At 49.2% G+C, this 56,967-nt stretch carries 54 protein-coding genes, 1 tRNA gene, 1 rRNA gene, 1 other RNA gene, 1 pseudogene and 1 other annotated feature (1 of these 59 only partly in view); of the genes and pseudogenes, 23 read left to right on the top strand and 35 right to left on the bottom strand.

Features of this window, described 5'->3' with window-relative positions; all coding sequences use genetic code 11:
- From ygaZ to ACJHXB_RS00245, 10 genes are all read right to left on the bottom strand, one after another.
- Positions 1-28 carry the 5' end (the start) of an L-valine exporter subunit YgaZ gene (gene ygaZ, locus ACJHXB_RS00290; RefSeq protein WP_000445658.1) on the bottom strand. Its footprint begins 710 nt before the window's first position, so 28 of the gene's 738 nt are visible here — the first part of the coding sequence; its start codon is at positions 26-28; the stop codon falls past the left edge of the window.
- A 123-nt stretch (positions 29-151) separates the two neighbouring features.
- Entirely contained in the window at positions 152-1,336 is a 1,185-nt protein-coding gene (locus tag ACJHXB_RS00285) for an MFS transporter (RefSeq protein WP_000169334.1), read from the bottom strand.
- A 452-nt stretch (positions 1,337-1,788) separates the two neighbouring features.
- Complete coding sequence (proX, locus tag ACJHXB_RS00280) at positions 1,789-2,781, bottom strand: glycine betaine/L-proline ABC transporter substrate-binding protein ProX (protein ID WP_001216531.1); 993 nt, start codon at positions 2,779-2,781, stop codon at positions 1,789-1,791.
- A gap of 57 nt (positions 2,782-2,838) precedes the next feature.
- On the bottom strand, positions 2,839-3,903 hold the full coding sequence (proW, locus tag ACJHXB_RS00275; RefSeq protein ID WP_000774975.1) for a glycine betaine/L-proline ABC transporter permease ProW: 1,065 nt from the start codon (positions 3,901-3,903) through the stop codon (positions 2,839-2,841).
- On the bottom strand, positions 3,896-5,098 hold the full coding sequence (gene proV / locus ACJHXB_RS00270) for a glycine betaine/L-proline ABC transporter ATP-binding protein ProV (protein WP_000985490.1): 1,203 nt from the start codon (positions 5,096-5,098) through the stop codon (positions 3,896-3,898). Before proV ends, proW begins: the two co-directional genes overlap by 8 nt.
- Before the next feature lie 355 nt (positions 5,099-5,453).
- On the bottom strand, positions 5,454-6,413 hold the full coding sequence (gene nrdF, locus ACJHXB_RS00265; RefSeq protein ID WP_000777950.1) for a class 1b ribonucleoside-diphosphate reductase subunit beta: 960 nt from the start codon (positions 6,411-6,413) through the stop codon (positions 5,454-5,456).
- 9 nt (positions 6,414-6,422) lie between these two features.
- On the bottom strand, positions 6,423-8,567 hold the full coding sequence (gene nrdE / locus ACJHXB_RS00260) for a class 1b ribonucleoside-diphosphate reductase subunit alpha (protein ID WP_000246562.1): 2,145 nt from the start codon (positions 8,565-8,567) through the stop codon (positions 6,423-6,425).
- Positions 8,540-8,950: a class Ib ribonucleoside-diphosphate reductase assembly flavoprotein NrdI gene (nrdI, locus tag ACJHXB_RS00255; protein WP_000080944.1), complete on the bottom strand. Its 411-nt coding sequence runs from the start codon at positions 8,948-8,950 to the stop codon at positions 8,540-8,542. The genes nrdE and nrdI overlap by 28 nt, the downstream gene beginning before the upstream one ends.
- Positions 8,947-9,192, bottom strand: coding sequence for a glutaredoxin-like protein NrdH (nrdH, locus tag ACJHXB_RS00250; protein WP_001223227.1), 246 nt, complete (start codon positions 9,190-9,192; stop codon positions 8,947-8,949). Before nrdH ends, nrdI begins: the two co-directional genes overlap by 4 nt.
- A gap of 247 nt (positions 9,193-9,439) precedes the next feature.
- On the bottom strand, positions 9,440-9,769 hold the full coding sequence (locus tag ACJHXB_RS00245) for a DUF883 domain-containing protein (RefSeq protein ID WP_001295174.1): 330 nt from the start codon (positions 9,767-9,769) through the stop codon (positions 9,440-9,442).
- Between the two features lie 151 nt (positions 9,770-9,920).
- On the opposite strand from ACJHXB_RS00245, the gene ACJHXB_RS00240 reads away from it, so the two are divergent.
- Entirely contained in the window at positions 9,921-10,265 is a 345-nt protein-coding gene (locus ACJHXB_RS00240) for a DUF2002 family protein (RefSeq protein ID WP_000281320.1), read from the top strand.
- A 36-nt stretch (positions 10,266-10,301) separates the two neighbouring features.
- Here ACJHXB_RS00240 and alaE read toward each other — a convergent pair whose 3' ends face one another.
- Positions 10,302-10,751, bottom strand: coding sequence for an L-alanine exporter AlaE (gene alaE / locus ACJHXB_RS00235; RefSeq protein WP_000492658.1), 450 nt, complete (start codon positions 10,749-10,751; stop codon positions 10,302-10,304).
- A 667-nt stretch (positions 10,752-11,418) separates the two neighbouring features.
- Between alaE and stpA the strand changes: the two genes are divergently transcribed.
- Entirely contained in the window at positions 11,419-11,823 is a 405-nt protein-coding gene (gene stpA / locus ACJHXB_RS00230) for a DNA-binding protein StpA (RefSeq protein WP_219371120.1), read from the top strand.
- A gap of 46 nt (positions 11,824-11,869) precedes the next feature.
- Here stpA and ygaP read toward each other — a convergent pair whose 3' ends face one another.
- Positions 11,870-12,394, bottom strand: coding sequence for a thiosulfate sulfurtransferase YgaP (ygaP, locus tag ACJHXB_RS00225; RefSeq protein WP_001229454.1), 525 nt, complete (start codon positions 12,392-12,394; stop codon positions 11,870-11,872).
- 9 nt (positions 12,395-12,403) lie between these two features.
- A complete protein-coding gene (locus ACJHXB_RS00220; protein WP_000137280.1) occupies positions 12,404-12,703 on the bottom strand; it encodes an ArsR/SmtB family transcription factor in 300 nt (99 codons plus the stop codon).
- A gap of 182 nt (positions 12,704-12,885) precedes the next feature.
- Here ACJHXB_RS00220 and ACJHXB_RS00215 point away from each other — a divergent pair, with 182 nt between their 5' ends.
- Positions 12,886-13,044, top strand: coding sequence for a YqaE/Pmp3 family membrane protein (locus tag ACJHXB_RS00215; protein ID WP_000508177.1), 159 nt, complete (start codon positions 12,886-12,888; stop codon positions 13,042-13,044).
- 83 nt (positions 13,045-13,127) lie between these two features.
- Positions 13,128-13,577, top strand: coding sequence for a potassium binding protein Kbp (kbp, locus tag ACJHXB_RS00210; RefSeq protein WP_000522417.1), 450 nt, complete (start codon positions 13,128-13,130; stop codon positions 13,575-13,577).
- On the opposite strand, the gene csiR is transcribed toward kbp, so the two are convergent.
- From csiR to ACJHXB_RS00175, 7 genes are all read right to left on the bottom strand, one after another.
- Positions 13,578-14,240 (bottom strand): DNA-binding transcriptional regulator CsiR, encoded by a 663-nt coding sequence (gene csiR, locus ACJHXB_RS00205; RefSeq protein ID WP_000156815.1) that lies wholly within the window; start codon positions 14,238-14,240, stop codon positions 13,578-13,580.
- 20 nt (positions 14,241-14,260) lie between these two features.
- Entirely contained in the window at positions 14,261-15,661 is a 1,401-nt protein-coding gene (gene gabP, locus ACJHXB_RS00200; RefSeq protein WP_001469552.1) for a GABA permease, read from the bottom strand.
- 237 nt (positions 15,662-15,898) lie between these two features.
- The gene (gene gabT, locus ACJHXB_RS00195; RefSeq protein ID WP_000097678.1) at positions 15,899-17,179 is read right to left on the bottom strand and encodes a 4-aminobutyrate--2-oxoglutarate transaminase; all 1,281 of its coding nucleotides are present in this window, start codon (positions 17,177-17,179) and stop codon (positions 15,899-15,901) included.
- A gap of 13 nt (positions 17,180-17,192) precedes the next feature.
- Positions 17,193-18,641 carry an NADP-dependent succinate-semialdehyde dehydrogenase gene (gene gabD / locus ACJHXB_RS00190; RefSeq protein WP_000772849.1) on the bottom strand — a complete coding sequence of 483 codons (1,449 nt, stop codon included), beginning with the start codon at positions 18,639-18,641 and terminating at the stop codon, positions 17,193-17,195.
- A 22-nt stretch (positions 18,642-18,663) separates the two neighbouring features.
- The gene (gene lhgO / locus ACJHXB_RS00185) at positions 18,664-19,932 is read right to left on the bottom strand and encodes an L-2-hydroxyglutarate oxidase (protein WP_000271899.1); all 1,269 of its coding nucleotides are present in this window, start codon (positions 19,930-19,932) and stop codon (positions 18,664-18,666) included.
- A 19-nt stretch (positions 19,933-19,951) separates the two neighbouring features.
- A complete protein-coding gene (gene glaH, locus ACJHXB_RS00180) occupies positions 19,952-20,929 on the bottom strand; it encodes a glutarate dioxygenase GlaH (RefSeq protein WP_001469551.1) in 978 nt (325 codons plus the stop codon).
- Between the two features lie 335 nt (positions 20,930-21,264).
- Positions 21,265-23,517 (bottom strand): alpha-amylase family glycosyl hydrolase, encoded by a 2,253-nt coding sequence (locus ACJHXB_RS00175; protein ID WP_000491450.1) that lies wholly within the window; start codon positions 23,515-23,517, stop codon positions 21,265-21,267.
- A 558-nt stretch (positions 23,518-24,075) separates the two neighbouring features.
- On the opposite strand from ACJHXB_RS00175, the gene ACJHXB_RS00170 reads away from it, so the two are divergent.
- From ACJHXB_RS00170 to ypjA, 5 genes and pseudogenes are all read left to right on the top strand, one after another.
- Positions 24,076-24,151 (top strand) — tRNA-Ile (locus ACJHXB_RS00170).
- Between the two features lie 756 nt (positions 24,152-24,907).
- On the top strand, positions 24,908-26,326 hold the full coding sequence (locus tag ACJHXB_RS00165) for a DUF5507 domain-containing protein (RefSeq protein WP_000961345.1): 1,419 nt from the start codon (positions 24,908-24,910) through the stop codon (positions 26,324-26,326).
- A 297-nt stretch (positions 26,327-26,623) separates the two neighbouring features.
- A pseudogene (locus ACJHXB_RS00160) lies at positions 26,624-26,788 on the top strand (recombinase family protein); the annotation flags it as partial.
- Between the two features lie 265 nt (positions 26,789-27,053).
- Positions 27,054-27,173, top strand: a complete 120-nt coding sequence (locus ACJHXB_RS00155; protein ID WP_001131441.1) for a hypothetical protein — start codon at positions 27,054-27,056, stop codon at positions 27,171-27,173.
- Positions 27,174-27,237: 64 nt separating this feature from the next.
- Positions 27,238-31,806, top strand: a complete 4,569-nt coding sequence (ypjA, locus tag ACJHXB_RS00150; protein WP_024186566.1) for an adhesin-like autotransporter YpjA/EhaD — start codon at positions 27,238-27,240, stop codon at positions 31,804-31,806.
- A gap of 160 nt (positions 31,807-31,966) precedes the next feature.
- Here the strand turns inward: ypjA and ssrA are convergent.
- Positions 31,967-32,329, bottom strand: a transfer-messenger RNA (tmRNA) gene (ssrA, locus tag ACJHXB_RS00145).
- A 214-nt stretch (positions 32,330-32,543) separates the two neighbouring features.
- Complete coding sequence (gene smpB, locus ACJHXB_RS00140) at positions 32,544-33,026, bottom strand: SsrA-binding protein SmpB (protein ID WP_000162574.1); 483 nt, start codon at positions 33,024-33,026, stop codon at positions 32,544-32,546.
- 170 nt (positions 33,027-33,196) lie between these two features.
- On the opposite strand from smpB, the gene ratA reads away from it, so the two are divergent.
- Positions 33,197-33,634, top strand: a complete 438-nt coding sequence (ratA, locus tag ACJHXB_RS00135) for a type II toxin-antitoxin system toxin RatA (RefSeq protein ID WP_001300750.1) — start codon at positions 33,197-33,199, stop codon at positions 33,632-33,634.
- Complete coding sequence (locus tag ACJHXB_RS00130) at positions 33,624-33,914, top strand: RnfH family protein (protein ID WP_001117838.1); 291 nt, start codon at positions 33,624-33,626, stop codon at positions 33,912-33,914. Before ratA ends, ACJHXB_RS00130 begins: the two co-directional genes overlap by 11 nt.
- A 61-nt stretch (positions 33,915-33,975) precedes the next feature.
- Here ACJHXB_RS00130 and bamE read toward each other — a convergent pair whose 3' ends face one another.
- From bamE to nadK, 3 genes are all read right to left on the bottom strand, one after another.
- A complete protein-coding gene (gene bamE / locus ACJHXB_RS00125) occupies positions 33,976-34,317 on the bottom strand; it encodes an outer membrane protein assembly factor BamE (RefSeq protein ID WP_001203437.1) in 342 nt (113 codons plus the stop codon).
- A 148-nt stretch (positions 34,318-34,465) separates the two neighbouring features.
- On the bottom strand, positions 34,466-36,127 hold the full coding sequence (gene recN, locus ACJHXB_RS00120; protein WP_000880913.1) for a DNA repair protein RecN: 1,662 nt from the start codon (positions 36,125-36,127) through the stop codon (positions 34,466-34,468).
- Between the two features lie 85 nt (positions 36,128-36,212).
- On the bottom strand, positions 36,213-37,091 hold the full coding sequence (gene nadK, locus ACJHXB_RS00115; protein ID WP_001059169.1) for an NAD(+) kinase: 879 nt from the start codon (positions 37,089-37,091) through the stop codon (positions 36,213-36,215).
- 122 nt (positions 37,092-37,213) lie between these two features.
- Here nadK and grpE point away from each other — a divergent pair, with 122 nt between their 5' ends.
- A complete protein-coding gene (gene grpE, locus ACJHXB_RS00110; protein WP_001296310.1) occupies positions 37,214-37,807 on the top strand; it encodes a nucleotide exchange factor GrpE in 594 nt (197 codons plus the stop codon).
- Positions 37,808-37,861: 54 nt separating this feature from the next.
- On the opposite strand, the gene ACJHXB_RS00105 is transcribed toward grpE, so the two are convergent.
- Positions 37,862-39,148, bottom strand: a complete 1,287-nt coding sequence (locus tag ACJHXB_RS00105) for an HlyC/CorC family transporter (protein WP_010723175.1) — start codon at positions 39,146-39,148, stop codon at positions 37,862-37,864.
- A gap of 20 nt (positions 39,149-39,168) precedes the next feature.
- Positions 39,169-39,960 carry an inner membrane protein YpjD gene (locus tag ACJHXB_RS00100; protein WP_001338897.1) on the bottom strand — a complete coding sequence of 264 codons (792 nt, stop codon included), beginning with the start codon at positions 39,958-39,960 and terminating at the stop codon, positions 39,169-39,171.
- Positions 39,961-40,126: 166 nt separating this feature from the next.
- Here ACJHXB_RS00100 and ffh point away from each other — a divergent pair, with 166 nt between their 5' ends.
- The 5 genes from ffh to rplS all read left to right on the top strand — a co-directional run bounded on the left by ffh (position 40,127) and on the right by rplS (position 43,739).
- Positions 40,127-41,488 carry a signal recognition particle protein gene (gene ffh / locus ACJHXB_RS00095; protein WP_000460035.1) on the top strand — a complete coding sequence of 454 codons (1,362 nt, stop codon included), beginning with the start codon at positions 40,127-40,129 and terminating at the stop codon, positions 41,486-41,488.
- 248 nt (positions 41,489-41,736) lie between these two features.
- Complete coding sequence (rpsP, locus tag ACJHXB_RS00090) at positions 41,737-41,985, top strand: 30S ribosomal protein S16 (protein ID WP_000256450.1); 249 nt, start codon at positions 41,737-41,739, stop codon at positions 41,983-41,985.
- An 18-nt stretch (positions 41,986-42,003) separates the two neighbouring features.
- A complete protein-coding gene (rimM, locus tag ACJHXB_RS00085) occupies positions 42,004-42,552 on the top strand; it encodes a ribosome maturation factor RimM (RefSeq protein ID WP_000043335.1) in 549 nt (182 codons plus the stop codon).
- A 30-nt stretch (positions 42,553-42,582) separates the two neighbouring features.
- Positions 42,583-43,350, top strand: a complete 768-nt coding sequence (trmD, locus tag ACJHXB_RS00080) for a tRNA (guanosine(37)-N1)-methyltransferase TrmD (RefSeq protein ID WP_000264777.1) — start codon at positions 42,583-42,585, stop codon at positions 43,348-43,350.
- Between the two features lie 41 nt (positions 43,351-43,391).
- Positions 43,392-43,739: a 50S ribosomal protein L19 gene (rplS, locus tag ACJHXB_RS00075; RefSeq protein ID WP_000065253.1), complete on the top strand. Its 348-nt coding sequence runs from the start codon at positions 43,392-43,394 to the stop codon at positions 43,737-43,739.
- 76 nt (positions 43,740-43,815) lie between these two features.
- Here rplS and ACJHXB_RS00070 read toward each other — a convergent pair whose 3' ends face one another.
- From ACJHXB_RS00070 to ACJHXB_RS00055, 4 genes are all read right to left on the bottom strand, one after another.
- Positions 43,816-44,298, bottom strand: coding sequence for an OmpA family protein (locus ACJHXB_RS00070; RefSeq protein ID WP_000589822.1), 483 nt, complete (start codon positions 44,296-44,298; stop codon positions 43,816-43,818).
- A 15-nt stretch (positions 44,299-44,313) separates the two neighbouring features.
- A complete protein-coding gene (dgcN, locus tag ACJHXB_RS00065; RefSeq protein ID WP_000969047.1) occupies positions 44,314-45,540 on the bottom strand; it encodes a diguanylate cyclase DgcN in 1,227 nt (408 codons plus the stop codon).
- The gene (locus tag ACJHXB_RS00060; RefSeq protein ID WP_001212391.1) at positions 45,530-46,048 is read right to left on the bottom strand and encodes a YfiR family protein; all 519 of its coding nucleotides are present in this window, start codon (positions 46,046-46,048) and stop codon (positions 45,530-45,532) included. Before ACJHXB_RS00060 ends, dgcN begins: the two co-directional genes overlap by 11 nt.
- Before the next feature lie 149 nt (positions 46,049-46,197).
- The gene (locus tag ACJHXB_RS00055) at positions 46,198-46,563 is read right to left on the bottom strand and encodes a DUF2799 domain-containing protein (RefSeq protein WP_000976004.1); all 366 of its coding nucleotides are present in this window, start codon (positions 46,561-46,563) and stop codon (positions 46,198-46,200) included.
- A gap of 208 nt (positions 46,564-46,771) precedes the next feature.
- On the opposite strand from ACJHXB_RS00055, the gene aroF reads away from it, so the two are divergent.
- Both aroF and tyrA read left to right on the top strand, forming a co-directional pair.
- Positions 46,772-47,842 (top strand): 3-deoxy-7-phosphoheptulonate synthase AroF, encoded by a 1,071-nt coding sequence (aroF, locus tag ACJHXB_RS00050; protein WP_001168045.1) that lies wholly within the window; start codon positions 46,772-46,774, stop codon positions 47,840-47,842.
- 10 nt (positions 47,843-47,852) lie between these two features.
- Positions 47,853-48,974 (top strand): bifunctional chorismate mutase/prephenate dehydrogenase, encoded by a 1,122-nt coding sequence (tyrA, locus tag ACJHXB_RS00045; protein ID WP_000225222.1) that lies wholly within the window; start codon positions 47,853-47,855, stop codon positions 48,972-48,974.
- Positions 48,975-49,017: 43 nt separating this feature from the next.
- On the opposite strand, the gene pheA is transcribed toward tyrA, so the two are convergent.
- From pheA to bamD, 4 genes are all read right to left on the bottom strand, one after another.
- Positions 49,018-50,178 carry a bifunctional chorismate mutase/prephenate dehydratase gene (gene pheA, locus ACJHXB_RS00040; RefSeq protein ID WP_000200110.1) on the bottom strand — a complete coding sequence of 387 codons (1,161 nt, stop codon included), beginning with the start codon at positions 50,176-50,178 and terminating at the stop codon, positions 49,018-49,020.
- A gap of 22 nt (positions 50,179-50,200) precedes the next feature.
- Positions 50,201-50,326 (bottom strand) — a sequence feature (Phe leader region).
- A complete protein-coding gene (gene pheL, locus ACJHXB_RS00035; protein WP_001386991.1) occupies positions 50,278-50,325 on the bottom strand; it encodes a pheA operon leader peptide PheL in 48 nt (15 codons plus the stop codon). (Overlaps the previous feature by 48 nt.)
- A gap of 102 nt (positions 50,327-50,428) precedes the next feature.
- On the bottom strand, positions 50,429-50,770 hold the full coding sequence (raiA, locus tag ACJHXB_RS00030) for a ribosome-associated translation inhibitor RaiA (protein ID WP_000178456.1): 342 nt from the start codon (positions 50,768-50,770) through the stop codon (positions 50,429-50,431).
- Between the two features lie 270 nt (positions 50,771-51,040).
- Positions 51,041-51,778: an outer membrane protein assembly factor BamD gene (gene bamD / locus ACJHXB_RS00025; protein ID WP_000197686.1), complete on the bottom strand. Its 738-nt coding sequence runs from the start codon at positions 51,776-51,778 to the stop codon at positions 51,041-51,043.
- Between the two features lie 134 nt (positions 51,779-51,912).
- Between bamD and rluD the strand changes: the two genes are divergently transcribed.
- The 4 genes from rluD to ACJHXB_RS00005 form a co-directional block, all read left to right on the top strand.
- Positions 51,913-52,893, top strand: coding sequence for a 23S rRNA pseudouridine(1911/1915/1917) synthase RluD (rluD, locus tag ACJHXB_RS00020; RefSeq protein WP_000079109.1), 981 nt, complete (start codon positions 51,913-51,915; stop codon positions 52,891-52,893).
- The gene (gene yfiH / locus ACJHXB_RS00015) at positions 52,890-53,621 is read left to right on the top strand and encodes a purine nucleoside phosphorylase YfiH (RefSeq protein ID WP_000040165.1); all 732 of its coding nucleotides are present in this window, start codon (positions 52,890-52,892) and stop codon (positions 53,619-53,621) included. The genes rluD and yfiH overlap by 4 nt, the downstream gene beginning before the upstream one ends.
- Before the next feature lie 129 nt (positions 53,622-53,750).
- Complete coding sequence (clpB, locus tag ACJHXB_RS00010) at positions 53,751-56,324, top strand: ATP-dependent chaperone ClpB (protein ID WP_001235102.1); 2,574 nt, start codon at positions 53,751-53,753, stop codon at positions 56,322-56,324.
- 442 nt (positions 56,325-56,766) lie between these two features.
- Positions 56,767-56,967 (top strand): 16S ribosomal RNA (locus ACJHXB_RS00005); the annotation flags it as partial.

Here is a 56,967-nt window from a genome sequence, read left to right as displayed (position 1 = left end):
GAGCAGGCTGTGGAGTAGGGCTTTCCATAGAGTGTACGCTTAACGATTGTTAATATTATAAATAGACTGAATGAATATCTTAACCTTATCAGACTGATGGGCTTCTTAACACCCTTATAAGTGTAAAGCCACGAAAACGGTTGCTGATTGCTTAATTTGCGGCTTCCTGACGATGAAAACCTCGCCACCAGACCAGTAAGTTAACCAGGGCAATCGTCGCGCCAGCCAGACAAACGCCAGCCCAACCGCCATGTTGCCAGGCTGAGGCTGAAATTAGCGAACCGGCGGCACCGCCAATAAAGTAGCTGGTCATGTAACCTGCGGTCAGGCGATTACGCGCATCAGGGTGTATTCGATAAATTACTGTCTGGTTAGTGATATGCACGCCCTGCACGGTGAGATCCAGCACCAGGATGCCGATAATCAGCGCCAGTACGGAAGTGTGACCAAACCAGATCGTCAGCCATGAAAGTAACAGCAGCAGCAGACCGAAAGTTGTGGTGTGGTGCGATTTACCCTTATCGGCAAAACCGCCCGCCGGACGAGCGCCCAACGCTCCGGCTGCTCCCGCAAGTCCAAACAGACCAATGACGCCATCGCTGTAATTAAAAGGCGGAGCGGCGAGCAAAAAGGCCATTGAGGTCCATAGAATGCTGAAGTTGGCAAAGGTCAGGCAGCCCAGCAACGCGCGGGTGCGCAGAATTTTATCGCTGATAAACATGCTGAAAACGGAACCAAGCAACTGTGGGTAGTTGAGGTGGGTTTCTGATTTCATTTGTGGCAGACCACGCCATAATGCCAGCGCCATCAGTGCCATTAACACCGAGGCAACCCAAAAGACGGTGCGCCAGCCGCCGAGGTTTGCCAGCAACCCGGCAACGGTTCGTGCCAGCAAGATCCCCAACAGCAGCCCGCTCATAATGGTGCCGACCACTTTGCCGCGTTTGTCTGGTGAAGCCAGCGTCGCTGCCAGCGGAACCAGAATTTGTGCCACGACCGAGAATAAACCGGTCAATGCCGTACCGAGGATCATCATCGCCAGTGACTGACTGCTGGCAGTGATTAACATACCGCCCGCTGCCAGTAAGGTCATCGAGACAATCAGGCGGCGGCGTTCAAACATATCACCGAGGGGAACAAGAAACAGCAGACCTGCGGCATAGCCCAACTGCGCGGCGGTAACAATAAAGCCCGCCGAACTGGCGGAAAGGGAAAAGTTACGCGCGATGGTGTCGAGTAATGGCTGGGCGTAATAGTTACTGGCTACCGCCAGACCGGTGGCGATAGACATCAGCACGATCAGCGCCGGGCTAAGCTCATGGTTTGTTTTAGTCATTATTTTTGTTCATCAGGTGATGATTAAGCTGGGAATCAATAATAGCGGATGTTTATGAATGTGGGGCGAAAGATAGATTGTTAAAATGTGCGGGTAATGGGGAGAGGGTATTTGAAGGTGAAATATGCCACTAAGGCAAATGTTACGTTCACTTCCAGATTATAGCTACTTTGTCACTATTTTGCTGGTGAACGTGCCAGGGTGGCTCAGTCGCCACCACCCTGGCGACCCAGGCTTTTGGCACAAAATCGCCGCTACGCGGTACATTCGACTTATTTCTTACGGCTATCGGGTACGGGCGCGAGGTAACATCCCTGTAAGACGCGCCCTCGCCGCGCATCCCTGCGCGTCGCCCCGGCCTTCAGAAAACGTCTCATCGATTTTCAGCCGGATTAAAACCATCGCTGCAATTGTTTTACTCACATGAGCATTATCTGCGCGGTTATCAATATTTACTTCTGCGCTGCCAGCGCCTCATTCACCCAGCCATCGAACTGCTGCTGGTGGGCTTTGATCCAGCCATCAACGTGGCCCTGAATATCGCCTTCTGAGGCTTTGCCGTCATGCATAATGGCGTTCTGGGCGTTAATATCTGCCACTGGTAACTGCATAATGGCAAACAGTTTCGCTGCTGCCGGGTTTTTCTCGGCCCAGGCTTTGTTGGCAACGATATGCATGGTACTGACCGGGAAGCCGTAATTCGCGCCATTCGGCAGTTTGGTATCGGCATTTTTATCGCCCGGCAGTGCGGAGAACGGCACCTGCAACCAGACCACATCTTTCCCCGGTTTCAGTTCGTTACTCACCCAGTACGGCGTCCAGGTGTAGTAAAACACCGGCTTACCCTCTTTGTAACGACTGATGGTGTCAGCCATCATCGCTGCGTAGTTCCCCTGATTATGCGTCACGGTATTGGTCAGTCCATACGCGGCAAGCTGGTGGTTGATCGCACCTTCGCAGCCCCAGCCAGGGTTACAGCCAGTCAAATCCGCTTTACCGTCGCCGTTGGTATCGAACAGTTTGGCGATCTTCGGATCTTTCAGTTGCGCGATGTTGGTGATTTTGTACTGGTCGGCAGTTTTCTTATCGATCAGGTAACCCTGTGCCGCGCCGTTAACAAATACTCCTTCACGATAAAATTTCTTATCGCCACCGGCAGCTTCGTACATGTTGTCATGCAGTGGCGTCCAGTTCACTGCGGTGAAGGTTGCATCGCCGGAAGCAAGCGAGGTGTAGCCAACGTTGTAATCCACTTCGCTGGGTTTATTGACGGTATAACCTAATTTCTCCAGCGCGCGGCTGACCAGCAGCGTCTGGAAAGTTTCTTCGGTGATGGTGCTCTGAACCGGATTAACAGTAATGCCTTTGCCCGGCAGGTCGGCAGCAAAAGTTTGTGTAGAGATAAGCGTGGCAAACGCTGTCGCAAAAAGTACGCTATGTCGCATTGTTATTCCTTTTTTTGGCAGGGTGATAATGCCCGGCGTCACCGGGCAAGTGCAGAGTTACTTAATGAATGGGCGGGTCAGCAGACCGACAGGGCCAGTGGTGTACCAGCGACGGTTGCCGCGACTGCGTGAGTCGCGCCCAACGGCCTGCGTCAGGCGGTCGAGGATAATGGCGAGGATCACAATCCCGACGCCGCCAACGGTGGCAAGCCCCATATCCAGACGACCGATACCGCGAAGCACCATCTGACCCAGCCCGCCGACGGCAATCATCGAGGCGATGACCACCATAGAAAGGGCCAGCATCAGCGTCTGGTTAACGCCCGCCATAATGGTTGGCATCGCCAGCGGTAACTGAACTTTGAACAGCATCTGGCGCGGGCTGGCACCGAATGAGCGCGAGGCTTCAATCAGATCCGCCGGAACATGGTTAATCCCCAGAATTGTCAGACGGATAATCGGCGGCAGAGCAAAGATGATCGTCACCACTACGCCCGGCACGTTACCGATACCAAACAGCATGACGATTGGTACCAGATAAACAAACGCTGGCGTGGTCTGCATGGCATCAAGCAGTGGACGAATAATTTTCGCCGCTCGTGGACTTCTCGCCAGCCAGATCCCCAACGGCAAACCGATGACGATACAGAACAGCAGGGCGGTTAACACCAGCGCCAGGGTAACCATGGCCTGCGACCAGGCACCGATTGCGCCGATGGCAATCAGCGAAACCAGCGTCGCCACGCCCATTCCGACCCCGGAAATCTGCCAGGCGATGAGAGCGAAAACGATAATCGCCACTGGCGCTGGCATACCCAGCAGCAATTGCTGGAAACCGTTGAGGATATAATCAACCGGAACGCGCACGCCCTGGAAGACGGGACGGAAATGGGTAACGACCCAGTCGATCCCTTCAGTGACCCAACTGTCGAGCGGGATCAGCGTTTTATGGAACGGATCGAGAATATTAAAATGCTCGACGTTTGGTGCAGGCGTACTGGTCAGCCAGTCAGCGCCACCGCCGTCAGTCGGTGCAGTCGCCGGTGTACCCCAGGCGTCTGCGGACTGTGCGGCACTGTCCGCCGCTGGCGTGGTATCCCACGGATTATTTTGATCAGCCATTATTTACCCCCTCACGATCTAAAGCGCGCAGCAGCATTCCTTTCGAAATGATGCCGACATACTGTTGGTCCTCGTCGACCACGGGCACCGCACAGGGGGCCTGTCCGACATGAGAGAGCAACTCGCTAAGAGGCGTTTGTGCATCGACCGCTAACGGCGCATCAATCAGCGCCGCATCAAGACCTTGCTGCTGCGTTAACGCGGCTTTAAGCGAATCGATAGACACAGCGCCGACAAACTTATTACCGCGTTCGATGACGTAGCCATATTCGCGATCTTCATCCTGCAATAATTTCAGTGCCGAACGCGGGCCGAAGCCGGGGGTTTTACGAATTAAGCCGTTCGGTGTACGACGGGCAATATCTTTCGCACTGAACACCTGGCTAATATCGACGCCACGGAAGAAGGTACGGACATAATCATTCGCCGGATTATTAAGAATTTCATCCGGTGTACCAACCTGCACCACTTCACCATTTTGCATAATGGCAATTCGGTCACCAATACGCATAGCTTCATCGAGATCGTGGGAAATAAAGACAATGGTGCGCTGATGTTTCGCCTGTAATTTTACCAGCTCATCCTGCATCTCGGTGCGAATTAATGGATCGAGTGCCGAGAAGGCTTCGTCCATTAATAATATATCCGGATTAATCGCTAACGCGCGGGCTAATCCCACACGTTGACGCATCCCGCCAGAGAGTTCATCCGGGTAGCTGTGGGCATAATTTTCCAGCCCGACCTGACGCAGTGCATCAAGGGCTTTTTCACGGCGTTCTTCGGCATTAATTCCGGCCAGTTCCATACCGAACGCAGTATTGTCCAGCACGGTCATATGCGGCATTAAGGCAAAGGACTGGAAGACCATCGCAATCTTTTTTCTGCGCACCTCACGGAGTTCGGCGTCGGATATTTTGGCAATATCCACACCATCAATCAGCACTTGCCCGCGGGTGGGTTCAATCAGGCGATTGAGAAGGCGTACCATTGTGGATTTACCCGAACCGGATAATCCCATGATGACAAATATCTCGCCTTCTTCAATGGCCAGACTGGCGTCTTTTACGCCAAGCGATAGCCCAGTTTTTTCCAGAATTTGTTCTTTTGAAAGTCCTTGTTCGATATATTTGAAAGCTCGTTGTGGATGCTCACCAAATATTTTATAAAGATTTTTAATTTCTAATTTAATTGCCATGCAATAGAAAGATTCCTGTTATTTGTTTATGTCGATACATTACCCAATGGAAATAGTCACTTTTTTCTACCCTAACATACTGAGAATTTGAGGCAACCCCTGACGGCAAATGTGGCATGAATATTGATGAGAGCAAATCGCCGGAATTTCCCGTGATATAAGGGCTGAGAGCAAATCGAGAAAAGTTGATATTTTTTGTCAAAGATAGCGAAAAAACGCCTGAATATTGTGGTTTCAGGCGAATAATGCAACAGAGTGTCAGTGTAGATCACCACAAAATATTTGCGTGATAAAAAGCTATTTGGCGGGAATTATTTCCCTGCTGCGGGTAGTGATATTTTTGAAAATAACCCCCTCAGAAATTCCAGTCTTCATCTTCTGTTTCGACCGCTTTTCCCATCACATAAGAGGAGCCTGAACCGGAAAAGAAATCGTGATTTTCATCGGCATTCGGCGAAAGCGCGGCGAGGATTGCCGGATTCACTTCTGCCATTTCTGCGGGAAATAACGGTTCGTAGCCCAGATTCATCAACGCCTTATTGGCGTTGTAACAGAGAAACGCTTTCACATCGTCAGCCCACGGGGTTTCGGCGTACAGCTCATCGGTGTATTGCAACTCGTTGTCGTAGAGTTCCAGCAACAAATCGAAGGCGAAACTCTTCAACTCTTCACGTTGTCCCAGAGATATCTTTTCCATGTTTTTCTGATATTTATAGCCTATGTAGTAACCGTGGACTGCTTCATCGCGGATAATCAGACGGATCAGGTCTGCGGTATTGGTCAGCTTTCCGCGGCTGGAAAAATACATCGGCAGCCAGAAACCGGAATAGAACAAAAATGATTCAAGAAACACACTGGCGATTTTCTTTTTCAGCGGATTATCACCGCGATAATGTTGCTGAATAATCTGTGCTTTTCGCTGCAACGGCGCGTTTTCTTCACTCCAGGCGTAGGCGGCATCGACATCTTTGGTCTGGCACAGCGTCGAGAAAATCGAACTGTAAGAGCGGGCATGAACCGCTTCCATAAAGCTGATATTCGATAATACCGCCTCTTCATGAGGCGTGAGCGCATCGGGCATCAGCGAAGGCGCGCCGATAACATTTTGCAGCGTGTCGAGCAGCGTCAGGCCAGTAAAAACGCGCATCGTCAGTTGTTGTTCTACGACACTTAATGTCTGCCATGCAGGAATATCGTTCGACAGCGGCACCTTTTCTGGTAGCCAGAAATTGCTGGTCAGGCGATTCCACACCTCCAGATCTTTATCGTCAGATATCTTGTTCCAGTTGATGGCGCTGATACGTGAGAGTTTCATAGATATTCCTTAAAGTGCACAGGAGACGCAGCCTTCAATTTCAGTGCCTTCCAGCGCCATCTGACGCAGGCGGATGTAGTAGAGCGTTTTGATACCCTTGCGCCAGGCGTAAATCTGCGCTTTGTTGATATCGCGAGTGGTGGCGGTATCGGGGAAAAACAGCGTCAGCGACAGCCCCTGATCGACATGGCGAGTCGCTTCCGCGTAGGTGTCGATGATCTTTTCTGCGCCGATTTCGTAAGCGTCCTGATACAGCGCCAGATTTTCGTTAGTCATAAACGGGGCAGGGTAGTAAACGCGTCCTGTTTTGCCCTCTTTGCGTATCTCTACTTTCGCCACAATCGGATGAATACTCGACGTGGCATGGTTGATATAAGAGATGGAACCGGTTGGCGGCACCGCCTGGAGATTCTGGTTGTATATGCCATAGCGCATCACGTCGTCGCGCAGCTGCGCCCACATCTCACGGGTAGGTAACGTAATACCGCTGCGGGCAAACAGTTCGCCAACTTTCGCCGTTTTCGGCTGCCAGTTCCCTTGCAGATATTGGCTGAAATATTCACCATTGGCATAGCGTGACTGTTTGAACCCGGCGAAGGTTTCACTGCGTTCGCGCGCCAGCAACATCGAGGTACGCAGTGCGTGCCAGGTGATGGTATAGAAATAGAGATTGGTGAAATCCAGTGCTTCCGGCGACCCATAAGCGATGCCTTCTCGCGCCAGATAGCCGTGTAAATTCATCTGCCCCAGTCCGATGGCGTGTGAGGCGGCATTTCCGGCTTCGATGGACGGCACGCTGCGGATATGACTCATATCTGACACCGCCGTTAAACCGCGCACGGCAGTCTCTACCGTGCGGGCAAAGTCGGGGGAATCCATGGTGTGGGCAATATTCAACGAACCTAAATTGCAGGAAATATCATGGCCTGTGCGGGCATAGTCGAGATTCTCGTCATACTCTGAGGCGCTGTTAACCTGCAAAATTTCTGAGCAGAGATTGCTCATATTTATGCGCCCGGCGATAGGGTTAGCACGGTTAACCGTGTCTTCATACATGATGTAGGGATAGCCGGACTCAAATTGGATTTCTGCCAGTCGCTGGAAGAAATCACGGGCGTTGATGTATTTTTTGCGAATGCGTTCATCGGCAACCAGTTCGTCATAGTGTTCGCTAATGGCGACATCGGCAAACGGCTTGCCATAAACTCGCTCTACGTCATAAGGCGAAAACAGCGCCATCTGCGCATTCTCTTTTGCCAGATGGAAAGTGATATCCGGGATCACCACGCCCAGCGACAGTGTTTTAATGCGGATTTTTTCGTCGGCATTTTCCCGTTTTGTATCGAGAAAACGCAGAATATCGGGATGATGAGCATGTAAATAGACTGCACCTGCCCCCTGACGCGCGCCGAGCTGGTTGGCATAGGAAAATGCGTCTTCCAGCATTTTCATCACCGGAATCACGCCAGAAGATTGATTTTCAATACGTTTAATTGGCGCGCCCGCTTCCCGCAGATTCGACAGCAAAAATGCCACGCCGCCGCCGCGTTTCGACAGTTGCAGTGCGGAATTTACCGCCCGACCAATCGACTCCATATTGTCTTCAATACGCAGCAAAAAACAGGAAACCAGTTCGCCGCGCTGCTGCTTACCGCAGTTGAGGAATGTTGGCGTGGCTGGCTGAAAGCGTCCTGACAGCATCTCATCGGTCAGTTGCGTCGCCAGTGTTTCATCGCCTTGTGCCAGCGTCAGCGCCACCATCGTGACTCGATCGGCAAAATCTTCCAGATAACGCTTACCGTCGAATGTCTTCAACGTATAGCTGGTGTAAAACTTCCATGCTCCGAGGAATGTCTGGAAACGAAAACCGCTGGCGTGCGCGTGGGCAAACAGCGTAATGACAAAATCGCGAGAGTAGCGATTAAGGACGCTTTCATCATAGTAACCTTCGTTAACCAGCCAGTTCAGGCGCTGCTGCTGGCTACTGAAGGCCACACTGTTCGGACGCACATGCGTCGTTATAAAGGCGTCTACTGCCTGGCGATCTTTATCGAACTGAATGCGACCTGCGCTATCGTAAAGGTTAAGCATCGCATTCAGCGCGTGGTAATCCATCGTTTCCTGCGTCAGGCGTTCTGCGGTTGTCGTTGCCAAAATTCGGTTACTCCTTTACGAACGTTTTCGATATCGCTTTGCGTACCCATGAGTTCAAAACGGTACAGCCACGGCACGCCGCATTTCTGAGCAATCACATCTCCGGCGCGGCCATACGCCTCACCAAAGTTGCGATTACCCGAAGCAATAACGCCGCGCAGCAACGCCCGGTTATGCTCGTCGTTTAAAAAGCGAATGACCTGTCGTGGCACCGCGCCAGCCGTACCGCCGCCGCCGTAAGAGGGCACGATCAGGATGTAAGGCTCGTCTACCTGAATCCGTTCCCGCTCATTGAGCGGGATGCGCACCGCGGGCAGCCCTAAACGTTCAATAAAACGCTGCGTATTTTCGGAGCTGCTGGAAAAGTAGACGAGCTGGCTCATGCACTGGCAGCGTGTGGCGCTGGATGCAGACGATTGATCATGTCCGGGCGGAAACCAGACCAGCTAAGATCGCCTGCAATCACAACCGGCAACTGACGAAAGCCCTGAGCACGCAGCGCTTCTGCCGCTTCAGGAACGCGATCGACATTAATCATTTCAAAATCAAAGCCCCGGTTTTCCATCGCCCGTTTGGTGGCGTGGCACTGAACGCAATCGTTACGAGTGTAAATAGTAATGCGCATGATTCGTATTTCCGTTTAAAATGAAGATACGGCGCGATGATACGCGTCGGGTTGTCTCTCTGTTGATACAGAGATACTAGATGTAGTTGAAAAAAGATTCAACCATACAATATATAGCAAATAGTGGTCGAAATTACCCTGGGTATGAGCGTGACGGGGTAGGGGGATTTTTGTGATTCACCAGGCAAAAAGAAACCCCGAAGCCAGGCTTCGGGGTCAAAGACGCGTATTTATTATCATTTTTGCACTACGATTTGCGCATGCTTAACAGTGCGCCGATAAAAATACCTACCGCAGCTGCTGTACCCACGCTACACCAGGGTCTTTCACGAACAAAAGAATCCGCGCAGCCAACGGCATCGCGTGCGGCTTGCTGGACGCGAGTACGACCATGCATTCGCGCCCTGGTTTCTTTCAGTAGAGCCTGCGCTTTACTGCGTGCGGCTTCAGCTTCCCCTTTAGCGTCGCTGCCCCAGGACTTCAATACAGATTCGAGGCTATCAGCTAATTGATTGACATCATTCTGGATATCCTGCACGCCATCATCAACGTCGTTGCGGTTCGGTCGGTTAAACATATGATCCCCCATTAGAATTCGATGTAATTTTCAGTGTAGACCATAATTTTCTTAACTGAGGTTCATCGCGGCTTTATGGACTTTTCTGAAAGCGTTGTGAATGCGCAATCAGGTAAGGTAGGCCCGCGGTTGATAATAACGAGGATCAAATATGTATTTACGACCAGACGAGGTGGCGCGCGTACTTGAAAAAGTCGGTTTTACTGTCGATGTGGTAACCCAGAAAGCTTATGGTTACCGCCGTGGGGAAAATTATGTCTATGTTAATCGCGAAGCGCGAATGGGACGTACCGCCCTGGTGATTCATCCAACATTAAAAGAACGTAGTTCAACACTGGCTGAACCCGCTTCCGATATTAAAACTTGCGATCATTATCAACAATTTCCGCTCTATTTAGCAGGCGAGCGACACGAGCATTACGGTATCCCGCATGGCTTTAGTTCGCGTGTTGCGCTTGAACGTTATTTGAATGGTTTATTTGGCGAAGCCAGTTAAAGACGCGACTGGCGATGCCAGTCGCGAAAAGAAGGGTCAGGCTTTTACCTGCTGGTAACGGCTGACTTTAAACAGTCGGCGGCAATAATCGAGGAAGTAGCCATAAACCGCCCCCATCAACATCGAAACAACGATGTTTGAACTGACCGCCGCCATAATCTGATGCCAGTCTGCGCCCACCACTAACAAGATCGCCACATACACCGGTGACTGGAACGTCACATAAGCCATGATATCCGCCAGATTTTTTATCCAGCCCGACGGGCTAACTTTGCGTGCTGCGCGCATAAACAGATCTCGGTACATACCGTATGGCCATGCAATTAAGATGTTCACCGGAATCGCTACCAATCTGGAATAAAAAGACTGTTCGAAGCTCATTCCGGAGAGGAAAACTTCAATACACATGTTCACGACAGAACAGTAAACAACCATCGCGAACGTATCTGCAACTGCATGACGCAAGCGTGACTGCGGTGAGAACATGCTAATGCTCCTTAATAAAAGCGTAATGGGATGTGAATGGAGATGAAAGCAGTGGATCTCATTGCCATCTGCATTTTCGCATAGCGTATATCGCTGGCTATGACTAATCAATTAGTGAAAAATTTTTATTTAATCTGTTTTTGTAGATAAAATATTCCGTAACGGCGCGTTTTTTGTACATTGTGGATTTTTACATGCCGATATGATTTATTTTTAATTAAATCAATTGGATATGTGTTTACCTTTATTTTCACTCATGAAGGTTTGGGGGGGAGGTAACGCTATAAGCGTAGAGAATTCGGTGTATGTAGTGATCGGGTCATTTTCAGCATTTTTTATGCCAGATAATGTACATTGACAGCAGAAAACACCAGTGATGGGTGTTTATTTTTATTCGTATATACTGCATTTTTATTCACTTTGGTTTTGTCAGGCTTGCGGAATTAGCGAGCAGAGAGCGCCGCTCTGCTCACAAATAACCTAAATTACTCATCAAAATGGCTAATATATAATCTTGAAATTATTCTGAGAGTTTCAGAAAATAACAGCTGAAATAATCTCGCGCAGGACTGTAAATAGATTAAATTTTGTGGAAATATAATAAGTGATCGCTTACACTACGCGACGAAATACTTTTTTGTTTTGGCGTTAAAAGGTTTTCTTTATTATGTCCGTAATGTTACAAAGTTTAAATAACATTCGCACTCTCCGTGCGATGGCTCGCGAATTCTCCATTGACGTTCTTGAAGAAATGCTCGAAAAATTCAGGGTTGTCACTAAAGAAAGACGTGAAGAAGAAGAACAGCAGCAGCGTGAACTGGCAGAGCGCCAGGAAAAAATTAGCACCTGGCTGGAGCTGATGAAAGCTGACGGAATTAACCCGGAAGAGTTATTGGGTAATAGATCTGCTGCTGCACCACGCGCTGGTAAAAAACGCCAGCCGCGTCCGGCGAAATATAAATTCACCGATGTTAACGGTGAAACTAAAACCTGGACCGGTCAGGGTCGTACGCCGAAGCCAATTGCCCAGGCGCTGGCAGAAGGTAAATCTCTCGACGATTTCCTGATCTAATTACTGAGGCCGGATGCCGCCGCTATGGCGCGTCCGGCGTCGCTTCTCAAGCTCGTTGGTTCCAAGGCATCTTATCTAACAACCTTGCCATCCCACAAAAACCGCTAATTCCTGCAAACAGTAACCCGGCACCAACAAAGCCGCTTAATAAGAAGAAACCGCTATTTACGGTATAACCCAGTACAACGCCGATTAATATTAAACCACCCGCAGCGATCTGCACCTGGCGCATTAACGGCAAGGGTTGAGATTTATTTACCGCTACTGGTAATCCTGCTTTTTTCCAGCCATCAATCCCATCTTCGAGTAAAAAGATTTCTGCGGGGGCGGCAATCGCTGCTAATTTATCGGCGTTATTACTGGTGCGTTTACCTGCCTGGCAGTGGAATATTATTTGCTCGCGACGTAATTTAGCCGGAAGACCTGACTGTTCCAGCACGGATAATGGAGCCAGATCTGCTTCAGGAATATGTTCACGGAGATATTCATCAGCGTCACGAATATCGATTAACTTTGCGCCGCGTGCGATTAATTCTTGTGCATCATGCGGCGAAATGGTTGTCAAAGCCATAGTGACTCCTTACGGACAATAGACATTTTTCAGGGTGGCGATAATGGCATTTACCGCCTCATTTTTAATGGAATATAGAATGCGTTGGGCATCCCGTTGGCTGTCGATAAGCCCTTCGTCCCGCATACGAGCGAGATGCTGTGATGTTGCAGAGGCACTTAGTCCGGTAATGCGCGTCAGCTCTCCCGCACTGGTGCCGGGGGAACCGCTAAGCATGCACAGAATCAGCAACCGTTTAGGGTGGCTCATTGCTTTCAATAAGGCCGCTGCCTGTTCGGCACTGGCCTGTAATTGCGCGAGTTCAGTCATAGTTATTTAAGTGTTTTCTAAATTAAGTAAACTCTAAACTAAAAATGCAACATATACCAGCATCAGCAGCGTAAATGAGAGTAAAAGCGTAAGCTGAAACTGGCAGGCTCCGCTAAAATTACTACGCTTAAGAGATAAAATCTCTTTTTAAACAATGAGTAATTTTCTTATAGGGAGTACATATGGGTTTCTGGAGAATCGTCATCACCATCATTCTGCCGCCGCTCGGCGTGCTGCTCGGTAAAGGGTTCGGTTGGGCGTTCATTATTAATATTCTGCTGACACTGCTTGGGTATATCCCCGGTTTGATTCACGCGTTCTGGGTGCAAACCCGCGATTAAACCTGTGTTCACCCCCGCGGCGTTAACGCGCCGCGTTCCTCTGCTACACTTTCTGAGTGTTTCCGTTAACGAATGAGGTAGCTATGGGTCTGTTCAATTTTGTGAAAGATGCCGGAGAAAAACTCTGGGACGCGGTTACAGGTCAGCACGATAAAGACGATCAGGCGAAGAAGGTGCAGGAGCATCTGAACAAAACCGGTATACCTGATGCCGATAAAGTGAACATTCAAATTGCCGACGGCAAAGCGACGGTCACTGGTGACGGCTTAAGTCAGGAGGCAAAGGAGAAAATCCTTGTTGCGGTGGGAAATATTTCCGGTATTGCCAGTGTCGATGATCAGGTGAAAACGGTGACACCAGCCACTGCCAGCCAGTTTTATACCGTTAAGTCTGGCGACACTCTGAGTGCCATTTCCAAACAGGTCTACGGTAACGCTAATCTGTACAATAAAATCTTCGAAGCGAATAAACCGATGCTCAAAAGCCCGGATAAAATTTACCCGGGGCAAGTGTTGCGTATTCCTGAAGAGTAGTTAATTGCCAGTCATTGCCTGCTGGATAATGGGAATTGGCGTCAGTAAATGCTGGCGCATTAACTCACTGGCGCGCGCGGTATCTCGCGCCAGTACCGCCGCAGTCAGGGTCTGGTGCTGATCGCGTTTATCTTCCAGCATTTCCACCGAAAGCACTGTTCGCCGCAGCCAGATAAATCGATAGCGCGCCGCCAGATCAAACAACCGTTCACGCATTTGCAGCAAATAGTGAGAACCACAGCCCGCCACAATTGCAGTATGAAACGCCTGATGACGCAGATCCCACTCATCAAGCATTTTCTCACTGGCGTCACAGGCCTCCAGCTTACTGAGCAGATGCGCTTTTGCGAGAACGTCTGCCTCCCATTCATCGCCACCGCGGGCAATCGCCAGACTGACCAGCATCGCTTCCATATTGGCGCGGGCGTCGAAAATATCGAGCAGCTCCTGCTCTGACATAGACGCCACCCGATACCCTTTTTGATTCACCACCGTGACCAGCCGTTCCGCCACCAGTTGCGAAAGAGCTTCCCGTAACGGCCCAACGCCAAGTGCATAACGCGATGTCAGCAAACTCATCCGTAATTTTTCATCCGGTTGAAAATTACCGCGAATAATATCGTTCTTCAGCCAGCGATAGCCATCCAGAGACGTAATGGTCATGGTGTGACTCCTGATCATTATCAGCGCGTATTATGAACGGGTGTTTTTTGCCACAATACCAGCTTTTTCCAGCGAGCCATAATTGGCACGGTACAGATAATCCCTATCGCTAATAAGCCGGTGGAGATCACTTCTAACTGTTGCGCCGGGCGGAATAGCATCACTACCAACACAAAGGTAATAAAGCCGATTACCAGCCAGGTGAGCCACGGATAAAGCCACATCCGCAGGCGAATTTCGCTTCCTTCTGCTCGCAGAATTTTGCGCATCCGCAATTGTGAAACGGCGATGACTAAATAAACCAGCAGGGCGATAGCGCCGGAGCTGTCGATCAGGAATTTAAACACTTTCGCAGGCGCGTAATAATTCACCACCACCGTTAAAAATGCCGCCCCGGTGGAGAGTAACACCGCCACGTACGGGGTTTTACTGCGGTTTATTTTACCCATTACCGCGGGCGCATCACCGCGACGGCTTAAGGAGTAGAGCATCCTGGAAGCGGTATACAGCGCCGAGTTCAGGCAACTGGTTACGGAAAGTAATATCACGCAGTCCATGATTAATTTCGCATGGGGAATATTGAGCAATTCCAGTACCGAGCGATAAGATCCAACGGCTTTCAGCCCCGGCATATTCCACGGTATTAATGCCACGACGACAAAAATAGAGCATAAATAGAAGATAGAAATACGCCAGATAACCGAGTTGGTGGCGCGGACAATATGTTTTTCCGGCGCGTCGGATTCCGCGGCGGCAATGGTGACAATTTCTGCGCCCATAAACGAGAACATGGTGATCAACATCGCGCTTAATACCGCGCCGAAGCCGTTGGGCATAAAGCCGCCGCTATCCCACAATCTTGAGATCCCGCTCACTTCGGCATAAGGGTAAAAACCGCTAATTGCAACTGCACCAAGGAAAATAAAGGCCAGGATAGCGATGACTTTGCACAGCGCCAGCCAGAACTCAAATTCACCGTAGTTTTTAACACTTAATAAATTACTGCCAGTTAAGGCGAGGGTAATGACGAGGGAAAATAACCAGATGGGAATGCCTGGAACCCACGAGTGCAGGATCATGGCGGCGATGTTGGCTTCCAACGGGATAACCAGTACCCAAAACCACCAGTACAACCAGCCGATGGTATAGCCCGCCCAACGACCAATGGCTTTATCGGCATAGGTGGAAAACGAACCGGTATCGGGCGTGGCAACTGCCATTTCCGCCAACATCCGCATAATCATAACCACCAGTAATCCGGCGAACAGATAGGCCAGTAATACCGCCGGGCCCGCTTCGGCGATGGCGACGCTGGAACCGACAAACAGACTTGCGCCGATAACACCGGCAATAGACAACATGGTGACGTGGCGTGACTTCAGCCCGCCGCCTAACTCATGTGGTTGCGATGATTGCCCCATCCTGAATCCTCTCGAAAGTGTGTCACTTGGGAGAGCGCCCCGACATTTCCCGCGTCGGGTCACGCGTGTAATTGTTATTGGTTCTTTTTACCGGAGAGCGGCTCCGCCTTACCCGGCCGACATAGATTTATTCCTGTTCACGTACAGATTGTCGGATGCAGCGTAAACGCTTTATCCGACCTGGATTCGCGTAGGCCGGACAAGACGCGCAGCGTCGCCTCCGGCATGGGTACGGATCTACTGCTTCGCCTCATCAAAACACTGGCTGATGATCTCCAGACCCTGACGGATCTGAGCGTCTTCAATGGTGAGCGGTACAAGGATGCGCAGCACGTTGTAATACGGGCCGCAGGAGAGAAGAATCAGGCCTTTATCGCGGGCACGCGCCACGATCTCGGCGGTGAGTTTGGCGTCCGGTTTGCTGTGATCGCCATCTTCAAACAGCTCGATGGCAATCATCGCTCCCAGCCCGCGTACGTCGCCGATCTCAGTATGTTTTTCGGCTATCGCCAGCAATCCGTCTTTCAGTTTCTGCCCCAGATCGTTGGCTTTTTGCAGCAGATTTTCCTGCTCAAACACTTTCAACACTTCCAGCGCTGCCACGCAGGCAATCGGGTTACCGGCATAGGTGCCGCCCAGACCGCCTGGAGCGACGGCATCCATCACTTCCGCGCGCCCGGTGACGCCCGCCAGCGGGAATCCGCCCGCGATCGATTTCGCAAAGGTGGTGAGATCAGGTGCCACGCCCATTTGTTCCATCGCAAACAGCGTGCCGGTACGCCCCGCGCCGCTCTGCACTTCATCGGCAATCAGCATAATCCCGTGCTCATCACACAGCGCGCGTAAACGCTGCATAAAGGCTGGCGTCGCGGCGTAGAAACCGCCTTCGCCCTGAACGGGCTCAATCACGATGGCTGCGATATCTTCCGGCGCGGCGTCATTTTTAAAGATCCGGTGGATGCTGGCGATAGCGTCATCTTCACTGATGCCGTGCAGCGGGCAAGGATAAAGCGCGCGATAAACATGGCCTGGCATCAGCCCCATACCCGCAGAGTACGGATTTACCTTGCCGGTCAGCGCCAGCGTGTAGTGCGTACGCCCGTGATATGCACCGCTAAAGGCGATGGTCCCGCTGCGTTTGGTGGCGGCGCGGGCGATTTTCACCGCGTTCTCCACCGCTTCAGAACCGGTCGTTACCAGCAGCGTTTTTTTGGCGAAATCTCCCGGCACCTTCTGATTCATAATCTCGCACAGCTCCAGATACGGTTCGTAAGCCAGCACCTGGAAGCAGGTGTGCGACAGCTTTTTCAACTGCGCTTCCACCGCAGCAACCACTTTCGGATGCAGGTGCCCGGTATTGAGCACCGCAATCCCGCCCGCGAAATCAAGATACTCACGGCCTTCAACGTCCCACACCCGGCAGTTTTCCGCGCGGTCAGCGAAAATCGGGTGAATTTGCCCAACGCCACGAGGAACTGCCTGACTACGGCGCTGCATTAACTCTTTATTGCTGCTCATTCGCGTTCTCCAGTTAAAGACCGATGCACATATATTTGATTTCTAAGTAATCTTCGATGCCATACTTCGAACCTTCACGACCAAGACCCGAGGCTTTAATGCCGCCGAACGGGGCCACTTCATTGGAAATAATGCCGGTATTGATGCCGACGATGCCGTACTCCAGCGCTTCGCCCACGCGGAAGACGCGGCTTAAATCACGGGCGTAGAAATAGGCGGCAAGGCCAAATTCGGTGTCATTGGCTTGCGCGATCACATCGGCTTCATCTTTAAAACGGAACAGCGGGGCGAGGGGGCCGAACGTCTCTTCTTTCGACACTTTAGCGTTGGCCGGAACGTCTACCAGAATGGTCGGCTGGAAGAAGTTGCCGCCGCGTTCATGTGCTTTACCGCCGCAAACCACGCGCGCGCCTTTCTCCAGCGCATCGGCAATATGCTCTTCCACTTTTGCTACCGCTTTTTCATCGATCAGCGGCCCGATGGTGACGCCGTTATCCAGCCCGTCGCCGATGTGCAGTTTGCTCACCGCCTGCTGCAATTTTTCGGCAAAGCGGTCATACACGCCGTCCTGCACGTATAAACGGTTGGCGCAGACGCAGGTTTGCCCGGCGTTGCGGAATTTCGAGGCCAGCGCGCCTTCCACGGCTTTATCGAGATCGGCATCGTCAAAGACGATAAACGGCGCGTTGCCGCCCAGCTCCAGCGACACTTTTTTGATGTCTTTCGCGCACTGTTCCATTAACTGGCGGCCAATTTCGGTCGAGCCGGTAAACGACAGTTTGCGTACCAGCGGGTTGCTGGTCAGTTCGTTACCGACCGCGCCCGCCGAACCGGTGACCACGTTAAATACGCCAGCCGGAATGCCCGCGCGAATCGCCAGCTCCGCCAGCGCCAGCGCAGAGAACGGCGTCTGACTGGCGGGCTTCAGTACCATGGTGCAGCCTGCCGCCAGCGCCGGACCGGCTTTACGGGTAATCATCGCCGCCGGGAAGTTCCACGGCGTGATGGCGGCGGTAACGCCAATCGGCTGCTTGATAACAATCAGGCGCTTATCGGCCTGATGACCGGGAATGGTGTCGCCATAAATGCGTTTGCCTTCTTCGGCAAACCACTCAATAAAAGAGGCGGCGTAGCTGATTTCGCCTTTCGCTTCGGCCAGTGGTTTGCCCTGTTCGAGGGTCATCAGGCGCGCTAAATCGTCCTGATGCTCCATCATCAAATTGAACCAGTTGCGCAGAATGTTGGCGCGTTCTTTGGCGGTGAGCGCACGCCAGGCGGGCAGGGCGCGGTTGGCGGCGTCGATAGCGGCGCGGGTTTCATCAGCGCCCATTTTCGGCACGCTACCCAGCTTGTCGCCGTTCGCCGGATTGGTGACGTCGATGACTTCACCATTGTTGGCGTCCAGCCATTCCCCGTTAATCAACGCCTGCTGGCGGAATAAGTTACTGTCGTTAAGTTTCATTGTTACGTCCTGTTTTCAAAGGTTATTGATTAAATGCGGCGTGTAAGGCATCCACACTACGTGCCGCTCGCAGCGTGCGTCCGGGGTTACTCTGGCTTGCCAACAGCGTTTGTACCTTGCTGACAATATGCGCACCAATAGGAATTGCTGATGTCGCTGCCGGGGAGGGCGCATTGCAGGTGTGGATCGTGCGCGGGGTGGTGACAAACAGAAAATCGTCAATCAGCTTGCCGTCCGGCGATACCGCCTGCGCCCGCACACCGGCGGGCCAGGGCTGGAGATCGCTTAACGAAAGCCGGGGACAATACTTTTGCACCAGCCGCAGATAGCCGCTTTTGCACAGCGAGTTTTTCATCTCGCCCAGTCCTGAGCGTAGATGGTTTTGCAGTACCCGGCGAATCCCTGACGAGCTCAAAATCTCCAGCGTGTCGCTAAATGAGAAGTCGCGCTTGCGATAGCCTTCACGTTTGAAAGCCAGCACCGCGTTTGGCCCGACGGTCACGCTGCCGTCGATCATGCGGGTGAGATGCACGCCCAAAAATGGCATCGCGGGGTCGGGAATGGGGTAAATCAGATGGTTAACAATCTGGTTATGTTCTGGCGCGAGGCGGAAATACTCGCCACGGAACGGGCAGATAATAAAGCCCGGTTCGAGTCCGAGCATTTTCACCAGCCGGTCAGCCATCAGCCCGGAACAGCTAATCAGCGTCGATGCTTCATATTCACCGCCCTGACGGGTATGTATCACCACGCCGTTTTTATGCTCACTGAGGGCGCTAACTTCGGCGTTATAGATAATCTCACCGCCTCTGGCCTGGAAAATTTTTGCCATCGCCGCCGTTACTTCGCGGTAGCTGACAATGCCGCTGGACGGCACAAAAATGCCGCCGAGCCCGGTGATATTCGGTTCGCGCTCGCGCAACTCCTCAGCGTTTAACCACTCGCGCTCGATCCCGTTCGCCGCCGTGCGTTCCCATAAGGCGCGCATCCGTTCCATTTCGAGTTCAGACGTGGCGACCAGCATCTTGCCGCAGTTGTCATAGCGAATGCCGTTTTGATCGCAAAAGGCTTTAGTGGCGCGGTTCCCCGCCAGGCAAAACTGCGCCTTCAGGCTACCGGGCGTGTAATAGACCCCGGCATGGATCACGCCGCTGTTGTGGCCCGTCTGATGACAGGCAGGGCCGGACTCTTTTTCCAGCAACGCAATGCGGGCATCCGGATAGAGATCAATCAGTTGCATGGCGGTCGACATGCCGATGATGCCGCCGCCAATAATCACGAAATCATACATCCGCTCAATTCCTTTGCGCTTACTGATGCGTCTGGTAGTGGTTAGAGGCGTAAGCGAAATAGCCACGCTGACGCATCAGTTCACGGCGCAGATCCGGGTGCGGAGTAAAGCGGTCGCGACCGTGCAGCCAGAACAGGTTGTTAATCAACAGGAATTTGCCAACGGCAACGGGCACAGAAAGAATGCCTTTGCTGGTTTCAATGGCGTCCGAAAGCTCGCTCAACCACACGCCTTCTTCGAAGTCTTTCGGCTGGACAAACTGGTCGATATAACGCATCACCGGGCGGCCCTGTTGATCAACGTCGAACACTGGATGGAAAACATCTTTGCTGACGTTTTTGCTCGGAGGCGCGGCAAAGCGCATCGGGCGACGCGCCAGCGGGTGGCGGAAATAGTGGTCGAGATGTTCCCAGTCATCGAGATGCAGCAGCAACGAATTTCCACCCTGCATGTTCTGCTCGTCGATTTTCATCATCAGCACATAGTCGGTGATCTCTTCGACATATGTGCCGTCGTTGTGCAGCTCCATTACACGGTGCGGCTGACGTAGATAGCTGTCTGAGTTATCGACATTTTTCACCACGAAACGCGCGTAATACTGACCGCTCATCGCATCGAAATTTGAGCGACCAATCAGATGCGCTACCGCCGTTGCCAGCTTCACCATCTCATCTGCCTGCGCCACATCATCGATACCCACCGCATTGATCAACAGCGCACCTTCAGCACGGTTTAGCAACGTCTTTAACAGCAACGGTTGCAGCTGATTCGCACACAGATCGTCAAGAATTTTGCCTACCCGAAAACGCAGAAACGATTTGTACTCCAGCGCCTGTACGGGCCATTCGGCAACCTGTTCGAGAAACTGTTTGGTCGTCTGTTCGGTGAAGGTAAGTTCCAGCAGACGCGGGGATTGCGCCGACGGGATGAGAGTGAATCCGCTATAGTCCTGGCCTGAATCGACAGCGTTATTTTGTACGGCGGTCAGTGCATTCATCAGAAGCGATCCTCTTATGAGATGTAGGGTGACATGGCGATGCTCATTTCGTAGCCATAATCTAAAAATATCTACATTTCTGAAAAATGCGCACAAATGCGCCATATTGTTTTCTTATTGTGATCAAAAGCAACAAATTGGTAACATTTAATGTGGGGTATTAAGGCAAAGTGAGACAGGAAATGAATAACTAAAGCAACAGGTTAGGGGGAGTTACCATCAGAGAACAGATTATCTGGTCGATAAAAAACGGTAAATGGCTTCAATGCAAAATGACCGTTAGTAAACTAAACATATTATCTGCCCCGTTTTAGCGGGGCAGATATAACATTAAATTACAAATAGAAATAGTTCGGCGGTTCTCCTGTTTTCCCTAAAAGAAGAGCACTGCGCCCAGGAATATTGATATTTAGAGCTCCGCCTCTAAGCGTAAATACTTTACCAGGGGGAATACTTTTGCGTGTATTATTATTAATAATGGTAACGCTATTACTCCCCATGTTTTTATATATTCCTGGTTGCAATTTGTTAGGCCAGGTACCTTCAACTTCTTCGTTTCCTTTATTTATTATAACTAGTCCATCATGAGGAGAGTGATTAATGTTCACAGAATCCCCACGACTAAAGGCCAGAACATTTTTAGTTGCAAATACACCCTCAAATGCGCTCCATATTCCTTCTTTATCTATATATAATGCGTGGAATTCATTGTAGAGCTGCTGATAGGTAGAGCAACCTTTATTAAGCCACGCCTCACCGCCGACACGAGTGGACCCATCATCATTTTTAATCTCAGTCGTTGATTTTAATACCTGACCATCCCAGTAAACTAAAGGCCTGCTGAACGGGAGAGCGGCCATATATGCCATTGCTAATTGTTCATCTTGCTGATGGTTAAATAAAAAGTCATTGAAAAGATTACCATTGTTAGGGAAATCGTGGTTGATGTTAATCAATATCCGTCTTTCTGATGGGATGCTTGAGATTGTGGAGCCCGGTTTTGATGCAAGAGTTTGGAGATCGCCACCAAATGAAAAGGCTTTTATCGTCTTCATGAGCAATGAAAAATCAATGGCGCTTAAATCATCTCTTTCATAAAGCAGCGATGACATTTGTTGTTCATCTAACGGACAAGTTACCAGGTATTCCATGTAATTCATAACAGCTTTTTTTTGATATTTTGGATTAAATAAATTTGTATTGTGCAACCGCTCATTATAATTTTTAAGCGGTGGGGTTATCGACCTCTCTATTTGTTCATGTTTTGAGTGTTTTGCTGCATCATAACGTAAACCTCGTACGCCATATTTTCGCATTTCACGAACGTATTGATTTTGTAACATAATAACCTGGTCACTTTTGGGTGTTGTTTTAGGCATTCCATTTAAACGCTTTTCTTTTAATGCATGGAGGTTTTCCCATTCATCCTTAGAAATATTATCTTTACTTGCTTCGAAGTCTTTTGCAGTGAGATGTATATCTTCTGGATGGATTTGGTCACGTTCTTTTGTTACTGGATCTATAATAAAGGGAATCAAGACCTGACCTTGCCAATAGCCAGGGATACCACTTTCTATATCTTTACTGATCTTCGCTCGTATATCGGCAGAGGGATAATCCAGATCATTTTTACCACTACCCCCGATTCCCATAAAGTTAAATGTATAATCAGGGATGATATCGATACCAAATTTTTTGGCATCTTTAACCAATGCGATAAAATCCTGCAAATCTCCCATTGGATTATGGATAGTACAAAGATCTTCGGGTTGATAAGCGTGAAACCAGTAACCTTTTTCTTCTTCGGGAGTTTCTGGTCCGTCGGCGCGGAAAGTGGTTACGGGAGGGATTTGTATATACCCATAATGACAACGTGCAAACTCAGATATATTTTTCCTGATTTGCTGATAGGTGGCATTAAAAGCATGAAGAATCGCTTCGCCAGGTTTTTTGGGGGTGATGATTTCACATTGTGATTTCTGGACAGCAGTAAGAGATTTACGCTCAAGTGTTTGCCGTAGATGTTCTGGATTGATTAATATTTTAAATGTTTCTTGCTGGCCGGTAGGTGACGTTACGTTAATATTATATACATCAGCTGCCAGTTCATAGTCAGGAATGTTAATAGCATATGCAACATACTTATCTTTTGGGGACGGTTTGTCAGATATAATGTGAGTGAAATGTTCAGCTGGACCATACTGATGAACACCGCTGTTATCACCTCTTTCAACCATTGTATCTCGTTGATAAACCCATGTTTTTCCTTCTCCTATCCTGTCTGGCGCTGTAATGCTACGCTGTGCTGCTTTATTCAACTCTCGGTAAGTTGTATCTGGAAAAAGGGAAATTTTATAATCGTTTTTTAACAGATCATTAATGACTGTTTCGGCGTGAAAAGTTGATATAATTTCTCTGTCTTTTAAATCCTGAGGATAAACTCCACAAGAATTAATAATATTTGTTATACAGTTTAGATATTCTAATGTATTTAATTTGGAATTTAGATCCCCGTCAGTAATGTTCCATGATAACAATGTGGGGTTGCCGATAGGTAAATTTCTTGGTCCTGGTTTTATAGAAAACATAATAAAGTTCCTCTAATGGTAGAGTAATATGGTGTATACGGAAACATAAAAATGTTTAATTGTTGTGAAAGTAATTGCAAACAGATGTCCTACTTTTATCCAATATTTATATGGAAAAGGATAATGCTTAAATCTGTTTTTTTAATTATCGATGTGGTCTGGAGAGGCAACTGTCAAAAATCGCTCATACGAAACTAATGATTAGCAGAATAAGATCTATGAAAGAATATATTGCTATATGAAGTTTATTTTTATGGAGTGAAAAGTAACAGATATCATAATGATGCGAAAACTCTTCAGCTAATGTAATAAAGTTATATTATTAGATACAAAATCATTACAAAGTATCATTGAATCGATGATAACTATAGATTGTGCTAATTATTAACATTTGCTTGTTGACTGCGAGTATCGACTTTGCGAATGGAGGCGGTGTCGGGTTTTATGTCGCGTGTAATGACGACCCAGGATGAATGAGAACGCATAAAATCTCTTATTTACATCATATGATCATCATGTTTATTGCGTGGTTTATAAGTATTGTTATTGCATACTCAAGGCCCTTTAGCTCAGTGGTTAGAGCAGACGACTCATAATCGCTTGGTCGCTGGTTCAAGTCCAGCAGGGGCCACCAAATCATCATTCACGTATCAGGAAGAGTTAAGGGTACAAGGGGTACTCGATGGCGGTCTATATTTCACGACTAACGCCATTTCAAGGAAGAAGTGTGGTGGGTGGTTTCGAATGAGGGCTGGTGTTTTGGTACGTGGCACGCCACTGCAATGTATTTATCCATCAGTACTCATTCAAAAGTACCTGGAAAAAATGCCCGCTATGCCAAGCGGGCAAATTGCTTACATGTGGAATTAAGTAATTAACGATAAAGCCAGAGTATTATCATTTATTATACCCCTTCATTTAATCAGGTTAATTACTCAAATCACTGAACTATTCTCTGTTCGCTCACTGATGATAAGTGAAGTGTCACAACCACGATTTGTATGTGGACCAATGCCGTAGAGTAAGGATGAAATGTCTCTGCCATGCCTTAAACATCTACTACTGACTAGAACTGACGTCGCATGCAGAAGAGTCTTGTGAGCGATACAGGAGTCTGGCTTTGCTCATTAACCAACGCTATTGAGATATACATTTCTAACACTCGAAAAACGATTTTCACTAATAAATTATAACGGGTGGTTTTTATCATACAGCGAAATAACCTTTTGCTTATTAAATTTAACATTCTTGTGCTAAATTAATTAACAGTACCATGTATAGCATATGAAGCTGCTAATGCCAGCAATTGTCTCAAATGAGCGATTTTTTATAGTGACAAACAATAATAACATTAAAAATAGCCATGTAGACATTAACTGAGGAATAGACAATGTTAGTTAGTAAAAGCAACGAAATTAACACTAGCACATTTATAAATAGTGGAAGTTGTAATGAAAGAAAATCTTCTAAATCCATGGAGTTACTAGCTTATAGTATTATAAAATTAATTTGTAAGGAAGCTGCCTCAGGGACGTATAACGGTGCTCTTGAAATTTTACAAAAAATGATGTCTGAATGTAAATATCATGAAAGCAATGCTTTTGTCATTATGGGAGCCGGAGAACAATTAAAACGTATTAAATATGATGTTAATGAAGATAAATTAAAAGTATACAACGTACACTTTGATAATAATCAAGAGTTAGTTGCTGATGGTGAGCCTGACGTAGTATTTTTAAAAAAAACGGTGTGGGAAGACCTTCTCGTTAAACTAAAGCTGGAGAACAAAGAAAATGCGGTTTCTGAAGTTCATAAATCAGCGAATAAAGGTGAGGTCGAGCAATTAGTTGAATGTTCTGAAAGAAATGAAAAGAGGCTTCTTGATAATATAAATAAAAACACTACTATCTATAATATTTACAACAACCAACGAGCAACAAACATTACTACATCTGTATCTGAACCACCTGCACAAGGTAAAAGTAATGATGTAGATAAATTAAAACAAACGCAGTTTATCAACGCTAGTCAATTTGATATTAATGAGCTTCAGCAGAGTTCTGCTTTTTTAGCGTCAAAATATCACACCATAGATATTCAAGAAAAAACAGATGCGTTTGTGAAGAAGTTCAAGGGGATATTATTTGATAAAAATGGAAGGTCTTCAGAGCTTCTGTTTAATTTTTATGAGTGTTGCTATAAGTTTTTACCAAGAGCGCAGCCTCAAGATAAAATTGAAAGCTATAATTCAGCACTGCAAGCTTTTTCCATCTTTCGTTCATCTACTTTGAATAATAATGATGTAGGGTTTAATTTCAAATTATTCCCAGAAGTCAAGCTGTCTGGAGAACATCTTGAAACGGTATTCAAATACAAAAATGGCGATGATGTCCGGGAGATAGCCAAAATTAACATTACTCTCCAAAAAGAAGAGGGTGGTTTATATAATTTACGTGGATTGGATTTTAAGGGATGCTTCTTTTCTGGACAGAACTTCAGTAACTATGATATTCAATATGTGAACTGGGGAACGTCATTGTTTGATCTTGATACTCCGTGTATTTTTAATGCGCCTGCTTACAACAAGAGTAATGAAAAATCATTAGAACGCGTCAGCGAAAACGGTTTAAGTGGAGTCTTGTCTGATCGTAATAATAAAATAAAACTCATCACGGGCGTGGCACCATTCGATGATATTTTATTTATGGATGATGACTTTGATGATAGTTCTTCTGAGGATGATCCCGTTGAGAATAGTCCTGTTGTGACTAGTCCCCTTGTATCAAGTTCTAAAAGCAGTTTTCAATGATAAATAAATGGCAATTTTTACAAAGAGATAATAACGTAGATTGAAACAATATGTATTATTGATTGATTAAACGGGATTATTTTTTACACTACAACCATTTTGCTGCCACTACCAAAGAAAAAGGGGCTACGCTTTCACGTAACCCCTTGATTTATTTGGTTGGCTGGCGGTGTCCGTATTTGTGCTGTAATTGATTAAAATATTTCATCTAATGTCTGATTCAACTTTCCTTAGCTGCCTGAAAGTTTTTTGATCTTACCCAGCAACAACAACGTTACGGTGCACCATGCCTGACTGATGAACTGCGTGCTCAGAGTTACCACTTCAGCGCATAACCGTGGCAGCAGACCCGGACAGAACAAACGGCTCAGGACATTATCGGTAGGGGACGTACTGGTAGTATGGAAACTGAACCGACTGGGGCGCAGTATGCGGCATCTTGCCGTGCTGTTGGAGGAGCTGTGAGAACGTGGTATTAACTTTCGTGCTCTGACTCTACCAATATTTGCCCAACAATGGGGGGACGAAAGCTGTAAAAGTAAAACAATCTGCGATCTCAATGTTATTGTGTGATTTTTATGTGAGCAGAAGATATTCATCAGAAACGATTATGTAAATCATTTTATTTTTCCGACGGCTTCAATGTCGAAAGAAAAGAATACGCCCGTATTTCCTGAATAGATTGACTTTTTTATCCAACCACACTTCAGCGCACTGCGTTTAAAAAATGCCTCTTTCTTATGCGGAATATCATCATTTCATCATGATGTCTTTGATGAGCGGTGAACACAATACACTTGCGCTGTCTCTTCAGGATGAATCCCCTGGTCTGGTGCCTGTGGGCTGATGTTGCAGCAAAGCTAAGGTCGCTTAAACGCTACTCAGTATTCACTTTTCAGAGGATGAAATTTATGAACAGGACCAGTCCCCATTATTGTCGCCGCTCAGTACTTTCCTTATTGATATCTGCCTTGATATATGCTCCGCCCGGGATGGCGGCCTTTACTTCTAATGTTATTGGTGTGGTAAACGATGAGACTGTAGATGGTGTCCAAAAAGTAGATGAACGAGGTACAACAAATAACACTCATATTATCAACCATGGCCGGCAGGAGGTCCATGGTGGGATATCTAATAGTAGTATTATTGAAACTGGTGGCGAGCAACTAGTATCAATCCATGCCGATATTAACGGGCAAGCTAATAATACAACCATTAATGGAGGCAGACAGTCAATTGAGTACGGAGGAATTTCTACTGGCACGATAATCGAAAGTGGCAATCAATATGTTTATAAAGGCGGTACCAGCAATGGCACGATGATTAAGGCCGGAAGTTCACTCGTAGAGGGGGGGACTGCGAATGGAACAATCATTGATGGTGGCAGCCAACGAGTAACAACTCAGGGGCATGTTGATGGTACAACGATAAATAAGTCCGGTTATCAGGACATCACGCAAGGAAGTCTGGCGACGAACACAACCATAAATGGTGGTCGACAGTATGTTGAACAGAGCACAGTAGAAACAACCACCATTAAAAATGGCGGTGAGCAAAGAGTATATGAGAGCCGTGCGCTGGACACGACGATTGAAGGCGGAACTCAGTCTCTGAATAGTAAGTCAACGGCAAAAAATACGCAGATCTATTCTGGTGGTACGCAAATTGTTGATAACACGAGCTCCTCGGATGTTATTGAAGTTTATTCCGGCGGCGTGCTTGATGTTAGAGGTGGTACGGCAACTAATATTACTCAGCACGATGGAGCCGCTTTAAAAGTAACGACTTACGATTTGACGGTGAGCGGTACGAATAGTGAAGGGGCATTCTCCATCCACAATAAAGTGGCTGACAATGTGTTGCTGGAAAACGGAGGCCATTTAGAAGTATCTCATTCTGCAAACAAGACGATTATCAAAGATAAAGGAACAATGTCAGTTTTAACCAATGCTAAAGCTGATGCGACCCGAATAGATAATGGCGGGGTTATGGATGTTGCCGGAAACGCGACAAATACCATAATTAATGGTGGCACACAGAATATTAATAATTATGGCATAGCCACAGGCACCAATATCAACAGCGGAACGCAAAATATCAAAAGCGGCGGGAAAGCTGACACAACAATTATATCCTCCGGGAGCCGGCAGGTTGTTGAGAAAGATGGTACGGCAATTGGCAGCAATATTAGCGCCGGAGGCTCGCTGATTGTCTATACCGGCGGTATTGCACATGGGGTTAACCAGGAGACGGGCAGTGCTTTAGTTGCCAACACGGGTGCAGGGACTGATATCGAAGGATACAACAAGCTCTCTCACTTCACTATTACCGGAGGGGAGGCTAATTATGTTGTGCTGGAAAATACCGGCGAACTGACGGTAGTGGCTAAAACCACGGCGAAAAATACTACCGTTGATGCTGGCGGTAAGCTGATTGTCCAGAAGGAGGCTAAAACAGATACCACCAGACTTAATTATGGTGGCGTTCTGGAGGTTCAGGACGGTGGTGAGGCTAAGCATGTTGAGCAACAATCCGGCGGCGCATTAATTGCTTCCACGACTTCCGGAACCCTTATCGAAGGAACCAACAGTTATGGTGATGCTTTCTACATCAGGAATTCAGAAGCTAAAAATGTTGTGCTGGAAAACGCTGGCTCATTAACAGTCGTCACTGGTTCCCGGGCAGTTGATACGATTATTAATGCCAACGGCAAAATGGATGTTTATGGAAAAGATGTTGGCACTGTACTCAATAGTGCGGGCACCCAAACAATATATGCCAGTGCCACTTCTGATAAAGCAAATATCAAAGGTGGCAAGCAAACGGTATATGGTTTAGCCACTGAGGCAAATATCGAAAGTGGTGAACAAATTGTTGATGGTGGGTCAACAGATAAAACGCACATCAAAGGCGGCACGCAAACCGTTCAGAATTATGGTAAGGCGATCAATACCGATATCGTCTCTGGCCTACAACAAATTATGGCAAACGGGACAGCGGAAGGTTCCATTATTAATGGCGGTTCACAGGTAGTTAATGAGGGCGGTCTGGCTGAAAACTCGGTACTTAATGACGGCGGCACACTCGATGTGCGGGAGAAAGGCAGCGCTACGGGGATACAGCAGAGTAGCCAGGGCGCGTTGGTGGCAACCACCAGGGCGACGCGGGTCACAGGGACACGCGCTGATGGCGTCGCGTTCAGCATCGAGCAGGATGCGGCGAACAATATCCTGCTGGCAAATGGCGGCGTGTTAACCGTGGAGTCAGACACCACTTCCGCCAAAACACAGGTCAATACGGGCGGACGGGAGATCGTCAAAACAAAAGCCACTGCGACTGGCACGATGCTTACCGGCGGTGAACAAATCGTCGAGGGTGTGGCGAATGAGACAACGATTAACGACGGCGGAATACAAACAGTTTCGGCTAACGGTGAGGCAGTAAAAACAACGATTAATGAAGGCGGTACGCTGACAGTCAACGATAATGGCAAAGCGACAGATATCATCCAGAACAGCGGTGCCGCTCTCCAGACGAGCACGGCTAACGGTATTGAAATCAGCGGTACTCACCAGTACGGCACCTTTTCCATTGCCGGAAATTTAGCGACCAATGTGCTGCTGGAAAATGGTGGTAATTTATTGGTATTAGCAGGTACCGAAGCTCGCGACTCCACGGTTGGCAACGGTGGGGCAATGCAAAACCTGGGTCAGGACTTCGCCACAAAGGTTAATTCCGGTGGGCAATATACCCTTGGTCGGTCAAAAGATGAGTTTCAGGCTCTGGCCCGGGCAGAAGATCTCCAGGTCGCTGGCGGTACGGCAATCGTCTACGCAGGTACGCTGGCGGATGCATCGGTCAGTGGCGCGACAGGAAGCCTGTCGTTAATGACGCCACGGGATAATGTGACGCCAGTTAAACTTGAAGGGGTGGTCCGGATTACCGATAGCGCGACATTAACTATCGGAAATGGCGTCGATACGACGCTTGCCGACCTGACGGCTGCCAGCCGGGGCAGTGTCTGGCTTAACAGCAATAATTCCTGTGCAGGCACCAGCAACTGCGAATATAGAGTAAACAGTTTGCTCCTCAACGACGGTGATGTTTATTTATCAGCACAAACAGCAGCGCCTGCCACAACTAACGGTATCTACAATACGCTGACCGCCAGTGAACTTTCCGGCAGCGGTAATTTCTACCTGCATACCAACGTTGCAGGCTCCCGGGGCGATCAACTGGTCGTCAACAACAACGCCACTGGTAATTTTAAAATCTTTGTTCAGGATACCGGCGTCAGCCCTCAGTCTGACGACGCGATGACGCTGGTGAAAACAGGGGGAGGGGATGCTTCGTTTACGCTGGGTAATACCGGCGGTTTCGTTGATCTTGGGACCTATGAGTATGTCCTGAAAAGCGATGGTAACAGCAACTGGAACCTGACCAATGATGTCAAACCCAACCCGGACCCCAACCCAAATCCGAAGCCGGATCCAAAACCAGACCCAAAACCGGATCCGAAACCAGACCCGACTCCCGATCCAACACCGACACCCGTCCCGGAGAAACGCATCACGCCTTCTACGGCAGCCGTACTCAATATGGCAGCAACATTACCGTTGGTCTTTGATGCTGAGCTAAACAGTATTCGCGAGCGGTTGAACATAATGAAAGCGAGTCCACACAACAATAATGTCTGGGGGACGACGTATAACACCCGTAATAATGTCACCACCGATGCGGGTGCCGGGTTTGAGCAGACGCTGACCGGAATGACGGTGGGGATCGATAGCCGTAATGATATTCCTGAGGGGATTGCGACGCTGGGCGCTTTTATGGGTTATTCCCATTCACATATCGGTTTTGATCGTGGAGGGCATGGCAGTGTGGGCAGTTATTCTCTGGGGGGCTATGCCAGCTGGGAACATGAAAGTGGTTTCTATCTGGACGGTATCGTGAAGCTGAACCGCTTTGAAAGTAACGTAGCCGGTAAAATGAGCAGCGGTGGAGCCGCCAACGGCAGTTATCGCAGCAACGGGCTGGGCGGTCACATTGAAACCGGGATGCGATTTACCGATGGTAACTGGAACCTGACGCCGTATGCATCGTTAACGGGGTTCACCGCTGATAACCCCGAATATCATTTATCCAATGGTATGGAATCGAAATCAGTCGATACCCGCAGTATATATCGTGAACTGGGCGCAACGCTGAGTTACAACATGCGTCTGGGGAACGGCATGGAAGTTGAGCCGTGGCTGAAGGCGGCTGTGCGCAAAGAATTTGTCGATGATAACCGGGTGAAAGTGAATAATGACGGTAATTTTATCAATGATTTGTCGGGCAGACGTGGAATATACCAGGCAGGTATTAAAGCCTCATTCAGCAGTTCGTTAAGCGGGCATCTCGGGGTGGGGTATAGCCATGGTGCCGGTGTGGAATCCCCGTGGAACGCGGTGGCTGGTGTGAACTGGTCGTTCTGACCATCAACGAAAAAGCCCACATCTGTGGGCTTTCATATCACCAGGAGCCGCGGCTCCTTTGCGTATCCTTTTATGTCTCCTCACCGTCTGGTCGGTGTCTTGCTGAGACTTCTAACTTCCTGTTTTTGTTGGTGTTGTCCTTGCACCGTCCAATCATGATTGGTGGAGCTGGCGGGAGTTGAACCCGCGTCCGAAATTCCTACATCCTCGGTACTACATGCTTAGTCAGTCTTTACATTCGCTTGCCAGCTGCGGACGGACACGCCACTAACAAACTAGCCTGATTAAGTTTTAACGCTTCAACCCCAGGCAGGGCTTCCACGCGATCTCTTTTGGGTTTGACCTCTCTTGATCCCCGTCCTAAGAGCGGAGGCTAGGGAGAGAGGGCTCTAAGCAGGTTATTAAGCTGCTAAAGCGTAGTTTTCGTCGTTTGCGACTATTTTTTGCGGCTTTTTACGAGGCCAACCGCCCCTCGGCATGCACCTTGGGTTTCGCAAATCCCGTCGAATCCAGAATCAGCCCCAATGTGTAACGGCAAGTATACCAGATTTATGAGCGCCATGACCAGCCTCAATGGCGTTATCGTTAAAGATTTAGCACCCATGTAGCCTGATTTTTATTCGATTAAGCAATGGGATGGCAACATTTGTGTCGGATGTGATAGCCAATAAGATGTGCATTCGCGCCGCCGGAGAGGGAGGCGCGGTGAGGAACTGGTCAATAATTGGAGTGCAGGTTTAACGGTGGGCGTTTTTCATGATACGCGCTTTATCCACCTGCCATTCGCGCTCTTTGATATCTGAACGTTTATCGTGCTGTTTCTTACCTTTGGCGACGCCGATTTTCACTTTGCACCAGGCATTTTTCCAGTACAGGGAGAGCGCCACTACGGTATAGCCTTCTCGATTGACGCGACCGTACAATGAGTCCAGTTCGCGCTGGTTGAGAAGTAACTTGCGGGTACGGGTAGGATCGCACACCACATGCGTGGAGGCCACAGCCATTGGCGTGATGTTAGCGCCAAACAGAAATGCTTCTCCATCACGTAGAAGGACGTAGCTGTCGCTGATATTGGCTTTTCCTGCGCGCAGGGATTTAACCTCCCAGCCTTGCAGGGCAAGTCCCGCTTCGAACTCTTCTTCGATAAAGTATTCGTGACGGGCGCGCTTGTTAAGCGCGATGGTCGCTGAACCAGGTTTATGTGCTTTTTTCTTCGTCATAAGCGTCGTGAATCATCGGTAATCTGAAATCGAAAACACCCCATATCAATCCTGCGGGGGACAAGGCTCTATCTTAGCATGAACCCGATGTTACCCAGCGCCGGGATAGCGTTTTTTTTACAGCAGGATAAATGATATTATTTGTTGGATTTTTGTTGATGGAAATTGTTATGCCTCAGATTAGCCGGACCGCACTGGTACCCTACAGCGCGGAGCAAATGTATCAGTTAGTGAATGACGTTCAGTCTTATCCTCAGTTTTTGCCGGGTTGTACCGGAAGTCGGATTCTGGAGTCCACTCCTGGGCAGATGACTGCGGCGGTAGATGTCTCTAAGGCTGGGATCAGCAAAACGTTTACTACCCGCAACCAGTTGACCAGTAACCAAAGTATTCTTATGAATCTGGTGGATGGGCCGTTCAAGAAATTGATCGGTGGATGGAAGTTTACGCCGCTGAGCCAGGAGGCGTGTCGTATCGAGTTTCATCTCGACTTTGAGTTTACCAATAAGTTGATTGAACTCGCCTTTGGTCGCGTGTTTAAAGAGCTGGCGGCTAATATGGTCCAGGCTTTTACGGTTCGTGCGAAAGAGGTTTACAGTGCCAGGTAAAATTGCCGTTGAGGTGGCTTATGCGCTACCTGAGAAGCAGTACCTGCAGCGTGTGACGCTGCAGGAGGGTGCGACGGTTGAAGAAGCTATTCGCGCCAGTGGCTTGCTGGAATTGCGTACCGATATCGATTTAACTAAAAACAAAGTCGGCATTTATAGCCGTCCGGCAAAACTGAGCGATAGTGTGCATGATGGCGATCGGGTGGAGATTTATCGCCCTCTCATTGCCGATCCGAAAGAGCTGCGCAGGCAACGAGCAGAAAAATCAGCGAATAAATAACAGACAGAAAAAAGGTGCTCATTGAGCACCTTTTTTAACGTCTTTGAGAGCAACTTTATTATTAGTTACCACTCAGCGCAGGTTTGTTATCAATGTTGGTCAACACACCGCTACTGTTAAAGGTCAGCGTCAGCGTTTGCTGCGTTACACCTTCATGACCTGGTTGCTGGCGGAAGACATAGAACCAGGTATTCGTACCAAATGGATCGGACATCAACGGTGTACCCAATGCGTACGCAACTTGTTGTTGCGTCATGCCAACGCGTATTTTGGATACGTCGTTAGCGGTCAGATAATTCCCCTGGTTGATATCAGGACGGTAAACCACTCGCTCCAGAGTGGAACAGCCTGCGGTCAACATCAATAGTACTGCTGCTGCAGCAGTCAGCGTTTTACAGCGCATAGTGATTTGATTCCTTTTCGGGCCCGAGCAGTACGTGGCTCATCTGTAATATGCCGATGATAATAGACCTTTCATCACTTTAAAACCTTTTGCTTTCCGGTCTTACGGCGTTTTGCTGTTTACTCTGACCGTGAAGCAGGAAAAAAGTTTACGCCGCAAGTAGTTCTTTCGCATTCGCCAGTGTGTTACGTGTGACTTCACTGCCACCAAGCAGGCGCGCCAGCTCTTGTAACCGCGCTTTTTTATCCAGGGATTGCATATGCGTTTCTGTCATCGCACCATCGGTTTCTTTGCTGACAAAATAGTGTTGATGACCACATCCCGCGACTTGTGGCAGGTGGGTAACACACATCACCTGAGTTGATTCGCCGAGTTGACGCAGCAGTTTGCCAACAACTGCCGCTGTTGGGCCGCTAATCCCTACATCCACTTCATCAAAAATCAGTGCCGGGGTTTCCATTTTACGCGCCGTGATGACCTGAATTGCCAGTGCGATGCGGGACAATTCACCACCGGATGCGACTTTGGCAATAGGCTGCATTGGCTGACCTGGGTTGGTGGTTACCCGAAATTCAATACGATCAGCGCCGTCAGCGCCCAGGTGATGCTCGTCAAATTTAACATCAATCGTAAACTGCCCATGCGGCATAGAGAGTGCATGCATACTGTCGGTGATCAGCTGTGCAAGTTCTTCCGCATAGTGCTGGCGTTGCTGGTGTAATGCGTGCGCGGTTTCCAGTGCCTGCTGATGATGTTTCGTTACCGCCAGCGCGAGCGTTTCTTGTGAGTCGGCCTGATCGTCCAGTTGCTGCTGTTCTTCCAGTAGCGACTGGTAATACTGTGGTAATGCCTCAGGGCTGACGTGATGTTTACGTGCCAGCGAAATCTGTTTTGAGATGCGTTGTTCAAGTTCAAACAGCCGGTTGGGATCGAGATCCAAACGATCGCAGTAGTGGCGCAGTTCGTCGCTGGCTTCAGCAATCTGGATGGTAGCTTCTTCCAGCATATCAAGTACGCCGGACAGTTTGCTGTCCATGCCAATCAATTCGCTCACCAGTTGTTTAGCCGTGTAAAGCTGACTTTGCAGGTTTGCGTCTTCACCGTCGGCCATTAATGCCAATGCATTCTGGCTGGTAGTCAGCAATTGACCGCTGTTCGCCAGACGTTTGTACTCTTCGTCGATTTGCTCAAACTCTCCGGGCTGCGGATTAAATTCGTTAAGTTCTTTTAATTGGTATTGCAGCAGTTCTGCACGGGCGGCGCGTTCCTGACTTAACTGTTGATGATGCGCGAGGTCACGGCAGCTTTGATGCCACAACTGATAACGTGCGGTCATTTCCTGGAGCAGAGAGGTTTCATTGGCATAGCCATCAAGCAGGAATTTTTGGTGCTCGGGTTTGGTAAGTAACTGATGAGCATGCTGACCATGGATCTGAATCAGCAACTGACCCAGTTCGCGCAGTTGTGACAGAGGAACAGCTGTACCGTTGATAAAACCTCGTGAGCGACCATCGCTGCTGATTACGCGACGAAGCAAACATTCATGCCCGTCTTCAAGCTGGTTTTCTTCCAGCCAGCGCAGGGCCGCTGGCGTATCTTTCAGAGAAAAACGGGCGCACAGGTCGGCACGAGCAGCGCCGGTACGCACCATGTCGGCTTCAGCGCGACCACCGAGACAAAGGCCGAGGGCATCTATTGCAATAGATTTACCCGCGCCGGTCTCGCCAGTTATTACGGTCATGCCGCTATGAAAATCAATCTCAAGCTCACGAACGATAGCAAAGTTGCTGATGGTCAGTTGTGCCAACATAGTTGTTTTCCTGTATGAAAAACCATTACTGTTATTGTGTACAGTATAAACTGGTTTTATATACAGTAAAGAGGCTGGTGTAAAATTAGAATAATTTTTTTGACCAGCCGAGCTTGGTGCTTAATGTATTGAAATAACTGTAATCTTTCGGATGAATCAGATTCAGATGGTAATCACAGCGACGAATCAGGACATCTTCACCTTCCTGAATCGGCAGTGCTATCTGGCTGTCGCAACTGATTTCCAGGTCGTTACGGCGATGCGAAAAACGCAGACGGATCGTGCTGCTGCTGTTTATGACCAGTGGTCGTGCTGACAACGTATGCGGGAACATGGGCACCAGGGTAATCGCATCCAGAGAGGGTGTCAGAATAGGACCGCCCGCAGAGAGGGAATAAGCGGTGGAGCCAGTTGGCGTCGAAATAATCAGGCCATCAGAACGCTGAGAAAACGCAAAGATCTCGTCGATATACACTTCGAACTCAATCATATGCGCCACTTTGCCAGGGTGAAGTACCACTTCGTTAATCGCCGTGCTGATGCGTTTCTGGCAATCTTGCTGACAGACTTGCGCTTCCAGCAAAAAACGTTTTTCACTGATGTAGTGGCCTTCCAGTACATCGGCTAATTGTTGCTGGGCGTTATCGGGGTCAAGGTCAGTCAGGAAACCTAGGTTGCCACGGTTGATGCCGATGACTTTAATATCGTAGCGCGCGAGCGTGCGCGCCGCGCCCAACATATTACCGTCGCCACCAACGACTACTGCGAGATCAGCCAGTTGCCCAATCTCCGCGAGTGTGCCGGTTTTCACATTCTTCAGTTGCAGTTCGTGAGCGATTTGCTGCTCGACGATAACCTCGTAACCTTTTGTGCACAGCCAGCGGTAGAGCATTTCATGTGTTGTCAGTGCAGTGGGGTGCCGTGGGTGTCCCACAATGCCAATACACTTGAAATGATTATTCATTTTTCCGAGGTCCTTGTTGCGAAGATTGATGACAATGTGAGTGCTTCCCTTGAAACCCTGAAACTGATCCCCATAATAAGCGAAGTTAGCGAGATGAATGCGAAAAAAACGCGGAGAAATTCATGAGTAGTAAAGAACAGAAAACGCCTGAGGGGCAAGCCCCGGAAGAAATTATCATGGATCAGCACGAAGAGATTGAGGCAGTTGAGCCAGAAGCTTCTGCTGAGCAGGTGGATCCGCGCGATGAAAAAATTGCGAATCTCGAAGCTCAGCTGGCTGAAGCTCAGACCCGTGAACGTGACGGCATTTTGCGCGTAAAAGCCGAAATGGAAAACCTGCGTCGTCGTACTGAACTGGATATCGAAAAAGCCCACAAATTCGCGCTGGAGAAATTCATCAACGAATTGCTGCCGGTGATTGATAGCCTGGATCGTGCGCTGGAAGTGGCTGATAAAGCTAACCCGGATATGTCCGCGATGGTTGAAGGTATTGAGCTGACGCTGAAGTCGATGCTGGATGTTGTGCGTAAGTTTGGCGTTGAAGTGATCGCCGAAACTAACGTCCCGCTGGACCCGAATGTGCATCAGGCTATCGCAATGGTGGAATCTGATGACGTTGCGCCAGGTAACGTACTGGGCATTATGCAGAAGGGTTATACGCTGAATGGTCGTACGATTCGTGCGGCGATGGTAACTGTAGCGAAAGCAAAAGCGTAATTTCTGTTTTCGTAATAATTCACGGCCCTGCATGCGAATGCAGGGCCGTTTTCGTTACTCCGCCACACTCTCGCGCAGCGGTTTCACAGGAAAAACTTTTACCTGTTTAATCATATTGTCCTGTACGTCGAGAATGTCGATGTCGTACTCGCCAATACGTACACGGGTGCCCGCGACCGGGATCTCTTCCAGTGCCTCAAGAATGACGCCATTAACAGTGCGGGCATCATCTTCCGGTAGATGCCAGTTAAAGGCTTTGTTGATTTCTCGCACGTTGGCGGTGCCATCGATAATCACCGAACCGTCGTTTTGCGGCGTGACCTCTTCGGCAAGTGTTGGCGACATCGAGGTAGTGAAATCGCCGACAATCTCTTCCAGAATATCTTCAACCGTCACCAGCCCCTGAATGTCTCCATATTCGTTGACGACCAGGCCGACTTTCTTTTTGTTGCGCTGAAACTTGACCAGCTGTGTGCTGAGCGGCGTACCTTCCGGTACAAAATAGATCTCGTCCGCGGCGCGCAGCATGGTTTCTTTGGTGAACTCTTTTTTCTCCGACATCAACCGCCAGGCTTCACGTACTCGCAGCATACTGATGGCGTCGTCCAGCGAATCACGGTAGAGCACGATGCGCCCGTGAGGTGAGTGGGAGAGTTGGCGCAGAATCGATTTCCAGTCATCGTTGATATCAATACCGATAATTTCACTGCGCGGCACCATGATGTCATCAACGGTCATCTTTTCCAGATCGAGCACCGACAGCAGCATATCCTGATTGCGACGGGAAATTTGTGAGCGTGATTCGTGCACGATAGTGCGCAACTCTTCTTTGCTCAAAGAGCCGCTAACCACGATATCGGTTTTGATACCCATCATGCGCATCAGCATACGGGTGATAGCATTCAGCAACCAGACCAGCGGCATCATCAAAATTTGCAGCGGAGCCAGCAGAAAACTACTCGGATAAGCGACTTTTTCCGGGTACAGCGCGGCAATGGTTTTCGGCAATACCTCAGCAAAAACCAGTACGACAAAAGTCAGCACACCAGTCGCAATTGCCACGCCCGCATCGCCGTACAAACGCATCCCAACAATAGTGCCGAGCGCGGAGGCAAGAATATTGACCAGGTTATTGCCGATTAACACCAGGCTTATCAGGCGGTCTGGCTTACGCAGCAATTTTTCGACGCGTTTGGCCGAGCGATTACCCTGTTTCGCCATATGTCGCAGACGATAGCGGTTGAGGGTCATCATTCCGGTTTCGGACCCGGAAAAATAGGCTGAAATGACCACCATGATGATCAGAATAATGATCAACGTAGTAGTAGAAATGTGTTCCAGGGGAAACTCCTTTTCTGGGTTTAGCTGATTAACTGCTGGACAATTCGGCTGCCGAAGTAGGCCAGTGTCAGGATGACTGCACCCGCAACGTTAAACCAGACGACGCGGCGTCCACGCCATCCTTCATGATAATGTCCCCACAGCAGCACAATATAGACAAACCACGCCACGATAGAGAGCACGGCCTTGTCGATATTTTCCATGCTAAATAAGTTGTGCATGTAGAACAGGCCAGTGCAAAGCGTGAGCGTTAGCAGCACCACGCCAATCTGCGTGATGTGGAACATTTTACGCTCGATACTCATCAATGGCGGCATTTCCTGGTTAAACGCCAGTTTCTTGTTCTTCAGTTGGTAATCAATCCACGCCAGTTGCAGCGCGTACAGGGCGGCGATAATTAGCGTGGCATAGGAAAAGAGCGATAAGCCAATGTGCACCAGCATCCCAGGCGTTGCTTCCAGATGGGTGATGTATTCATTGGGCATGAAGGTCGCCAGCGCCAGGTTGATAAGCGCAAAGGCATAGACAATGGGTAGCAGCAACCAGCCACGATTGCGAGAAGCCACAATGGTCATTACCGTACAGATCATCAAACTGACCAATGAACCAACGTTCAGCAGGCTGAGGTTTTGTCCGCTATCACCGTCGGGCAGGATGCGGGCTTCCAGAGCGATTGCGTGGCAGACCAGCGCAATGACCGCAGAAATAATAGCCATGCGCCGCCAGCCGCCGTTTTTTTGCAGCAGACCGGGAACAATCAGCGCAAGACTGACGGAGTAGGCGACAAGCGCGAGCAGAGCAAAAACGGGCATAGTAATGTCGACAGTTTGAGCAATAAGAAAGAGAAGCAGTATAGCGTCAGGTGAACGCTGCTCCAACCGTTGCATAACAACAAAGACGCCTTCATGTTATACTGCGGCAATATACTGATGATGTGTCGCGATTGCGGCCAACCGTTTCCACCCCAGGCGAGAGACAATGTTTGATAATTTAACCGATCGTTTGTCGCGCACGCTGCGCAATATCAGTGGCCGTGGACGCCTCACTGAAGACAACGTAAAAGATACGCTGCGCGAAGTGCGCATGGCGCTGCTGGAGGCGGACGTCGCTCTGCCGGTAGTGCGTGAGTTTATCAATCGCGTAAAAGAGAAAGCGGTTGGTCATGAAGTTAATAAGAGCCTGACGCCGGGGCAGGAGTTCGTCAAAATCGTCCGTAACGAACTGGTTGCGGCGATGGGCGAAGAGAACCAGACCCTGAACCTGGCTGCGCAACCGCCTGCGGTCGTGCTGATGGCGGGCCTGCAAGGTGCCGGTAAAACAACCAGCGTTGGTAAACTCGGTAAGTTCCTGCGCGAGAAGCACAAGAAGAAAGTGCTGGTGGTTTCTGCTGACGTCTATCGCCCGGCGGCAATCAAACAGCTTGAGACGCTGGCAGAGCAGGTGGGCGTTGATTTCTTCCCTTCTGATGTTGGTCAGAAGCCGGTTGATATTGTTAACGCGGCGCTGAAAGAAGCCAAACTGAAATTCTACGACGTGCTGCTGGTGGATACCGCTGGTCGTCTGCACGTTGACGAAGCGATGATGGACGAGATCAAACAAGTCCATGCGTCGATTAACCCGGTTGAAACCCTGTTTGTGGTTGACGCCATGACCGGTCAGGATGCGGCCAATACGGCAAAAGCATTCAATGAAGCGTTACCGCTTACCGGCGTAGTGTTGACCAAAGTGGACGGCGATGCCCGCGGCGGTGCGGCGCTCTCTATTCGTCACATCACTGGCAAACCGATCAAGTTCCTCGGTGTTGGCGAGAAAACTGAGGCGCTGGAGCCGTTCCATCCGGACCGCATCGCGTCGCGTATTCTCGGCATGGGAGACGTACTGTCGCTGATCGAAGATATCGAAAGCAAAGTTGACCGCGCGCAGGCAGAGAAATTAGCCAGCAAGCTAAAAAAAGGCGACGGCTTCGATCTCAACGACTTCCTTGAGCAACTGCGCCAGATGAAAAATATGGGCGGCATGGCCAGCTTGATGGGCAAACTGCCGGGCATGGGGCAGATCCCGGATAACGTCAAGTCGCAGATGGACGATAAAGTGCTGGTGCGTATGGAAGCCATCATCAACTCAATGACGATGAAAGAGCGCGCTAAGCCAGAAATCATCAAAGGTTCACGTAAGCGTCGTATCGCCGCCGGTTGCGGGATGCAGGTACAGGACGTTAACCGTCTTCTGAAACAGTTCGACGACATGCAGCGCATGATGAAGAAAATGAAGAAGGGCGGAATGGCGAAGATGATGAGAAGCATGAAGGGTATGATGCCGCCGGGATTTCCTGGTCGCTAATCGGCCTGGCTTGTTTGCCATTTTGGCACCGGGGTGTGCTCGTCATCCTCACGTACTGCGTGTACGCTCCGGTGACTGCGCGCACTCCGGCACCAAACTGGCTGCACCGCCGACGGCCTTTTACAGCAGAGTTAGCAACTGTTGATTGCAATTTCCGCAAAAATGAGTAAAATTTTCGGGCTTTTAATATGACACCGGACTCCGTTCCTCGATGGGGTCCGGTTGTTTTATTCACACAAGAGGATGTTATGGTAACTATTCGTTTAGCACGTCACGGCGCTAAAAAGCGTCCGTTCTACCAGGTTGTTGTCGCTGACAGCCGTAATGCACGCAACGGTCGCTTCATCGAGCGCGTTGGTTTCTTCAACCCAATCGCTAGCGAAAAAGAAGAAGGCACTCGCCTGGATCTGGATCGCATCGCTCACTGGGTTGGCCAGGGCGCAACTATTTCTGATCGCGTTGCTGCGCTGATCAAAGAAGTAAACAAAGCAGCTTAATCTGTCACGGTGGTCATGATGAGCAAACAACTCACCGCGCAAGCACCTGTTGATCCCATCGTTTTGGGAAAAATGGGTTCGTCTTACGGTATTCGTGGGTGGCTCAGAGTGTTTTCTTCCACCGAAGACGCCGAAAGCATTTTTGACTATCAGCCCTGGTTTATCCAGAAGGCGGGTCAGTGGCAGCAAGTCCAGCTGGAAAGCTGGAAGCACCACAATCAGGACATGATCATCAAGCTGAAAGGCGTTGACGATCGTGATGCGGCGAACCTGCTGACGAATTGTGAAATTGTCGTGGATTCATCGCAGCTGCCTCAGCTTGAAGAGGGTGACTACTACTGGAAAGACCTGATGGGCTGCCAGGTAGTAACCACTGAAGGCTACGATCTCGGTAAAGTCGTCGATATGATGGAAACCGGATCTAATGATGTTCTCGTCATTAAGGCAAACCTGAAAGATGCGTTTGGTATCAAGGAACGTCTCGTACCGTTCCTCGATGGGCAGGTTATCAAGAAAGTCGATCTCACTACTCGTTCAATCGAAGTAGATTGGGATCCTGGTTTTTAAACCACCGGATAAACGGTAAAAGACGGCGCTATGTGGATTGGCATAATTAGCCTGTTTCCTGAAATGTTCCGCGCAATTACCGATTACGGGGTAACTGGCCGGGCAGTTAAAAATGGCCTGCTGAGCATCCAGAGCTGGAGTCCTCGCGACTTCACGCATGACCGGCACCGTACCGTGGACGATCGTCCTTACGGCGGCGGACCGGGGATGTTAATGATGGTGCAACCCTTGCGGGACGCCATTCATGCAGCAAAAGCCGCGGCGGGTGAAGGCGCAAAGGTGATTTATCTGTCACCACAGGGACGCAAGCTTGATCAAGCGGGCGTCAGCGAACTGGCAACGAATCAAAAATTGATTCTGGTGTGCGGTCGCTACGAAGGTATAGATGAGCGCGTGATCCAAACCGAAATTGACGAAGAATGGTCAATCGGCGATTACGTTCTCAGTGGTGGTGAGTTACCAGCAATGACGCTGATTGACTCCGTTTCCCGGTTTATTCCGGGAGTACTGGGACATGAAGCCTCAGCAACGGAAGATTCCTTTGCTGAAGGATTGCTGGATTGCCCGCACTATACGCGGCCTGAGGTGTTAGAAGGGATGGAAGTTCCGCCAGTGTTACTGTCGGGCAACCATGCCGAGATACGTCGCTGGCGTTTGAAACAGTCGCTGGGCCGTACCTGGCTTAGAAGACCTGAACTTCTGGAAAACCTGGCTCTGACTGAAGAGCAAGCAAGGTTGCTGGCGGAGTTCAAAACGGAACACGCACAACAGCAACATAAACATGATGGGATGGCGTAAGCCCCCGAGATATCAGTTTACCCAGGATAAGAGATTAAATTATGAGCAACATTATTAAGCAACTTGAACAAGAGCAGATGAAGCAGGACGTACCTTCCTTCCGTCCGGGTGATACCGTGGAAGTGAAAGTATGGGTTGTTGAAGGTTCCAAAAAACGTCTGCAGGCATTCGAGGGCGTGGTTATCGCTATTCGTAACCGCGGTCTGCACTCTGCATTCACTGTTCGTAAAATTTCCAACGGCGAAGGCGTTGAGCGTGTCTTCCAGACTCACTCTCCGGTAGTTGACAGCATTTCTGTCAAACGTCGTGGTGCTGTTCGTAAAGCTAAACTGTACTACCTGCGTGAGCGTACTGGTAAGGCTGCTCGTATCAAAGAGCGTCTTAACTAAGGTTTCGCTTAAGCGACATCCTGTTAAGAAGGGCTGGCCAATTGGCTGGCCCTTTTTTTATCTGTTTGCTCGTGTTTTAAGGGGTAGTAATCACCACTGCGACGCGGCGGTTCTCGGCGCGGCCCTGGGCGGTCTTGTTACTGGCTATGGGATATTTTTTTCCTAAACCCTGTGTGGTGAGATTGCTGCGCGGAATTTGTCCACCTATAGCCCATGCATCGGCCACAACATTCGCCCGTTTCAATGATAAGGCTTCGTTGTAACTGTCTTCACCATAGTTGTCGGTGTGTCCATCCATACGGGCATGCGTTAGCCCTGTCGAGGCCAATTTGGCTGCCATGGTTTGGATCTGTTGCTGGCTTTCCGGGAGCAATTTGTAGTCATTTTTTGCGAACAGAATGGCATCTGATAAGCCCAGCGACCAGTCGCCGGCGGATTCAGTAAATCCATAAGATTGCATAGCGGCGACTTGCTCAGGAGTAAACTTTCCCTGAGGGGACTGGCAGCCAGTCAGTATTAGTGAGGTGAAAATCAGGGGTGCTACCAGGTGCTTTATCATATCGATATATCCTTGTTATCTCACCAGCTTTTCGGCACGCTGGTGTTTGGCCTGATACATATTGTAATCGGCCAGCTCTTGTAATTTTTCCGCAGAAGCGTGCGCAATGGTCATTGCGTAACCAATGCTTAATGTCATTGTGGTCTGATGGCCATTATGAAGATCAAACGGGCGATTAAAGATTTGTGTCAGTGCTGAGCATATCTGCTGCACTTCAGATTCCGACTGTACATCATAGAGCACCATCGCGAATTCATCGCCGCCCAGGCGGTATGCTTTATGTCGCAGCCCGCCAAATTCAGCTAACCGTTTTGCGATTTCAATCAAGACTCTATCGCCCGTCGCATGACCCCAGGTATCATTGATATATTTGAAATTATCGCCATCAAGAAATAGTAACGCCGACGTTTTTCGGGCGTCGGAACTGCTCATCAACGTGTTGATGCCGCTACGAAACGCTGCGCGGTTAGCCAGCCCGGTTAATGGGTCATGTAGCGCGGTACGTAGAAGCTGCGCATTTTTGGCCTGTAAACGAAGCTGCCACTCTTCCATTTCATCCAGCAGACTGTTGAAGTCGAGTGCGAAGCGGTGAAATTCTGCAATGCGTTCTTCCGAAACTCGTCGGGAAAAATTGCGGTTGGAACGTACGTCATGCACGACATCGGTGATATTTTTCAATGCTTCCACCAGGCCATTGTGCAAATGGCGGGTGAGGGTAATTGCGATGCCTGATGCCAGCAGAATACAACCGGTCAGGACAGCGAGCGAAAACCAGATAAAATGGCTGATTGAACTGTCGCGAGCGGTTAAGCGTACTTCGCCAATGGTTTCGCCATTGTGACGAATCGGCTGAATGATGGGGGCAGGGAAGAGCCAGTGGCTTATGAAATTGCTGAAAGTATCGCCTGGATCCTTACGGGTGTAATGCCAGGATGCCAGAATATTTTGCTGCTTATCACGTACTTCTGCAGTTGAAAATTGCCCTTGCTGGCCCAGCGCTGCCAGTGTTTCAGTTGCTGCAGGGCCATCGGCAAAAACGACAGCTGCTTCCAGACTGTAAGTCATTGTTGCTGCTGTCAGTGCCAGGTTTTTTTGCGCGTACTGTTTCAGGGTCAGCACCGAGGTCACGGAAAGCAGCAACCAGATCAGCATCATAGTGATAAATATGCTGGTCATACTGATGTTGCGTAATGCTCTTTTAAACGTGGGGCGCTTATTAAGAGAATTATCGTTATCCATCATTTTTCTTCCGTGCGAGCATCAAGACATCCGGGTTGACCTTTACACCGCTACGCGATAAGGCATCCAGGTTTACGGCAAATCTGACGTCATTATTGTGGATGATCAGACAAAAGGCGCTACCAATAATGCACTCGGTATTTTGTTCGGCAATTAATAATAACGCCTTTGACGGATATTGTTCGGTTAATTCCATCTGGAATGTCGGTGACTCGTTGCCAAAATAAAAACCATTGCAGCCTGAAATCATCGCCTCTTGTTGAGTGTGAATGATGACAGGCAGATAAGGCAAAGATGTCGCGGCATTCTCTTGTAGGGCGGTACTAAAACGTGAAGATGAAAAGATACATAACTTTGGTGGCCCTGATAGCGCAGGCCAGCGGGTGTAACTGACAATACCGGAAACCATCATACGCACGTTTTTCGCAACGTCAGAAGGCTCCTGAGCGAGTATTGGTGCTCCCGTCAGCAGGAGAATCAGAAGTAAGAACAGTCGGTGAGAAAAACGCATTCAGGGATCCCCACCATCTTCGCTCGAAATGCATCGATATTTTTTCAGAATGCTCATTAAAATATCATTTTTTCATGCGATCGTCATCAATGTGAGAAATAAAACACAATGAGTAAAATCTTATGTTTAATTTATTTGTGGGGTTTTAATTAATTTAATCGTATTGTGCTGGCATTTTCATCAGCCCCTTTTTGCCATACTTCATGCAGTTGGCTGGCATTTTCAACATTGTTGCAGCTGGCAGGAAAGCTTTTACCGGAAAGTCCTCGGGCATAAGTAAAATCGGTCTGGCAAGTTTTCTTTTGTCCTTCGGCATATCCTTTAAGGTATAGACCGCGATCCGCCTGTGAATCGCTAAATGCATCGTCATCTTTTATGGCGCTGCCCGATATCGCATCTTCCATACCGACATCATACCAGTCGGTGCTGGTCAAGGTTGGCGCGTGAGTATAAGGATCAATCTGACATCCGCTAACCAGTAAAGCCAACAAGGGGGCGATAAACTTTTTCATCATTTCTTTCTCCTTTTTCAAAGCATAGCGGATTGTTTTTAAAGGAGGTGTAAATTTATTTGTACGAAATAAGCATCAAAAGCGCGAGTAAATTGTTTCTGTAAAGAAAAATGTACGAAATATGGATTGAAAACTTTACTTTATGTGTTATCGTTACGTCATCCTCGCTGAGGATCAACTATCGCAAACGAGCATAAACAGGATCGCCATCATGCAAAAAGACGCGCTGAATAACGTACATATTACCGACGAACAGGTTTTAATGACTCCGGAACAACTGAAGGCCGCTTTTCCATTAAGCCTGCAACAAGAAGCCCAGATTGCTGACTCGCGTAAAACCATTTCAGATATTATCGCCGGGCGCGATCCTCGTCTGCTGGTAGTATGTGGTCCTTGTTCCATTCATGATCCGGAAACTGCTCTGGAATATGCTCGTCGATTTAAAGCCCTTGCCGCAGAGGTCAGCGATAGCCTCTATCTGGTAATGCGCGTCTATTTTGAAAAACCCCGTACCACTGTCGGTTGGAAAGGGTTGATTAACGATCCCCATATGGATGGCTCTTTTGATGTAGAAGCCGGGCTGCAGATCGCGCGTAAATTGCTGCTTGAGCTGGTGAATATGGGACTGCCACTGGCGACGGAAGCGTTAGATCCAAATAGCCCGCAATACCTGGGCGATCTGTTTAGCTGGTCAGCAATTGGTGCTCGTACAACGGAATCGCAAACTCACCGTGAAATGGCCTCCGGGCTTTCCATGCCGGTTGGTTTTAAAAACGGCACCGACGGCAGCCTTGCAACGGCAATTAACGCTATGCGTGCCGCCGCCCAGCCGCACCGTTTTGTTGGCATTAACCAGGCAGGGCAGGTTGCGTTGCTACAAACTCAGGGGAATCCGGACGGGCATGTGATCCTGCGCGGTGGTAAAGCGCCGAACTATAGCCCTGCGGATGTTGCGCAATGTGAAAAAGAGATGGAACAGGCGGGACTGCGCCCGTCTCTGATGGTAGATTGCAGCCACGGTAATTCCAATAAAGATTATCGCCGTCAGCCTGCGGTGGCAGAGTCCGTGGTTGCTCAGATCAAAGATGGTAATCGCTCCATTATTGGTCTGATGATTGAAAGTAATATCCACGAAGGTAATCAGTCTTCCGAACAGCCGCGCAGTGAAATGAAATACGGTGTATCCGTAACCGATGCCTGCATTAGTTGGGAAATGACCGATGCCTTGCTGCGTGAAATTCATCAGGATCTGAACGGGCAGCTGACGGCTCGCGTGGCTTAAGAGGTTTATTATGGTTGCTGAATTGACCGCATTACGCGATCAAATTGATGAAGTCGATAAAGCGCTGCTGAATTTATTAGCGAAGCGTCTGGAACTGGTTGCTGAAGTGGGCGAGGTGAAAAGCCGCTTTGGACTGCCTATTTATGTTCCGGAGCGCGAGGCATCTATGCTGGCCTCGCGTCGTGCAGAGGCGGAAGCTCTGGGTGTACCGCCAGATCTGATTGAGGATGTTTTGCGTCGGGTGATGCGTGAATCTTACTCCAGTGAAAACGACAAAGGATTTAAAACGCTTTGTCCGTCACTGCGCCCGGTGGTTATCGTCGGTGGTGGCGGTCAGATGGGACGTCTGTTCGAGAAGATGCTGACACTCTCGGGTTATCAGGTGCGGATTCTGGAGCAACATGACTGGGATCGAGCGGCTGATATTGTTGCCGATGCCGGAATGGTGATTGTTAGTGTGCCCATCCACGTTACTGAACAAGTTATTGGCAAATTACCGCCTTTACCGAAAGATTGTATTCTGGTCGATCTGGCATCGGTGAAAAATGGACCATTACAGGCCATGCTGGCGGCGCATGATGGTCCGGTGCTGGGGTTACACCCGATGTTCGGCCCGGACAGCGGTAGCCTGGCAAAGCAAGTTGTGGTCTGGTGTGATGGACGTAAGCCGGAAGCATACCAATGGTTTCTGGAGCAAATTCAGGTCTGGGGCGCTCGGCTGCATCGTATTAGCGCCGTCGAGCACGATCAGAATATGGCGTTTATTCAGGCTCTGCGCCACTTTGCTACTTTTGCTTATGGGCTGCACCTGGCAGAAGAAAATGTTCAGCTTGAGCAACTTCTGGCACTTTCTTCGCCGATTTACCGCCTTGAGCTGGCGATGGTTGGGCGACTGTTTGCCCAGGATCCGCAACTGTATGCCGACATTATTATGTCGTCAGAGCGTAATCTGGCGTTAATCAAACGTTACTATAAGCGTTTCGGTGAGGCGATTGAGTTGCTGGAGCAGGGCGATAAGCAGGCGTTTATTGACAGTTTCCGCAAGGTGGAGCACTGGTTCGGCGATTACGCACAGCGTTTTCAGAGTGAAAGCCGCGTGTTATTGCGTCAGGCGAATGACAGTCGCCAGTAATAATCCAGTGCCGGGTGATTCACATCATCCGGCACCTTTTCATTCAGGTTGGATCAACAGGCACTACATTCTCGCTTGGGTAACAGCCCAATACCTTCATCGAACGGGTGATTTCCCCTAACTCTTTTAACGCCTTTTGCATTTCTGTGGATTCCAGATTGGCCTGAATATCCAGATAAAACATCTCTTCCCACGGATTACCGTGAATCGGGCGTGATTCCAGACGGGTCATAATCAGATTGTGGTTGCGCAGTACCAGCAACGCTTCAACCAGCGCACCAGCTTGTTGGCCGGTCGCCATTAACAACGTCGTTTTCGCCGGAACCTGGTCAGAAACGTTAATGGCTTTACGTGCCAACACCACAAATCGGGTGAAGTTTTGTCGCTGATTCGCTTCAATACGCTCCAGTACCTGCAAACCGTACAAAGTGCCGCCAGCTTCGCTTCCCAACGCAGCAATATGCGGTGATTTTGCCTGTGCAACCTTTTCCATTGCCGCAGACGTACTTTCGGTATATTCAATTTTCCAGTGCGGATAACGATTAAGGAATTTGCTGCATTGCTGGAATGGCTGCGGATGGCTGTAGACCGTATTAATGGTGGATAAATCAGTAGTGCCGGAGACCAACAAACAATGATCGATAGTTAACGTCATCTCGCCAACAATCGACAAACTGGTATGTTGCAGCAGATCGTAAACGTCGTTTATGGCACCGGAGCTGGTATTTTCAATCGGTACGACGGCATAGTCGGCCTGGCCGGTTTCCACCTGATTAAAAATATCGGCAAATTTGGCGCAGCCACTTTCAATGAATTGCTCAAAGTGACGGGCAGCATACTGGCGCGCCGCAAGATGGGAATAAGAACCTTTGGGGCCGAGAAAAGCAATGCGGGCAGAGTGTGGATTAATTTTATTGAGATGTTGCTGGAGCAGTGCCTGCTGAGTTAATACGGAATCTTCAATGATGAGCTGGAACAGGCGAGTAATGTAATGGGCGTCCAGATGGTGCGCTTTACCGAGCGTAATTAATCTTTCCAGCAAATCGCGTTCACGATCAATATCACGTACCGGGCGATGCGAGAGCAGTTTGGCTTTTCCCACCTCGACGGCCAGTTCGCGCCGCTCTGCCAGTAATGCTAATAATTTTTCATCCAGCGCGCTGATTTTCTCGCGCAGCGCCAGTAACGGATTTTCCGATGTCATAGTGTTGCCTTTTTTGTTATCAATAAAAAAGGCCCCCCGGTTTGGGAGGCCTTATTGTTCGTCTTCGCATTCTGTTTCACACGACGAAACGCCTCCCATTCAGGGGAAGGTAAAAAAGAATGCGAAGAAAAACGGTGTGTGTTTCATGTTTGTTTCCTTAAGTGACTTCAGTACAGTACCCGTACTGTTTTCACGCTGTCAACAAAAAACGCGCCCGAAGGCGCGTTGGCGATACACTCAATATAAAGGACTACTCTTCTTCAACTTCTTCGACGAAGTTGGCGTCTTTCACCGATGTTGCGGCACGACGTGCTTCGCCTTTGTGCTGCAGTTTATTGAGCTGCCGTTCCAGCTTGTTGATCAATTCGTTAATTGCGGTGTACATATCTTCATGTTTACCACTGGCAACCAGAACGCCGTTAGGTGTATTGATTGTGGCGTCAGCAACAAACCCTTGTGGCTCTTTGGACAGAATGATATGTGGATTAATCAGATGTGTTTGCCATTTTTCCAGTTTGGCGAGACGGTCTGCGACATGTTGGCGGATGGCCGGAGTAATTTCCATTTGTTTGCTGGTAATGTTCATTGTCATAAATTTTACCTCTTGTCTTCCCGTCTTGGTGAATTCAGCATACCGTTCCTGATGTCAAAATGTGTGATGGAAATCTCATAATTTTGTCACTTTTTGTCAACGAATCTTTTTTGTGAGAAATCGCAGGAAGAGGTGTTTTTTTACTTGAGGAATATCTCAAAGCGAGCCATATTTGATGAGATCGATAGTGACTAAATCGCTTCAGTTTCACAACTAACAGAATAAAAAAACGGCAGCTCAAGGGCTGCCGTTTTGTGTTTCAGGTTTCTGTTATGTATTGCTGCTGTTTGCGGCGATGATTTTCGCTACTTTTTCAGCTTGCGCATTCATCTGCATCTGACGGTATGCATTTTCCATCAGCGGCAGCGCATCACGCGTAGCCTGGGTATCCGGGTAGTCGCGCAACATGCCTTCTACGCGGTTAACGACGGCAACCCATGCGCCACGTTCTGTATAGTACTCGGCAACGGAGTATTCATATTTCGCTAGACGATCTTTCAGGAATACCAGACGTTTGGTGGCATCGGTGGTGTACTGACTGTTCGGATAGCCGCGCACCAGTTTGGAAAAGTCACTAAACGCAGCTCGTGCATGTTGAGGATCGCGATCGCTACGGTCAACGCCAAAGAACCCTTGCAGCGCACTGTCATCCAGCGCCATATTGGTCAGGCCACGCATGTACATGACATAATCGATATTCGGATGGGTCGGGTTAAGGCGAATAAAACGATCGATGGCAGCCTGTGCTAACGGCAAATCGGCGTTTTTATAGTAGGCGTAGATGAGATCCAGCTGCACCTGCTGCGAATACGGACCAAACGGATAGCGATTATCTAACGCTTCCAGTTGCGTTATTGCCTGTCTCCAGTTACCGTCCTGCAGCTTTTGTTGTGCAGTCGCGTAAATTTCATTTGGCGGATTATCAGGTACTTCTTCCTTTGACCCCGAGCAACCCGCCAAAAACAGGCTTAGTGTGGCGGCTGCCACCAGATATTTCATGCGCGTCATGACGTTTTGACTTTCCTCAAAATGTAATACGGGAGATTCTCTGTTCCTGCTCCCGGTTAAGACCAGCTACAATAGCACACTATATTAAACGGCAAAGCCGTAAAACCCCAACGATAAACGAAGAAGCAGTATATATGGCACAACGAGTACAGCTCACTGCAACGGTGTCCGAAAACCAACTCGGTCAACGCTTAGATCAGGCTTTGGCCGAAATGTTCCCGGATTATTCACGTTCGCGAATAAAAGAATGGATCCTCGACCAGCGCGTGCTGGTTAACGGCAAAGTTTGTGATAAGCCGAAAGAAAAAGTATTGGGTGGCGAGCAGGTTGCCATCAACGCAGAGATTGAAGAAGAAGCGCGTTTTGAACCGCAGGATATCCCGCTGGATATCGTCTATGAAGATGAAGACATCATCGTCATTAATAAACCGCGCGACCTGGTGGTTCATCCTGGCGCGGGTAACCCGGATGGCACGGTACTGAATGCGTTGCTTCATTACTATCCGCCCATTGCCGATGTACCGCGTGCGGGCATCGTCCATCGTCTGGATAAAGACACCACTGGCCTGATGGTTGTGGCAAAAACCGTTCCGGCTCAGACGCGTTTAGTCGAATCTTTGCAACGGCGTGAAATTACTCGTGAGTATGAAGCTGTCGCAATTGGTCATATGACCGCTGGCGGTACGGTGGATGAGCCAATCAGTCGCCACCCGACCAAACGTACTCACATGGCGGTGCATCCGATGGGCAAACCAGCGGTGACTCACTATCGCATCATGGAACACTTCCGTGTGCACACGCGTCTGCGGTTGCGTCTGGAAACTGGACGTACGCACCAGATCCGCGTGCATATGGCCCATATCACTCATCCGCTGGTGGGCGATCCGGTTTATGGTGGCCGTCCGCGTCCTCCAAAAGGTGCTTCGGAAGCGTTTATCTCCACGCTGCGTAAGTTTGACCGCCAGGCGCTTCATGCAACCATGCTGCGTCTTTATCACCCGATCTCCGGCATCGAAATGGAATGGCATGCGCCTATTCCACAAGATATGGTGGAGCTGATTGATGTGATGCGCGCCGATTTCGAAGAGCATAAGGATGAAGTGGACTGGTTATGAGTAAGCTAATTGTCCCGCAGTGGCCGCTGCCAAAAGGTGTTGCGGCTTGTAGCTCTACTCGTATCGGCGGCGTGAGCTTGCCCCCGTATGACTCGCTCAACCTCGGTGCTCATTGTGGCGATAACCCGGTTCACGTTGAGGAGAATCGCAAGCGACTTTTTGCTGCGGGCAATTTGCCTTCTAAACCGGTCTGGCTTGAGCAGGTACACGGCAAAGATGTGCTTAAGCTTACTGGCGAACCTTATGTCTCAAAACGAGCAGATGCCTCTTATAGCAATACGCCGGGCACGGTTTGCGCAGTGATGACTGCCGACTGCCTCCCCGTGCTGTTTTGCAATCGAGCGGGAACGGAAGTCGCCGCCGCTCATGCTGGCTGGCGTGGACTGTGCTCAGGTGTGCTGGAAGAGACGGTTTCCTGTTTTGCTGATAATCCGGAAAATATTCTCGCCTGGTTAGGGCCGGCAATTGGTCCACGCGCGTTTGAAGTGGGGGCGGAGGTTCGCGAGGCGTTTATGGCAGTAGACGCCAAAGCGAGTACAGCTTTCATTCAGCATGGTGATAAGTATCTGGCGGATATTTATCAGCTTGCCCGGCAGCGTCTGGCGAGCGTTGGTGTTGAACAAATTTTCGGCGGCGACCGTTGTACATATACGGAAAATGAGACTTTCTTCTCTTATCGTCGCGACAAGACCACCGGTCGTATGGCAAGTTTCATTTGGCTGATATAACCTAAAGAATCAAGACGATCCGGTACGCGTGATTTTCTTTTCACATTAATCTGGTCAATAACCTTGAATAATTGAGGGATGACCTCATTTAATCTCCAGTAGCAACTTTGATCCGTTATGGGAGGAGTTATGCGTCTGGATCGTCTTACTAATAAATTCCAGCTTGCTCTTGCCGATGCCCAATCACTTGCACTCGGGCACGACAACCAATTCATCGAACCACTTCATTTAATGAGCGCCCTGCTGAATCAGGAAGGGGGGTCGGTTAGTCCTTTATTAACATCCGCTGGCATTAATGCTGGCCAGTTGCGCACAGATATCAATCAGGCATTAAATCGTTTACCACAGGTTGAAGGTACTGGTGGTGATGTCCAGCCATCACAGGATCTGGTGCGCGTTCTTAATCTTTGCGACAAGCTGGCGCAAAAACGTGGTGATAACTTTATCTCGTCAGAACTGTTCGTTCTGGCGGCACTTGAGTCTCGCGGCACGCTGGCCGACATCCTGAAAGCAGCAGGGGCGACCACCGCCAACATTACTCAAGCGATTGAACAAATGCGTGGAGGTGAAAGCGTGAACGATCAAGGTGCTGAAGACCAACGTCAGGCTTTGAAAAAATATACCATCGACCTTACCGAACGAGCCGAACAGGGCAAACTCGATCCGGTGATTGGTCGTGATGAAGAAATTCGCCGTACCATTCAGGTGCTGCAACGTCGTACTAAAAATAACCCGGTACTGATTGGTGAACCAGGCGTCGGTAAAACTGCCATCGTTGAAGGTCTGGCGCAGCGTATCATCAACGGCGAAGTGCCGGAAGGGTTGAAAGGCCGCCGCGTACTGGCGCTGGATATGGGCGCGCTGGTGGCTGGGGCGAAATATCGCGGTGAGTTTGAAGAACGTTTAAAAGGCGTACTTAACGATCTTGCTAAACAGGAAGGCAACGTCATCCTGTTTATCGACGAATTACATACCATGGTCGGCGCGGGTAAAGCCGATGGCGCAATGGACGCCGGAAACATGCTGAAACCGGCGCTGGCGCGTGGTGAATTGCACTGCGTAGGTGCCACGACGCTTGATGAATATCGCCAGTACATCGAAAAAGATGCTGCGCTGGAACGTCGTTTCCAGAAAGTGTTTGTTGCCGAGCCTTCTGTTGAAGATACCATTGCGATTCTGCGTGGCCTGAAAGAACGTTACGAGCTGCACCACCATGTGCAAATTACTGACCCGGCAATTGTTGCAGCGGCGACGTTGTCTCATCGCTACATTGCTGACCGTCAGCTGCCAGATAAAGCCATCGACCTGATCGATGAGGCAGCATCCAGCATTCGTATGCAGATTGACTCAAAACCAGAAGAACTCGACCGACTCGATCGCCGTATCATCCAGCTCAAACTGGAACAACAGGCGTTAATGAAAGAGTCTGATGAAGCCAGTAAAAAACGCCTGGATATGCTCAACGAAGAACTGAGCGACAAAGAACGTCAGTACTCCGAGTTAGAAGAAGAGTGGAAAGCAGAGAAAGCATCGCTTTCTGGTACGCAGACCATTAAAGCGGAACTGGAACAGGCGAAAATCGCTATTGAACAGGCTCGCCGTGTGGGTGACCTGGCGCGGATGTCTGAACTGCAATACGGTAAAATCCCGGAACTGGAAAAGCAACTGGAAGCCGCAACGCAGCTCGAAGGCAAAACTATGCGTCTGTTGCGTAATAAAGTGACCGACGCCGAAATTGCTGAAGTGCTGGCGCGTTGGACGGGGATTCCGGTTTCTCGCATGATGGAAAGCGAGCGCGAAAAACTGCTGCGTATGGAGCAAGAGCTGCACCATCGCGTTATTGGTCAGAACGAAGCGGTTGATGCGGTATCTAACGCTATTCGTCGTAGCCGTGCGGGGCTGGCGGATCCAAATCGCCCGATTGGTTCATTCCTGTTCCTCGGCCCAACCGGTGTGGGGAAAACTGAGCTTTGTAAGGCGCTAGCGAACTTTATGTTTGATAGCGACGAGGCGATGGTCCGTATCGATATGTCCGAGTTTATGGAGAAACACTCGGTGTCTCGTCTGGTTGGTGCGCCTCCGGGATATGTCGGTTATGAAGAAGGTGGCTACCTGACCGAAGCGGTGCGTCGTCGTCCGTATTCCGTCATTCTGCTGGATGAAGTGGAAAAAGCGCATCCGGATGTCTTCAACATTCTGTTGCAGGTACTGGATGATGGGCGTCTGACTGACGGGCAGGGGAGAACGGTCGACTTCCGTAATACGGTTGTCATTATGACCTCTAACCTCGGTTCCGATTTGATTCAGGAACGCTTCGGTGAACTGGATTATGCGCACATGAAAGAGCTGGTGCTCGGTGTGGTTAGCCATAACTTCCGTCCGGAATTCATTAACCGTATCGATGAAGTGGTGGTCTTCCATCCGCTGGGTGAACAGCACATTGCGTCGATTGCGCAGATTCAGTTGAAACGTCTGTATAAACGTCTGGAAGAACGTGGTTATGAAATCCACATTTCTGACGAGGCGCTGAAACTGCTGAGCGAGAACGGTTACGATCCGGTCTATGGCGCACGTCCTCTGAAACGTGCAATTCAGCAGCAGATTGAAAACCCGCTGGCACAGCAAATACTGTCTGGTGAATTGGTTCCGGGTAAAGTGATTCGCCTGGAAGTTAATGAAGACCGGATTGTCGCCGTCCAGTAAATGATAAAACGAGCCCTTCGGGGCTCGTTTTTGTCTATAAGTTAGACGGAAAAGACTATATTTAAGATGTTTTGCCTGAAAAATGAGCGAACGATAAAGTTTTTATATTTTTCGCTTGTCAGGCCGGAATAACTCCCTATAATGCGCCACCACTGACACGGAACAACGGCAAACACGCCGCCGGGTCAGCGGGGTTCTCCTGAGAATCTCAACAGAGAAAAGCAAAAAAATGCTTGACTCTGTAGCGGGAAAGCGTATTATGCACACCCCGCGCCGCTGAGAAAAAGCGAAGCGGCACTGCTCTTTAACAATTTATCAGACAATCTGTGTGGGCACTCGAAGATACGGATTCTTAACGTCGCAAGACGATAAATGAATACCAAGTCTCAAGAGTGAACACGTAATTCATTACGAAGTTTAATTCTTTGAGCATCAAACTTTTAAATTGAAGAGTTTGATCATGGCTCAGATTGAACGCTGGCGGCAGGCCTAACACATGCAAGTCGAACGGTAACAGGAAGCAGCTTGCTGCTTTGCTGACGAGTGGCGGACGGGTGAGTAATGTCTGGGAAACTGCCTGATGGAGGGGGATAACTACTGGAAACGGTAGCTAATACCGCATAACGTCGCAAGACCAAAGAGG

This window comes from Escherichia sp. WS3227_2 (assembly GCF_046486495.1).
Classification (GTDB): domain Bacteria; phylum Pseudomonadota; class Gammaproteobacteria; order Enterobacterales; family Enterobacteriaceae; genus Escherichia; species Escherichia coli.
The sequence above is the reverse complement of the archived record's forward strand: the minus strand, read 5'-3'. Positions and strand labels throughout refer to the sequence as shown.

Excerpts from the sequence above, each read along its gene's own strand:
- ACJHXB_RS00055 (WP_000976004.1), bottom strand. The coding sequence starts at position 46,563 with ATGATGAAAAAGTTTATCGCCCCCTTGTTGGCTTTACTGGTTAGCGGA.
- kbp (WP_000522417.1), top strand. The coding sequence starts at position 13,128 with ATGGGTCTGTTCAATTTTGTGAAAGATGCCGGAGAAAAACTCTGGGAC.
- gabD (WP_000772849.1), bottom strand. The coding sequence starts at position 18,641 with ATGAAACTTAACGACAGTAACTTATTCCGCCAGCAGGCGTTGATTAAC.
- grpE (WP_001296310.1), top strand. The coding sequence starts at position 37,214 with ATGAGTAGTAAAGAACAGAAAACGCCTGAGGGGCAAGCCCCGGAAGAA.
- ratA (WP_001300750.1), top strand. The coding sequence starts at position 33,197 with ATGCCTCAGATTAGCCGGACCGCACTGGTACCCTACAGCGCGGAGCAA.
- bamD (WP_000197686.1), bottom strand. The coding sequence starts at position 51,778 with ATGACGCGCATGAAATATCTGGTGGCAGCCGCCACACTAAGCCTGTTT.
- proW (WP_000774975.1), bottom strand. The coding sequence starts at position 3,903 with ATGGCTGATCAAAATAATCCGTGGGATACCACGCCAGCGGCGGACAGT.
- proV (WP_000985490.1), bottom strand. The coding sequence starts at position 5,098 with ATGGCAATTAAATTAGAAATTAAAAATCTTTATAAAATATTTGGTGAG.
- recN (WP_000880913.1), bottom strand. The coding sequence starts at position 36,127 with ATGTTGGCACAACTGACCATCAGCAACTTTGCTATCGTTCGTGAGCTT.
- raiA (WP_000178456.1), bottom strand. The coding sequence starts at position 50,770 with ATGACAATGAACATTACCAGCAAACAAATGGAAATTACTCCGGCCATC.
- lhgO (WP_000271899.1), bottom strand. The coding sequence starts at position 19,932 with ATGTATGATTTCGTGATTATTGGCGGCGGCATCATCGGCATGTCGACC.
- pheA (WP_000200110.1), bottom strand. The coding sequence starts at position 50,178 with ATGACATCGGAAAATCCGTTACTGGCGCTGCGCGAGAAAATCAGCGCG.
- ypjA (WP_024186566.1), top strand. The coding sequence starts at position 27,238 with ATGAACAGGACCAGTCCCCATTATTGTCGCCGCTCAGTACTTTCCTTA.
- rimM (WP_000043335.1), top strand. The coding sequence starts at position 42,004 with ATGAGCAAACAACTCACCGCGCAAGCACCTGTTGATCCCATCGTTTTG.
- csiR (WP_000156815.1), bottom strand. The coding sequence starts at position 14,240 with ATGACCATTACGTCTCTGGATGGCTATCGCTGGCTGAAGAACGATATT.
- ACJHXB_RS00220 (WP_000137280.1), bottom strand. The coding sequence starts at position 12,703 with ATGACTGAACTCGCGCAATTACAGGCCAGTGCCGAACAGGCAGCGGCC.
- gabT (WP_000097678.1), bottom strand. The coding sequence starts at position 17,179 with ATGAGCAGCAATAAAGAGTTAATGCAGCGCCGTAGTCAGGCAGTTCCT.
- gabP (WP_001469552.1), bottom strand. The coding sequence starts at position 15,661 with ATGGGGCAATCATCGCAACCACATGAGTTAGGCGGCGGGCTGAAGTCA.
- ffh (WP_000460035.1), top strand. The coding sequence starts at position 40,127 with ATGTTTGATAATTTAACCGATCGTTTGTCGCGCACGCTGCGCAATATC.
- rpsP (WP_000256450.1), top strand. The coding sequence starts at position 41,737 with ATGGTAACTATTCGTTTAGCACGTCACGGCGCTAAAAAGCGTCCGTTC.
- rluD (WP_000079109.1), top strand. The coding sequence starts at position 51,913 with ATGGCACAACGAGTACAGCTCACTGCAACGGTGTCCGAAAACCAACTC.
- ACJHXB_RS00245 (WP_001295174.1), bottom strand. The coding sequence starts at position 9,769 with ATGTTTAACCGACCGAACCGCAACGACGTTGATGATGGCGTGCAGGAT.
- smpB (WP_000162574.1), bottom strand. The coding sequence starts at position 33,026 with ATGACGAAGAAAAAAGCACATAAACCTGGTTCAGCGACCATCGCGCTT.
- ACJHXB_RS00285 (WP_000169334.1), bottom strand. The coding sequence starts at position 1,336 with ATGACTAAAACAAACCATGAGCTTAGCCCGGCGCTGATCGTGCTGATG.
- yfiH (WP_000040165.1), top strand. The coding sequence starts at position 52,890 with ATGAGTAAGCTAATTGTCCCGCAGTGGCCGCTGCCAAAAGGTGTTGCG.
- glaH (WP_001469551.1), bottom strand. The coding sequence starts at position 20,929 with ATGAATGCACTGACCGCCGTACAAAATAACGCTGTCGATTCAGGCCAG.
- bamE (WP_001203437.1), bottom strand. The coding sequence starts at position 34,317 with ATGCGCTGTAAAACGCTGACTGCTGCAGCAGCAGTACTATTGATGTTG.
- ygaP (WP_001229454.1), bottom strand. The coding sequence starts at position 12,394 with ATGGCTTTGACAACCATTTCGCCGCATGATGCACAAGAATTAATCGCA.
- nrdI (WP_000080944.1), bottom strand. The coding sequence starts at position 8,950 with ATGAGCCAGCTCGTCTACTTTTCCAGCAGCTCCGAAAATACGCAGCGT.
- ACJHXB_RS00175 (WP_000491450.1), bottom strand. The coding sequence starts at position 23,517 with ATGTTTTCTATAAAACCAGGACCAAGAAATTTACCTATCGGCAACCCC.
- nadK (WP_001059169.1), bottom strand. The coding sequence starts at position 37,091 with ATGAATAATCATTTCAAGTGTATTGGCATTGTGGGACACCCACGGCAC.
- ACJHXB_RS00070 (WP_000589822.1), bottom strand. The coding sequence starts at position 44,298 with ATGATAAAGCACCTGGTAGCACCCCTGATTTTCACCTCACTAATACTG.
- nrdH (WP_001223227.1), bottom strand. The coding sequence starts at position 9,192 with ATGCGCATTACTATTTACACTCGTAACGATTGCGTTCAGTGCCACGCC.
- alaE (WP_000492658.1), bottom strand. The coding sequence starts at position 10,751 with ATGTTCTCACCGCAGTCACGCTTGCGTCATGCAGTTGCAGATACGTTC.
- ACJHXB_RS00060 (WP_001212391.1), bottom strand. The coding sequence starts at position 46,048 with ATGCGTTTTTCTCACCGACTGTTCTTACTTCTGATTCTCCTGCTGACG.
- dgcN (WP_000969047.1), bottom strand. The coding sequence starts at position 45,540 with ATGATGGATAACGATAATTCTCTTAATAAGCGCCCCACGTTTAAAAGA.
- ACJHXB_RS00240 (WP_000281320.1), top strand. The coding sequence starts at position 9,921 with ATGTATTTACGACCAGACGAGGTGGCGCGCGTACTTGAAAAAGTCGGT.
- proX (WP_001216531.1), bottom strand. The coding sequence starts at position 2,781 with ATGCGACATAGCGTACTTTTTGCGACAGCGTTTGCCACGCTTATCTCT.
- tyrA (WP_000225222.1), top strand. The coding sequence starts at position 47,853 with ATGGTTGCTGAATTGACCGCATTACGCGATCAAATTGATGAAGTCGAT.
- ACJHXB_RS00165 (WP_000961345.1), top strand. The coding sequence starts at position 24,908 with ATGTTAGTTAGTAAAAGCAACGAAATTAACACTAGCACATTTATAAAT.
- aroF (WP_001168045.1), top strand. The coding sequence starts at position 46,772 with ATGCAAAAAGACGCGCTGAATAACGTACATATTACCGACGAACAGGTT.
- nrdF (WP_000777950.1), bottom strand. The coding sequence starts at position 6,413 with ATGAAACTCTCACGTATCAGCGCCATCAACTGGAACAAGATATCTGAC.
- clpB (WP_001235102.1), top strand. The coding sequence starts at position 53,751 with ATGCGTCTGGATCGTCTTACTAATAAATTCCAGCTTGCTCTTGCCGAT.
- ACJHXB_RS00215 (WP_000508177.1), top strand. The coding sequence starts at position 12,886 with ATGGGTTTCTGGAGAATCGTCATCACCATCATTCTGCCGCCGCTCGGC.
- ACJHXB_RS00100 (WP_001338897.1), bottom strand. The coding sequence starts at position 39,960 with ATGCCCGTTTTTGCTCTGCTCGCGCTTGTCGCCTACTCCGTCAGTCTT.
- rplS (WP_000065253.1), top strand. The coding sequence starts at position 43,392 with ATGAGCAACATTATTAAGCAACTTGAACAAGAGCAGATGAAGCAGGAC.
- ACJHXB_RS00155 (WP_001131441.1), top strand. The coding sequence starts at position 27,054 with ATGCCTCTTTCTTATGCGGAATATCATCATTTCATCATGATGTCTTTG.
- stpA (WP_219371120.1), top strand. The coding sequence starts at position 11,419 with ATGTCCGTAATGTTACAAAGTTTAAATAACATTCGCACTCTCCGTGCG.
- trmD (WP_000264777.1), top strand. The coding sequence starts at position 42,583 with ATGTGGATTGGCATAATTAGCCTGTTTCCTGAAATGTTCCGCGCAATT.